Annotated in this window: 48 protein-coding genes (2 of these 48 running past the window's edge); 20 read left to right on the top strand and 28 right to left on the bottom strand. The window is 73.4% G+C overall.

The window, feature by feature from the left end; translation table 11 throughout:
- The 6 genes in view from ACZ4O3_RS25975 to ACZ4O3_RS25950 are tightly spaced (at most 3 nt apart) and all read left to right on the top strand, a layout consistent with a single transcriptional unit that may run on beyond the window.
- Positions 1–4,353 carry the 3' portion of an SDR family NAD(P)-dependent oxidoreductase gene (locus ACZ4O3_RS25975; protein WP_467724484.1) on the top strand. The gene continues 2,424 nt to the left of window position 1, outside the view, so only the last 4,353 of its 6,777 coding nucleotides appear in the window; its start codon lies beyond the left edge, outside the window; it ends in the stop codon at positions 4,351–4,353.
- Between the two features lies 1 nt (position 4,354).
- Positions 4,355–8,881 carry a beta-ketoacyl synthase N-terminal-like domain-containing protein gene (locus ACZ4O3_RS25970; RefSeq protein WP_467724482.1) on the top strand — a complete coding sequence of 1,509 codons (4,527 nt, stop codon included), beginning with the start codon at positions 4,355–4,357 and terminating at the stop codon, positions 8,879–8,881.
- Positions 8,878–9,195 (top strand): acyl carrier protein, encoded by a 318-nt coding sequence (locus ACZ4O3_RS25965; protein WP_362725107.1) that lies wholly within the window; start codon positions 8,878–8,880, stop codon positions 9,193–9,195. Before ACZ4O3_RS25970 ends, ACZ4O3_RS25965 begins: the two co-directional genes overlap by 4 nt.
- 3 nt (positions 9,196–9,198) lie before the next feature.
- Positions 9,199–10,014 carry an alpha/beta fold hydrolase gene (locus ACZ4O3_RS25960; protein WP_362725104.1) on the top strand — a complete coding sequence of 272 codons (816 nt, stop codon included), beginning with the start codon at positions 9,199–9,201 and terminating at the stop codon, positions 10,012–10,014.
- On the top strand, positions 10,011–11,201 hold the full coding sequence (locus ACZ4O3_RS25955; RefSeq protein ID WP_362725101.1) for a glycosyltransferase: 1,191 nt from the start codon (positions 10,011–10,013) through the stop codon (positions 11,199–11,201). Before ACZ4O3_RS25960 ends, ACZ4O3_RS25955 begins: the two co-directional genes overlap by 4 nt.
- Positions 11,185–12,240 carry a class I SAM-dependent methyltransferase gene (locus ACZ4O3_RS25950; RefSeq protein ID WP_467724479.1) on the top strand — a complete coding sequence of 352 codons (1,056 nt, stop codon included), beginning with the start codon at positions 11,185–11,187 and terminating at the stop codon, positions 12,238–12,240. Before ACZ4O3_RS25955 ends, ACZ4O3_RS25950 begins: the two co-directional genes overlap by 17 nt.
- Positions 12,241–12,244: 4 nt before the next feature.
- Here ACZ4O3_RS25950 and ACZ4O3_RS25945 read toward each other — a convergent pair whose 3' ends face one another.
- Positions 12,245–13,234, bottom strand: a complete 990-nt coding sequence (locus ACZ4O3_RS25945) for a lysylphosphatidylglycerol synthase transmembrane domain-containing protein (RefSeq protein WP_467724477.1) — start codon at positions 13,232–13,234, stop codon at positions 12,245–12,247.
- 218 nt (positions 13,235–13,452) lie between these two features.
- Between ACZ4O3_RS25945 and ACZ4O3_RS25940 the strand changes: the two genes are divergently transcribed.
- Entirely contained in the window at positions 13,453–14,097 is a 645-nt protein-coding gene (locus ACZ4O3_RS25940) for a DedA family protein (RefSeq protein ID WP_362727900.1), read from the top strand.
- Positions 14,098–14,185: 88 nt separating this feature from the next.
- Here the strand turns inward: ACZ4O3_RS25940 and ACZ4O3_RS25935 are convergent, their stop codons facing one another.
- Positions 14,186–14,713: a gamma carbonic anhydrase family protein gene (locus tag ACZ4O3_RS25935; protein ID WP_362727898.1), complete on the bottom strand. Its 528-nt coding sequence runs from the start codon at positions 14,711–14,713 to the stop codon at positions 14,186–14,188.
- Between the two features lie 110 nt (positions 14,714–14,823).
- Between ACZ4O3_RS25935 and ACZ4O3_RS25930 the strand changes: the two genes are divergently transcribed.
- Complete coding sequence (locus tag ACZ4O3_RS25930; protein WP_362727896.1) at positions 14,824–15,588, top strand: acyltransferase; 765 nt, start codon at positions 14,824–14,826, stop codon at positions 15,586–15,588.
- 1 nt (position 15,589) lies between these two features.
- On the opposite strand, the gene ACZ4O3_RS25925 is transcribed toward ACZ4O3_RS25930, so the two are convergent.
- Complete coding sequence (locus ACZ4O3_RS25925; protein ID WP_467724476.1) at positions 15,590–16,447, bottom strand: EamA family transporter; 858 nt, start codon at positions 16,445–16,447, stop codon at positions 15,590–15,592.
- A 115-nt stretch (positions 16,448–16,562) separates the two neighbouring features.
- Between ACZ4O3_RS25925 and ACZ4O3_RS25920 the strand changes: the two genes are divergently transcribed.
- Together ACZ4O3_RS25920 and ACZ4O3_RS25915 are read left to right on the top strand one after the other, a co-directional pair.
- The gene (locus ACZ4O3_RS25920; protein ID WP_467724474.1) at positions 16,563–17,135 is read left to right on the top strand and encodes a helix-turn-helix domain-containing protein; all 573 of its coding nucleotides are present in this window, start codon (positions 16,563–16,565) and stop codon (positions 17,133–17,135) included.
- A 31-nt stretch (positions 17,136–17,166) separates the two neighbouring features.
- A complete protein-coding gene (locus tag ACZ4O3_RS25915; protein ID WP_362727892.1) occupies positions 17,167–17,721 on the top strand; it encodes a YbaK/EbsC family protein in 555 nt (184 codons plus the stop codon).
- Here the strand turns inward: ACZ4O3_RS25915 and ACZ4O3_RS25910 are convergent.
- Positions 17,718–18,821 carry a cation diffusion facilitator family transporter gene (locus ACZ4O3_RS25910; RefSeq protein ID WP_467724472.1) on the bottom strand — a complete coding sequence of 368 codons (1,104 nt, stop codon included), beginning with the start codon at positions 18,819–18,821 and terminating at the stop codon, positions 17,718–17,720. The genes ACZ4O3_RS25915 and ACZ4O3_RS25910 overlap by 4 nt on opposite strands.
- 63 nt (positions 18,822–18,884) lie before the next feature.
- Between ACZ4O3_RS25910 and ACZ4O3_RS25905 the strand changes: the two genes are divergently transcribed.
- Positions 18,885–19,262 (top strand): ArsR/SmtB family transcription factor, encoded by a 378-nt coding sequence (locus ACZ4O3_RS25905; protein WP_362727652.1) that lies wholly within the window; start codon positions 18,885–18,887, stop codon positions 19,260–19,262.
- Positions 19,263–19,291: 29 nt separating this feature from the next.
- Here ACZ4O3_RS25905 and ACZ4O3_RS25900 read toward each other — a convergent pair whose 3' ends face one another.
- The 3 genes from ACZ4O3_RS25900 to ACZ4O3_RS25890 form a co-directional block, all read right to left on the bottom strand.
- Entirely contained in the window at positions 19,292–20,515 is a 1,224-nt protein-coding gene (locus ACZ4O3_RS25900) for a 4-hydroxybenzoate 3-monooxygenase (protein WP_362727654.1), read from the bottom strand.
- Positions 20,516–20,589: 74 nt separating this feature from the next.
- Positions 20,590–22,227, bottom strand: coding sequence for an APC family permease (locus tag ACZ4O3_RS25895; protein WP_467724470.1), 1,638 nt, complete (start codon positions 22,225–22,227; stop codon positions 20,590–20,592).
- Positions 22,228–22,477: 250 nt separating this feature from the next.
- Positions 22,478–22,891, bottom strand: a complete 414-nt coding sequence (locus ACZ4O3_RS25890) for a CoA-binding protein (protein ID WP_362727658.1) — start codon at positions 22,889–22,891, stop codon at positions 22,478–22,480.
- 208 nt (positions 22,892–23,099) lie between these two features.
- Between ACZ4O3_RS25890 and ACZ4O3_RS25885 the strand changes: the two genes are divergently transcribed.
- The 5 genes from ACZ4O3_RS25885 (at position 23,100) to ACZ4O3_RS25865 (ending at position 29,341) form a co-directional block, all read left to right on the top strand.
- Complete coding sequence (locus ACZ4O3_RS25885) at positions 23,100–23,831, top strand: hypothetical protein (RefSeq protein WP_467724468.1); 732 nt, start codon at positions 23,100–23,102, stop codon at positions 23,829–23,831.
- A complete protein-coding gene (locus ACZ4O3_RS25880) occupies positions 23,828–24,370 on the top strand; it encodes a SixA phosphatase family protein (RefSeq protein WP_384997706.1) in 543 nt (180 codons plus the stop codon). The genes ACZ4O3_RS25885 and ACZ4O3_RS25880 overlap by 4 nt, the downstream gene beginning before the upstream one ends.
- 48 nt (positions 24,371–24,418) lie before the next feature.
- Complete coding sequence (locus tag ACZ4O3_RS25875) at positions 24,419–25,045, top strand: YigZ family protein (RefSeq protein ID WP_467724467.1); 627 nt, start codon at positions 24,419–24,421, stop codon at positions 25,043–25,045.
- A gap of 107 nt (positions 25,046–25,152) precedes the next feature.
- Positions 25,153–26,316, top strand: a complete 1,164-nt coding sequence (locus ACZ4O3_RS25870; protein ID WP_467724465.1) for an exonuclease SbcCD subunit D — start codon at positions 25,153–25,155, stop codon at positions 26,314–26,316.
- Between the two features lie 34 nt (positions 26,317–26,350).
- Entirely contained in the window at positions 26,351–29,341 is a 2,991-nt protein-coding gene (locus ACZ4O3_RS25865; RefSeq protein WP_467724464.1) for an AAA family ATPase, read from the top strand.
- Positions 29,342–29,419: 78 nt separating this feature from the next.
- On the opposite strand, the gene ACZ4O3_RS25860 is transcribed toward ACZ4O3_RS25865, so the two are convergent.
- Entirely contained in the window at positions 29,420–29,866 is a 447-nt protein-coding gene (locus ACZ4O3_RS25860; protein ID WP_467724462.1) for an Lrp/AsnC family transcriptional regulator, read from the bottom strand.
- A 134-nt stretch (positions 29,867–30,000) separates the two neighbouring features.
- On the opposite strand from ACZ4O3_RS25860, the gene ACZ4O3_RS25855 reads away from it, so the two are divergent.
- Both ACZ4O3_RS25855 and ACZ4O3_RS25850 read left to right on the top strand, forming a co-directional pair.
- A complete protein-coding gene (locus ACZ4O3_RS25855; RefSeq protein ID WP_467724461.1) occupies positions 30,001–30,474 on the top strand; it encodes a rhodanese-like domain-containing protein in 474 nt (157 codons plus the stop codon).
- Positions 30,475–30,521: 47 nt separating this feature from the next.
- Complete coding sequence (locus ACZ4O3_RS25850) at positions 30,522–31,037, top strand: immunity 21 family protein (RefSeq protein WP_362728972.1); 516 nt, start codon at positions 30,522–30,524, stop codon at positions 31,035–31,037.
- 7 nt (positions 31,038–31,044) lie between these two features.
- On the opposite strand, the gene ACZ4O3_RS25845 is transcribed toward ACZ4O3_RS25850, so the two are convergent.
- The 6 genes from ACZ4O3_RS25845 to ACZ4O3_RS25820 all read right to left on the bottom strand — a co-directional run bounded on the left by ACZ4O3_RS25845 (position 31,045) and on the right by ACZ4O3_RS25820 (position 37,127).
- Positions 31,045–32,277, bottom strand: coding sequence for a cytochrome P450 (locus tag ACZ4O3_RS25845; protein ID WP_384997693.1), 1,233 nt, complete (start codon positions 32,275–32,277; stop codon positions 31,045–31,047).
- A 34-nt stretch (positions 32,278–32,311) separates the two neighbouring features.
- Positions 32,312–33,706 (bottom strand): NAD(P)/FAD-dependent oxidoreductase, encoded by a 1,395-nt coding sequence (locus ACZ4O3_RS25840; protein ID WP_362728968.1) that lies wholly within the window; start codon positions 33,704–33,706, stop codon positions 32,312–32,314.
- Positions 33,693–33,920, bottom strand: a complete 228-nt coding sequence (locus tag ACZ4O3_RS25835; protein ID WP_384997766.1) for a ferredoxin — start codon at positions 33,918–33,920, stop codon at positions 33,693–33,695. The genes ACZ4O3_RS25840 and ACZ4O3_RS25835 overlap by 14 nt, the downstream gene beginning before the upstream one ends.
- A gap of 145 nt (positions 33,921–34,065) precedes the next feature.
- Entirely contained in the window at positions 34,066–34,740 is a 675-nt protein-coding gene (locus ACZ4O3_RS25830) for a hypothetical protein (RefSeq protein ID WP_362729769.1), read from the bottom strand.
- 173 nt (positions 34,741–34,913) lie between these two features.
- A complete protein-coding gene (locus tag ACZ4O3_RS25825; RefSeq protein ID WP_467724459.1) occupies positions 34,914–36,602 on the bottom strand; it encodes a DUF885 domain-containing protein in 1,689 nt (562 codons plus the stop codon).
- A 33-nt stretch (positions 36,603–36,635) separates the two neighbouring features.
- Complete coding sequence (locus ACZ4O3_RS25820) at positions 36,636–37,127, bottom strand: Lrp/AsnC family transcriptional regulator (protein ID WP_362733210.1); 492 nt, start codon at positions 37,125–37,127, stop codon at positions 36,636–36,638.
- Between the two features lie 59 nt (positions 37,128–37,186).
- Here ACZ4O3_RS25820 and ACZ4O3_RS25815 point away from each other — a divergent pair, with 59 nt between their 5' ends.
- On the top strand, positions 37,187–38,395 hold the full coding sequence (locus ACZ4O3_RS25815) for a trans-sulfuration enzyme family protein (RefSeq protein ID WP_467724458.1): 1,209 nt from the start codon (positions 37,187–37,189) through the stop codon (positions 38,393–38,395).
- Between the two features lie 98 nt (positions 38,396–38,493).
- Here the strand turns inward: ACZ4O3_RS25815 and ACZ4O3_RS25810 are convergent, their stop codons facing one another.
- From ACZ4O3_RS25810 to ACZ4O3_RS25795, 4 genes are all read right to left on the bottom strand, one after another.
- Positions 38,494–39,933 carry a GNAT family N-acetyltransferase gene (locus tag ACZ4O3_RS25810; RefSeq protein ID WP_467724456.1) on the bottom strand — a complete coding sequence of 480 codons (1,440 nt, stop codon included), beginning with the start codon at positions 39,931–39,933 and terminating at the stop codon, positions 38,494–38,496.
- A gap of 142 nt (positions 39,934–40,075) precedes the next feature.
- Positions 40,076–41,419, bottom strand: a complete 1,344-nt coding sequence (locus ACZ4O3_RS25805; protein WP_467724454.1) for an SWIM zinc finger family protein — start codon at positions 41,417–41,419, stop codon at positions 40,076–40,078.
- Positions 41,420–41,581: 162 nt separating this feature from the next.
- Complete coding sequence (locus ACZ4O3_RS25800) at positions 41,582–43,162, bottom strand: alkaline phosphatase D family protein (RefSeq protein ID WP_362730938.1); 1,581 nt, start codon at positions 43,160–43,162, stop codon at positions 41,582–41,584.
- Positions 43,163–43,522: 360 nt separating this feature from the next.
- A complete protein-coding gene (locus ACZ4O3_RS25795) occupies positions 43,523–44,353 on the bottom strand; it encodes an alpha/beta fold hydrolase (RefSeq protein WP_384997675.1) in 831 nt (276 codons plus the stop codon).
- A gap of 410 nt (positions 44,354–44,763) precedes the next feature.
- Between ACZ4O3_RS25795 and ACZ4O3_RS25790 the strand changes: the two genes are divergently transcribed.
- Entirely contained in the window at positions 44,764–45,525 is a 762-nt protein-coding gene (locus tag ACZ4O3_RS25790) for a GntR family transcriptional regulator (RefSeq protein WP_384997673.1), read from the top strand.
- Positions 45,526–45,598: 73 nt separating this feature from the next.
- Here the strand turns inward: ACZ4O3_RS25790 and ACZ4O3_RS25785 are convergent, their stop codons facing one another.
- From ACZ4O3_RS25785 to dacB, 10 genes are all read right to left on the bottom strand, one after another.
- On the bottom strand, positions 45,599–46,756 hold the full coding sequence (locus tag ACZ4O3_RS25785) for an ROK family transcriptional regulator (RefSeq protein ID WP_384997671.1): 1,158 nt from the start codon (positions 46,754–46,756) through the stop codon (positions 45,599–45,601).
- Between the two features lie 769 nt (positions 46,757–47,525).
- The gene (gene mug / locus ACZ4O3_RS25780; RefSeq protein WP_467724546.1) at positions 47,526–48,071 is read right to left on the bottom strand and encodes a G/U mismatch-specific DNA glycosylase; all 546 of its coding nucleotides are present in this window, start codon (positions 48,069–48,071) and stop codon (positions 47,526–47,528) included.
- Positions 48,068–49,513, bottom strand: coding sequence for an adenylosuccinate lyase (gene purB / locus ACZ4O3_RS25775; protein ID WP_467724452.1), 1,446 nt, complete (start codon positions 49,511–49,513; stop codon positions 48,068–48,070). The genes mug and purB overlap by 4 nt, the downstream gene beginning before the upstream one ends.
- A 73-nt stretch (positions 49,514–49,586) precedes the next feature.
- On the bottom strand, positions 49,587–49,931 hold the full coding sequence (locus ACZ4O3_RS25770; RefSeq protein ID WP_362715275.1) for a DUF4326 domain-containing protein: 345 nt from the start codon (positions 49,929–49,931) through the stop codon (positions 49,587–49,589).
- A gap of 54 nt (positions 49,932–49,985) precedes the next feature.
- Positions 49,986–52,274 carry a DUF8189 domain-containing protein gene (locus ACZ4O3_RS25765; RefSeq protein WP_467724451.1) on the bottom strand — a complete coding sequence of 763 codons (2,289 nt, stop codon included), beginning with the start codon at positions 52,272–52,274 and terminating at the stop codon, positions 49,986–49,988.
- A gap of 490 nt (positions 52,275–52,764) precedes the next feature.
- Positions 52,765–53,622, bottom strand: coding sequence for an SGNH/GDSL hydrolase family protein (locus tag ACZ4O3_RS25760; protein WP_362731490.1), 858 nt, complete (start codon positions 53,620–53,622; stop codon positions 52,765–52,767).
- Between the two features lie 59 nt (positions 53,623–53,681).
- Positions 53,682–54,695 carry a hemolysin family protein gene (locus ACZ4O3_RS25755; RefSeq protein ID WP_362731492.1) on the bottom strand — a complete coding sequence of 338 codons (1,014 nt, stop codon included), beginning with the start codon at positions 54,693–54,695 and terminating at the stop codon, positions 53,682–53,684.
- Complete coding sequence (locus tag ACZ4O3_RS25750) at positions 54,692–56,032, bottom strand: hemolysin family protein (RefSeq protein WP_467724450.1); 1,341 nt, start codon at positions 56,030–56,032, stop codon at positions 54,692–54,694. Before ACZ4O3_RS25750 ends, ACZ4O3_RS25755 begins: the two co-directional genes overlap by 4 nt.
- Positions 56,033–56,203: 171 nt before the next feature.
- A complete protein-coding gene (locus tag ACZ4O3_RS25745; RefSeq protein ID WP_362726081.1) occupies positions 56,204–56,623 on the bottom strand; it encodes a GNAT family N-acetyltransferase in 420 nt (139 codons plus the stop codon).
- Positions 56,624–56,742: 119 nt separating this feature from the next.
- Positions 56,743–57,671 carry the 3' portion of a D-alanyl-D-alanine carboxypeptidase/D-alanyl-D-alanine endopeptidase gene (gene dacB, locus ACZ4O3_RS25740; protein ID WP_467724448.1) on the bottom strand. 379 nt of this gene lie beyond the right edge of the window, so the window shows 929 of its 1,308 coding nt (coding positions 380–1,308); the start codon falls outside the window, past its right edge — the gene reads right to left on this strand; it ends in the stop codon at positions 56,743–56,745.

Raw genomic sequence — 57,671 nt, 5'->3', positions numbered from 1 at the left:
CTCACCGAGGACTCCTTCCCGGGCATGCTCGCCAACGTCATCTCCGGGCGGATCGCCAACCGCCTGGACCTGGGCGGTGCCAACTACACGGTGGACGCCGCCTGCGCCTCCTCGCTCGCCGCCGTCGACGTCGCCTGCAAGGAACTCACCGCCGGCACCAGCGACGTCGTGCTGTGCGGCGGCGCCGACCTGCACAACGGCATCAACGACTACGTCCTCTTCTCCTCCGTGCACGCCCTCTCGCCGACCGGCCGCTCCCGCGCCTTCGACGGCTCCGCCGACGGCATCGCCCTCGGCGAGGGCGTGGCCTGCGTCGTCCTCAAACGGCTGGCCGACGCCGAGCGCGACGGGGACCGCGTCTACGGCGTGATCAAAGGGCTCGGTTCGTCGAGCGACGGGCGCTCCCTGGGCCTGACCGCACCGCGACCCGAGGGGCAACGGGCCGCGCTGCTCCGCGCGTACCGCAACGCGGACGTGTCCCCGGCGCAGGTCGGCCTGGTGGAGGCGCACGGCACCGGGACCGTCGTCGGCGACCGCACGGAACTGACCATCCTCAGTGAGGTGTTCACCGAGGCGGGCGCGGTCAACGGCGGTTGTGTGCTCGGCTCGGTCAAGTCCCAGATCGGACACACCAAGTGCGCCGCCGGACTCGCCGGACTGATCAAGACCACCCTCGCCCTGCACACCGGCGTCAAGCCGCCCACCCTGCACCTCGACCGGCCCAACCCGGCCTGGAAACAGGAGGACAGCCCGTTCGCCTTCCACACCGAGGCCCGGCCCTGGGCCGCTCCGGCGGCGGAACGGATCGCCGGGGTCAGCGCGTTCGGCTTCGGCGGCACCAACTTCCACGTGGTGCTCGGCGCCTACGACAGCGCGGTGCCGCCGGAGCAGGGACTGGACCTGTGGCCCGCCGAGCTGTTCCTGTTCCGCGGCCGGGACGAGAGGGCCGCGCACCGGGGCGTCGAGGAGATCCTGCGGGCCGCCGAGACGGGGTCCTGGCGGCTGCGCGACCTGGCGCTCGCCGCCGCCCGCCGCGCGGACGCCTCGCACGAGCCGGTGCGGGCCGCGGTGGTGGCGCGTGACCCGGACGAGCTGGCCGGGCAGCTGCGGCGGATCCTCGCGGGCGAGCACACCCCGGCCGCCGGCCTTCACCTGGCCGGCCCGCGGGCGGACGCCGACGGCAAGATCGCGTTCCTCTTCCCCGGCCAGGGCAGCCAGCGCCCCGGCATGCTCGCCGACGTCCTCGTGGCCCTCCCCGAACTGCAGCACTACCTCCAGCTCGGCCGGGCCCACGCCGGCCCCCTCTACCCGCCGGCCGCCTTCGACGACGCCACCCGTGAGCGCCACCGGGCCGCCCTCACCGACACCCGGGCCGCCCAGCCCGCCCTCGGCATCACCGGCCTCGCCGCCCACGCCCTGCTGACGGCGGCCGGGATCCGGCCCGACATGGCCGCCGGACACAGCTACGGCGAACTCGTCGCCCTCGGGGCGGCCGGCGCCCTCACCCCCGAAACCCTCCTGGAACTGAGCACCGAACGCGCCACCGCGATCCTGGCCGCCGCGGGCGACGAACCGGGCACCATGGCCGCCGTGTCCGGCGCCGCCGAGGACGTCGAGCGCGCGCTGCGCACCGCCGGGATCCCCGGCTCGGTCGTGGTCGCCAACCGCAACTCGCCCAAGCAGACCGTGATTTCGGGCCCCACCGAAGAAGTGACCCAGGCCGTGCGGCGGCTGCGCGAGAGCGGGCTCGGCGCCAAGCGGATTCCGGTGGCCTGCGCCTTCCACAGCCCGGTCGTCGCCGGTGCCGGACACCGGTTCGCCGAGGTCCTCGCGGAGGCGGCCGTACGGCCGCCCGAGTTCCCGGTGTGGTCCAACCGCACGGCCGCCCCCTACCCGGCGGACCCCGGCGCGGTACGCGCCGAACTCGCCGCCCAGATCGGCTCACCCGTCGCCTTCGCCGCCCAGATCGAGGCGATGTACGAGGCCGGAGCGCGGATCTTCGTCGAGGCCGGACCCGGATCCGTCCTGACCCGGCTCGTCGGACAGATCCTCGGCGACCGCCCGCACACCACCGTGGCCTGCGAACCCCGCGCCGACAGCGGACTGCGCGGCTGGCTCGACGCGCTCGCCCGGCTGGCCGTGGCCGGGGCGCCGGTCCGCACCGCCTGGCTGCTGCGCGGCCGTGACGCGGTGGACGCCCTGCGCACCCCGGCACCCCCGCGGCCGGGCTGGACGGTCGACGGACAGCTCGTGCGCACCGCCGCCGGAGACCTCCTGCCCGGTGCCCTCGTACCGGCCCGACGAGTCGTGGAGACGACTGTGACGACGAACCAGCCGCACGGCGCCCCGGCCGACCGGGACGCGCTGATCTCCGAATTCCTGCGCACCAGCCGGGAGATGATCGCCGCCCAGCGCGACGTGCTGCTCACCTACTTCGGGGCCGCGCCGGGGGCGGTGCCCGCCGCGCCGGTGTCGCCGCAGCAGCTCGCGCCCGTCCTCGCCGCCGCCCCGGCGCCCGTACCGGCCCCGGCGCCCGCCGATACCGTCGCGCCCCAGCCGGAGCCGGCGGCCGCGGAGACCGACGTCGAGCGGGTCGTCCTGGAGATCATCAGCGAGCGCACCGGCTACCCCGCCGACATGATCGAGCCCGACCTCGACCTGGAGGCGGACCTGAGCATCGACTCCATCAAACGGGCCGAGATCGCCGGGGAGCTGGCCAAGCGCCTCGGCTTCGCCGGCGGGGCGGAGACCCTCGACGACGCCGAGCTGGAGGAACTGGCCAAGGCGCGGACGGCCGCCGCCGTCTCCGGCTGGCTGAAGGCACGGGTCGGCACCGCCGGACGGCAGGAGGAGACGGCCACGGCCGGCACCGTCGAGGAGATCCCCCCGGGCGGGGCGCCGAAGCGGTTCGAGATGCGCCCCGTCGCGCTGGCGGAACCGGACACCGTGCCCGATCCGGCCGCCCTGCTCTCCGGCAGCCGGTTCGTGATCCTCGGGGACGGCGCCCCACTGGCGGATCGGCTCCGCGCGCATGGCGCCGAGGCCGTGACCGTGGGCCCCGACCACCGGCTCGGCGAATCCGACGGAACCGTGGACGGCGTCCTGTACCTGGGCGCGCTGCCCGGCAGTGACACTCCCGTGCTGCCGGACGCCTTCCCCGTGCTGCGGGCGGCCCTGGCGCGCGGTCCGCGCTGGCTGCTGGCCGCCCGGCCCGCCGAGGGCGAGGACGCCACCCGCTCGGCCGGACTCCACGGGCTGTTCCGGACCGTCGCCCGGGAATACCCGGACACCCTCGCCCGGGTCGTGACCATGGAGGACACCGCACCGGCCGCCGTCGCCGACGCGCTGCTCGCCGAACTGCTCGCACCCGCCCCGGCCCCCGTCGTCCTGCGCACCGCCGCCGGCCGGCACGGACTGGAGCTGACCGAGGTGCCGCTGGGCCCGCTCGGCAGCACCGGCGCCGGACCCGGCGGAGAGGGGGCCGCCGAGGCCGCCGCGCTCGGGCTCGACCGGGACTCCGTGGTGCTGCTGGTCGGCGGGGCCCGCGGTATCACCGCCACGTTCGCGGCCGCCCTCGCCGCCGCCTGCCGCTGCCGTGTCGAACTGCTCGGCCGGACACCCGCGCCCACCGGACCCGAGGCCCCGGACACCGCCGCCGCCAGGACCCCCGCCGGACTCCGCACGGCCCTCGCCGCCCGGGGCGGACGCAAGCCCGCCGAGGTCAACCGGGAGGCCGAACTGATCCTCGCCCAGCGGGAGATCGCCGCCACGCTGGACGAACTCGCCGCGCTCGGCGCTCAGGTGCGCTACCGCGCCGTGGACTTCCGCGACCGGAACGCCGCACTCCAGGCCGTCAAGGAGATCCACGCCGACCACGGCCGCCTGGACGGGGTCGTCTTCGCGGCCGGGGTGATCGAGGACCGGCTGATCGCCGAGAAGACCCCGGAGTCCTTCCAGCGGGTCTACGGCACGAAGACGAGCGGCGCGGCCACCCTGCTTTCCGCCCTTGAGGAACTGCCCAACGGGCCGGGCTTCGCGGTGCTGTTCGGCAGCGTCTCCGCCGTCCTCGGCAACCGGGGCCAGGCCGACTACGCCGCCGCCAACGACGCCCTGGAGAGCCTCGGCGCCGACTGGGCGGACCGCACCGGCAACCGGGCGTTGACCGTGCACTGGGGGCCGTGGGCTCCGACCGGTGGCCACACCGGCATGGTCAGCCCGGAGCTGGGGCGTGAGTACGCCCGGCGCGGGGTCGGGCTGATCGACCCCGACGAGGGCGCCGCCGCGCTGCTGCGGGAGCTGGCCTGGGGCGCGGAGTCCGTCCGTGCCGTCGTCTACACCGCGTCGGGCTGGTGACATGACCGACGACCGCCCGACACCGGTCGCGATCGTGGGCATGGCGGTGCTGCTGCCCGGCGCCGCGGGCCTCGACGCGTACTGGAGAAACCTCCGCGACGGCGTGGACGCGATCGGCGAGGTGCCAGAAGGACGCTGGGACGCGGACTACTACCGGCCCGGCTCGGCGTCCGGGCCCGCCGTCCCCGACCAGGTGTACTGCCGGCGCGGCGGCTTCGTGGACGGCCTGGCCGAGGTGGAGGTCACCCGGCACGGCATCATGCCGAACTCCGTCGACGGCACCGAGCCCGACCAGCTGATCGCCCTCGACGTGGCCGCCGCCGCGATCGCCGACGCCGGCGGCGCGGACCGACTGCCCGACCGGCACCGGATCGGTGTGGTGCTGGGCCGGGGCGGCTATCTCACACCCGGTCTGGTCCGGCTCGACCAGCGGGTCCGGACCGCCGGGCAACTCGTACGTACCCTGGGCGAGTTGGTGCCCGACCTCACCCCCGGCCAACTGGCCCGGGTGCGGGAGGCGTTCACCGACCGGCTCGGGCCCGCCAGCCCGGAGTCCGCGATCGGCCTGGTCCCCAACCTCGCGGCCTCCCGGATCGCCAACCGCCTCGACCTGCGCGGCCCCGCCTACACCGTGGACGCGGCCTGCGCGTCCTCGCTGGTCGCCGTCGACCAGGCGGTCACCGAACTCACTGCCGGGCGCTGCGACCTGATGCTCGCCGGCGGTGTGCACCACTGCCACGACATCACGCTGTGGAGCGTCTTCTCCCAGCTGCGCGCGCTCTCCCCGAGCCAGCGCATCCGCCCCTTCCACCGCGAGGCCGACGGCATCCTCATCGGTGAGGGCACGGGGGTCGTCGTCCTCAAACGCCTGGCCGACGCCGAACGCGACGGCGACCGTGTCTACGCCGTCATCCGGGGCACGGGCGTGGCCAGCGACGGCCGTACCGCCTCACTCGTCAACCCCGATCCCGGCGGCCAGGCGCACGCCGTCCGGCAGGCCTGGCGGACCGCCGGTCTGGATCCCACGGCTTTGCACTCCGTCGGGCTCCTGGAGGCGCACGGGACCGCGACCCCCGCCGGCGACGGAGCCGAACTCACCACCCTCGCGGAGGTGTTCGGACCGGGCGGCGACCGAACCGAGCGGGCCGTGCTGGGCTCCGTGAAGTCGATGATCGGCCACACCATGCCGGCCGCCGGAGTCGCAGGCCTGGTCAAGGCGGCCCTCGCCCTGCACCACGCCACCCTGCTGCCCACCCTGCACTGCGACGACCCGCACCCGGCCCTCGCACGGACCCGCTTCCGCACCCTGGACCGGGCCGAGCCCTGGGAGACCGCCTCCGGCCGGCCGGTGCGCCGGGCCGGGGTGAACGCCTTCGGGTTCGGCGGGATCAACGCCCATGTGGTGCTGGAGGAGGCACCCGGCAGGCGCGCCGCCGCCGTCGCGCCCGTCATGGCGGTCACCGAGCCCGAGCGGATCCTGCTCCTCGCCGCTCCCACCCCCGACCGGCTCGCCGCCGCCCTCGCCGCCGACGACTCCGCCGTCCTCCTCGCGGGCCTGGCCCCCGACCGCGCCCACCCGCAGGCCGGTCCGGCCCGGCTGGGCATCGTCGGCCCCACCGCCAAACGGCTCGCCCTCGCCCGCCGCGCAGTCGGCAGGGACCGCGCCTGGCAGGGCCGCAACGACGTGTGGTTCCGCCCCGCACCGCTCCTGGACACCGGCAGACTGGCCTTCGTCTTCCCCGGTCTGGAAGGCGAGTTCACTCCCCGCGTCGACGACATCGCCACCCATTTCGGCCTCCCCGCCGTCACCGGCCCCGCCGATCGGGACGTACGGGTCGGTGACGTGGGCCGTCACGGGTTCGGTGTCGTCGGCGTGGGGCGTCTCCTGGACACCGCGCTGCGCCGGATGGGCGTGGTCCCGGACGCCGTGGCCGGGCACAGCGTCGGCGAGTGGACGGCGATGGTGGCCGCCGGTCTCTACTCCGGCGACCAGGTGGACGCCTTCATGGCAGGGTTCGACCCCGACTCGGTCACCGTGCCGGGCCTCGCCTTCGCCGCTGTCGGGGCCCCCGCCGCGCGGGTCCTGGCGGCCCTGGACGACGACTGGGCGGACGCCGGGATCGTCCTCTCCCACGACAACGCGCCCGGCCAGTCGATGGTCTGCGGTCCGGACCGGGCGGTGGCCGACTTCGTCCGCGCCTTCCGCTCCGACGGCGTGCTGTGCCAGGTGCTGCCGTTCCGGTCCGGGTTCCACACGCCGATGCTGGAGCCGTACCTGACGCCCATCAAGGCGGCCGCCGAGCGCTTCCGGCTGCACCGGCCGGTCGTCCCGGTCTGGTCCGGCACCACCGCGGCCCCCTTCCCGCAGGCCGAGGCGGAGGTGCGCGAGCTGTTCGTACGGCACCTGCTGGAGCCGGTCAGGTTCCGGCAGCTGGTGGAGGCCCTGTACGACGCCGGGCACCGCGCCTTCGTCCAGACCGGCCCCGGGCAGCTCGCCTCCCTCATCGCGGACACCCTCGGCGACCGCGACCACCTGGCGGTCGCCGCCAACTCCCCGCACCGCTCCGGGCTCGCCCAACTCCGGCGGGTGGCGACGGCGTTGTGGACGGCGGGCGCGAACGTGGCACCGGCCCTGGCACCGGCGGGCCCCGACGCGGGCGGCGCGAGCACCGCGGTACGACACCGTCCGCCCGTCCGGCTCGACCTGGACGGCGCCCTGGTCTCCCTGGACGGCCCGGTCCTGCACCGGCTCCGCGCCGAGCTGGGCCGGCCGGCCGCGCCCGTCGGCCCGTCCCCGCTCGACGACCTCGCCGCCCGCTTCCCGGCCGCCGCCGAACTCGACGCGCTGCTGCGCGACACCGCGGACACCGCGGTCGCCGTCCTCACCGCGCACCGGACACAGGTCCCCCCGGTCGCGGGGATTCCACCGGTTCCACCCCTGCCGTCGGCCCCGCCCGCCGCCCCGCCCGCCGAGGCCCGCACCACCACCGTCCGGGTCTCCCCGGACACCATGCCCCACCTGCTCGACCACTGTTTCCACCCGCAACGCCCGGACTGGCCCGACGTCGAGGACCGCTGGCCGGTCGTCCCGGCCACCACCATCGTCCGGCACCTGATGGACGCGGCGGAGGAGGCCAGCGGACTGCGCGCGGTGGCCGTGCACGGCGCCCGCTTCGACCGCTGGCTCACCGCCACGCCCCCCGTCGACGTCCTCGTCACCGTCACCCCCGAGGGCCCCGGCCGGGTCGCGGCCGCCTTCGGTCCCACCGCCCGCGCGGTCGTGGAGCTCGCCGCCGGCCACGCGTCCCCGTCCGCCGTCCCCACCGCGGCCCCGGCCCCCGAACGCACCCCCGACCACACCGCCGCCCAGCTCTACGCCGAGCGCTGGATGTTCCACGGCCCGGCGTTCCAGGGCGTCACCGAACTGACCGCGATCGGCGACCGGCACATCCGCGGAGTGATCACCACGCCCGCCGCCCCGGGAGCCCTCCTCGACAACGTCGGCCAGCTCCTCGGCTACTGGATCATGGCCACCCGCACCGAGCGGACCGTCGTCTTCCCGGTGGGCATGCGGGAGATCCGCTTCCACGGCCCGCATCCCGCACCCGGCACCGAGGTCGGCTGCCTGGTCCGGGTCACCTCGCTCACCGACACCGTCCTCGAGGCGGACGTGGAGCTGACCGTCGAGGACCGGGTGTGGGCCCGGATCCGGGGCTGGCAGGACCGGCGCTTCGACAACGACCCGCACACCCGCCCCGTCGAGCGCTTCCCCGACCGCAACACCCTCTCCGAGGCCCGGCCGGGCGGCTGGGCGCTCGTCCACGAACGCTGGCCGGACCTCGCCTCCCGTGAACTGATCATGCGCAACTCCCTGGGCGGAGCCGAGCGTTCGCGGTACGCCGAGCACGCGCCACGCGGCCGCAGACAGTGGCTGCTCGGCCGGATCGCCGTCAAGGACGCGGTCCGGCAGTGGCTCTGGCGGCACGGCGAGGGCCCGGTCTTCCCCGCCGAACTCCACGTCCGAAACGACGAGTCGGGCCGCCCCTACGTGACCGGCGTGCACGGCCGCACACTGCCCCCGCTGGACGTCTCGCTCGCGCACCGGGCCGAGGCGGCCGTGGCGATCGTACGGCCGCACCGGCCCGGGCCCGGGCCGGGCATCGACCTCGAAGAGGTCACCGGACGTGACCCGGCCGCCCTGGCGGCCGCCCTGGGCGCGGACGAACTGCGCCTGCTGCACAAGCTGTCCGGAACCGGCTCCACGGCGCTGTGGTTCACCCGGTTCTGGGCCGCCAAGGAGGCCGTCGCCAAGGCGGAGGGCACTGGATTCGACGGCCGCCCGAGGGACTTCGCGGTCCTGGAGGCGGCCCCGGACGGCAGCCGGCTGCTGGTCTCGGGCCGGCTGGAACGCGCCTATCCGGTGCACTGCGCGCCGGTCCGCAATCCCCCCGCACTGCCGGACCGCGACTACGTCGTGGCCTGGACGACCGGACCGGCAGCCGCAGAACCAGAGGAGGACCCGCGATGAATCCGATCCAGCCCGAAGTCCGCGCCGACGAGGAGGCGGTGCTCGCCGACCTCACCCGGATGCTCCGCACCCTCCTGGAGGAGTACGGCGACGACGACGCCGAGATCCGTATGAGCACCACCTTCAACCGCGATCTGGAGCTGGAGAGCATCGACCTGGTCACCCTCGCCGGGCTCCTGGAGGAGCGGTACGGAAAACGGGTCAACTTCGCCGAGTTCCTCGCCGGGATGGAGTTCGACGAGATCATCGGGCTGACCGTCGGACGGCTGGTCGAGTTCGTCGTGTGGAGCCTGAAGGCGACGGAGGCGGGCTGAACCATGGCGATCGTCGACACCGGAGACATCCGGCTGCACGTGCAGCGCATGGGCCCGAGGGAGGGCCGTGACCCGGTCGCCACCGTGGTCCTGGTGCACGGGCTGCTCACCGACAGCCTGGCCAGCTACTACTTCACCGTGGCGCCCGCCTTCGCCGCGTCCGGCCTGGACGTGGTCATGTACGACCTGCGCGGGCACGGCCGCAGCGGCCGGCCGGCCGGCGGCTACACTCTCGACCACAACATCGACGACCTGGAGGCCCTGCTCGGCCGGCTGTCGATCACCGGCCCGGTCCACCTCGTCGGCAACTCCTACGGCGGCACCATCGCCTTCGGCTACGCGGCCCGCCATCCCGAACGCGCCGCCAGCCTCACCCTCATCGAGTCCGAGCCCGCCACCCCCGCCTGGGCCGACAAGCTCGGCGGCATCCTGCACCGGGTCGTCACCGAACTCGCGTACAACGAGCCGGACGCCATCGCCTGGATCACCGCGAACCGCAGCCACAACACCGCCCGCCTGGCCAGGGGCGCGGCCCGTCTGGCCCGCGAGACCAGCCTCGGCAGGGACATCCCCGCCAGCCGGGTCCTCACCGAGGAGCAGATCAGCGCCGTCCGCTGCCCGGTCCTCGGGGTGTACGGCGGTGACTCGGACCTGGTGGACGTGGTCCCGCTGAAGGAGAACCTGCTGGCGGACTACCGGTCGGTGGTGCTGCCAGGACACGAGCACTCCGTGCTGGTCGAGGCGGCCGGCGCGGTCGGCGGACACATCATGGAGCTGATCCACTCGGTCAGCCGGACGCGTGCGGCCGGCGTCCGGTGAGCGGGTTCCTCTTCGTCGTACCGCCCCTGGTCGGGCACATCAACCCGGCCGTCGGCGTCGCCGCCGAACTCGGCTCGCGCGGGCACCGGGTGGCCTGGGTCTGCCCGGAGAGCGGGCTGTTGCGCCGGCTGGCGGGACCGCAGGCGCGGGTGTACCCCTGCGCGGGCACGGCCGCGGGCGAGCGCCCCGCCGGCCTGCGCGGCGCGGAGGCGCTGAAGTTCCTGTGGGAATGGTTCCTGGTGCCGCTCGCCGAGGCGATGGCACCCGGTGTCCGGGCGGCCGTCGACGACTTCCGTCCCGATGTCGTGGTCGCCGACCAACAGGCTTTCGCCGGCGCCCTGGTGGCCGAGCGGCTCGGCCTGCCCTGGGCGACCTCCGCGACCACCTCCGCCGAGTTCGGCGGCGCCTACGACGGCATCCCCAAGGTCGCCGAATGGCTCCGGGTCAGGCTCGCGGAGCTCCGGGACCGCATCGGCGACCCGGCGGGCACGGCCGACCCGCGCTTCTCGCCGCAGCTGACGCTCGCCTTCACCACCCCCGAACTGGCAGGGAAGAGCGGGCACAGGACGGTTCGCCATGTGGGACCGTCGATCTCGGAACGGCCGGTGACCGACGGCTTCCCCTGGGAGTGGCTGGACCCGGGCCGGGAGCGGGTTCTCGTCTCGCTCGGCACCGCCAACGCGGGCATCGGCGGCCGCTTCCTCGCCGAGTGCGTGGCCGCCGTACGCGAACGGGCCCACCGGGTCCAGGCGCTGGTGGCCGACCCCGGAGGCACCCTGCCGCCCGCGACCGACGACAAGGACATCCTGATCCTGCCCTCGCTGCCCCAGCTCCCGCTGCTGGAGCGGGTCGACGCGGTCGTCTGCCACGCCGGGCACAACACCGTGTGCGAGGCCCTGTGGCACGGCGTCCCCCTGGTCGTCGCCCCCATCCGGGACGACCAGCCGGTGATCGCCGGGCAGGTCGTGGACGCGGGCGCGGGCGTCCGCGTCCGGTTCGGCCGGGTCACCGCCCAGCGGCTGGGCGAGGCCCTCGACACCGTCCTGTACGAGCCCGGCCCGCGCAGCGCGGCGGCCCGGATCCGCGCCGCGTTCCGTGCCGCGGGCGGTGCACCGGTCGCCGCGACCCACCTGGAAGCCCTGGCAGTCGACTCGCACCTCAGGAGACCCGATGAGCAAGCAGAGTGAGATCGATGCGGTGCGCTTCGCCTACCAGCGGGACCTGGCCGACGGCGTCGACCGCTTCTTCCAACCCCGCCGCACCACCTGCCCCTGGTGCGCCTCCGGCCGCCTGACCACCCGGCTGCGCACCACCGACCTGCTCCAGCACAAGCCCGGCAGCTTCCTCCTGGACCGCTGCCAGGAGTGCGGGCACACCTTCCAGAACCCGCGCCTGAACGACGCCGGCCTGGAGTTCTACTACCGCGACTTCTACGACGGCCTCGGCGAAGAGAAGATGAGCGGCACCTTCGGCGGCCGTACCAAGATGTACCGGGGCCGTGCCGAGTCCGTGCTCCCGCACGACGCCACCCCCAAGAACTGGCTCGACGTCGGCACCGGCCACGGCCACTTCTGCGAGGCCGCCCGCGAGGTGCTGCCCGGCACCGCCTTCGACGGCCTCGACTTCACCGACGGCGTCGAACTGGCGGCCCGCGAGGGCCGCGTGGAGCGCGCCTACCGGGGCGCCTTCCCGGAGCTGGCCCCCGACCTCGCCGCCCGCTACGACGTGGTCAGCATGTTCCACTACCTGGAGCACAGCACCGACCCCGACAGCGAACTCCGCGCCGCCCACCGGGCGGTACGCCCCGGCGGCCACCTCCTCATCGAGGTCCCCGACCCGCAGAGCCGCTACGCCAGGCTGCTCGGCCGCTGGTGGCTGCCCTGGCTCCAGCCGCAGCACCTGCACTTCATCCCCGTGGCCAACCTCCGCACCCGCCTCACCGAGCTGGGCTTCACCGTGGTCGCCGAACAGCACGCCGAGGCGCACGACCCCGTCGACCTGCTGGCCGCCGTCTGGCTCGCCCTGGACCACACCGCACCGCGCGAGGACGCCCCCTGGCTGCCCCGTCCGCCGGGCGCCCTGCGGAAGACGGCACGTGCCGCGCTGCTCCTCGCCGGGATACCGGCCCTGATCGCGGGCACGCTCGTGGACCGGTTCGCCGTACGGCCCCTCTCGCACCGGCTGCGTGTCTCCAACGCCTACCGCCTCGTGGCCCGCCGCGACTGAGTCCTCACAGCGCCTTGGCGCGGATCATCGCCGACAGCACCAGGGCACCCGGGAGCAGCGGCACCCAGTCGGTGATCACCCGGTAGCCGATCACGGTGGCGGTGGCCACCGCCACCGGGGAGCCGAACGCGGCCAGGGTGATCACCAGCGCCGCGTCCACCGCGACCCCGCCGGGTACCGGTACGGCACCCCCCGCCGTACCCCCCGCCAGGAACGCGAAGACCACGGTGCCCCAGGGCAGCCCGAGCCCGAGCGCCTGCCCGGTGCAGGCCAGCGCGCTCGCCTGTACCAGCGGCAGCGCGGTGGCCCCGCCCCACAGGGCCAGCGCCCGGGCGGGCCGGGCATGGACCGTCCGGGCGTCGGCGAGTGCGGAGCGCACCAGCCCGGTGATCGGCCGCCGCAGCGGTCGTACGACCGCCGTCGCCACGCCCACCAGGGTGAGGACGGCCGCGACCGGTATCAGCACCGCGCCGTCGGGCAGCAGCTCGCCCAGCCGCCGCCAGGCGGACGAGGACACCAGGAACCCGATCAGCACGACCGTCTTCGCGGCGGACTTGGCCACCGAGTACAGCGCGATCGAGGAGGTGGCCCGGTTCAGGGGGACGCCCCGGGTGCGCAGGAAACGGACGGTGACGGCGTGGGCGCCCAGCCCGGCGGGCAGCGCGTGGTTGGCGGCGCCGGCGGCGAACTGCGAGGCCAGCAGCAGCCCCGGCGGCAGCGGGTCGGGCACGGCACCCTGCCGCATACAGGCGGCCAGCACCCAGGTCAGGCAGGTGATACCGCCCGCGGCCAGCAGCCAGGAGGGTTCGGCGCCGGCGAGCCGGCCGGCGCCCTCGTACAGCAGGGACTGGTTGGTCAGCCCCCAGACGGCCGCGACGAGCAGCGGCGACAGACACAGGGCGAGCCGGAGCGGGCGGCCCGCCGTCGAGGGTGCCGGCAGGGCGCACCCGGGCGCGTCGGAGCGGGGCGACGAGAGGGACGGCAGTGAGGACACGGGGACGTTGTCCTTCCACGGCGGGCCGCGGTGGGGAGCCGCAGGCGAGCGGGACCGCAGGCATGCGGGACCGCTGGGGAGCCTTCCCGCCCCGTATGACAGGTGGATGTCCGAAAACCGAAGGCCGGGGGGCGGGCCGGTGCCGGGGGCACGGCTCCGTCCGGCCGACCGGGTAGCCTTCCAGGGGTACGCAGCACGCGACAGGGAAGGATCCGGCGGTGCACGTCCAGGAATGGCTCGACTCGGTGCCGGCGATCGCCGTCTACGCCGTGGTGGCGCTGGTCATCGGGCTGGAGAGCCTGGGCATCCCACTGCCGGGCGAGATCGTGCTGGTCTCCGCCGCGCTGCTCTCCTCCCAGCACTCGGGCGTCAACCCGTTCGTGCTCGGCGCCTGCGCCACCGCGGGCGCCGTGATCGGCGACTCCATCGGCTACGCGATCGGCCGCAAGGGCGGCCGCCCGCTGCTGGCCTGGCTGGGCCGGAAGTTCCCGAGACACTTCAGCGAGGGCCATGTGGCCACCGCCGAGCGCTCCTTCGAGAAGTGGGGCATGTGGGCGGTCTTCTTCGGCCGCTTCATCGCCCTCCTGCGCATCTTCGCGGGCCCGCTGGCGGGCGTCCTGCACATGCCGTACTGGAAGTTCCTGACGGCGAACCTGCTCGGCGGCATCTGCTGGGCGGGCGGCACGACGGCGGTCGTCTACTACGTGGGGATCGTCGCCGAGGACTGGCTGAAGAGGTTCTCGTACGTGGGTCTGGCGGCGGCGGTCCTCTTCGGCCTCGCCTCCATGCTGATCGTGCGGCGCAGGGCGAAGAAGGTCCAGGTCACCGAGAAGGAAGCCGAACCGGTGGGCGCCGGCGAGTAGGCGATCCCGGGGGCGCGGGGCCGTGCCGACGTGCGGCTCGGCCGCGCGGGCGCGATCAGGCCCCACCTCGCCGCACCCGCCTTGGGACCTATGCGTGCGCCTCGCGATGCGCCTTCGCCAGCTCCGCGTACAGCGTCCCGTTGAGGGTCACGCCCTGAAGCTCCTCCTCCGACAGGCTCCGTTTCACCTTCGCCGGCACCCCCGCCACCAGCGACCCCGGCGGCACCACCATTCCCTGCGGCACCAGGGCCTGCGCGGCGACCAGCGACCCGGCCCCGATCACGGCCCCGTTCAGCACCGTCGCCCCCATCCCGACGAGGCAGTCGTCCTCGACCGTCGCCCCGTGGACCACCGCGTTGTGCCCGATGGACACCCGCTCGCCCACACGCACCGCGAACCCCGGATCGGCGTGCAGCGTCGCGTTGTCCTGCACATTCGCCTGGGCCCCCACGGTGATCCTCTCGACGTCCCCCCGCAGCACCGCGCCGTACCAGACGCTCGCCCCCGCCTGCAGTGTCACGTCACCGATCACCGAGGCGGTCGGCGCCACGAACACGTCGTCCTCGATCTTCGGCTCGCGCCCGCCGATCCCCACGATCAGCGCCTTCCGTGTCATCACGGTCTCCCCTCGTCATCGACGTCCACGGCAACCTAACCCACCGTCTGGGGCGAAGATCACAGCAGCCCGCCCTCTTGCCGGCGGCCCCCTCCGCGTAGCGTGAGCCCGTGCCGAAGCCCAAGAACACGTTCTCGTCCTGGTGCCGTCGCCTCGCGCAGAGCGCGGTGCACGCGGGCTGGGCCTGGGTGCAGCGCACGGGGTCCGTCACCGCCGACCACCCCGGCCGCTTCCGGTTCGGCGCGATCGGCGAGGCCACCCGCCTCGCCTTCCCGCTGGGCACGGTCTTCGGCGAACCCTGGATCCACCTCGGCTCCCACTGCATCGTCGGCGAACAGGTCACCCTCACCGCGGGCCTGATGCCCGACCTCGACCTCGGCCCCGACCCGATCCTGCGCATCGGCGACGGAGTGGTCCTCGGCCGCGGCAGCCATGTCATCGCCGACACGACCGTCACCATCGGCAGCGACTGCTACTTCGGCCCGTACGTCTACGTCACCTCCACCAACCACTCCTACGACGACCCGCACGAGCCCATCGGCAGGCAGTGGCCCCGCATGGAGTCCGTGGAGATCGGCCCGGGCTGCTGGATCGGCACCGGCGCGGTGGTCCTGCCGGGCGCGCGGATCGGCCGGAACGTGGTGGTGGCCGCCGGCGCGGTGGTCCGGGGCACGGTGCCCGACCACGCCGTGGTGGCCGGCGCGCCCGCCCGGGTGGTACGCCGCTGGACCCCCGAGACCGGCTGGCAGCCGCCGCTGCGCACGCCCGCTCCGGTCCCGATACCGGCGGGGACGACCACGGAACAGCTGCGCGCGCTGGCCGAGCTGGACGAGGAGGGCGTGGCGAGACTCGCCGCGCTGGAGAGCGAGAACTGAGTCAGCCGGTGGCCAGCAGCAGCGTCCCCACCAGCGCCAGCCCGGCCCCCGCCGCCTGGACGGCCCGCAGCCGCTCACTGAGGAAACCGCGGGCCGCCAGCGCGGTGACCACCGGGTAGAGCGAGGCGAGCACCGCGGCGACGGTGACCGGCCCGTGCTGGGCGGCGACCGAGTAGGTGCCGTTGGCGGCGACGTCGGCGAGACCGACGAATCCCAGCGTCGGCACCGTGGACCAGTCGAAGCCGCCGTCCGGCAGCGCGGGCGTGCCCATGCGCACCGAGAGCCACAGCGCCGCACCGCCCGTCGCCACGCTGGTCAGCCGCTGGACGAAGAGGGCCAGGAAGAGGCCGGTGACCGTGGTGGAGGCTTCCGTGATCAGCGCGAACACCGTGCCGAAGCCACCCGCCGACACCAGGGTGAGCAGGATCGTCCGGCGCTGGACCGGCGCCCCGCGCAACTGCGGACCGCCCGCCAGGACGACACCGCCGACGGCGACCGCGATCCCCGCGAACTGGAGCAGCCCCGGGCGCTCGCCGAGTATCAGCCCGACCCCGACCGGGACGGCGACGCTCAGCGTGGCCAGCGGGGAGACCACGCCCATCGGGCCCAGGGCGAGGGCCTTGTAGAAGGAGAAGAGCGCGACCGGCCCGACCAGGCCCGCCGCGAACGCGAACCAGAGCCGCGGCCCGCCCTCGCTCCAGCCGCCGGTGGCGGCCACGACCACGCCGAGGACCACCGCGGCGATGCCCTGCGAGACGACGACGACGGTGAGCGCCGGGGCGCGTCGCGTGAGCAGCCCGCCGCCGAAGTCGGCCAGTCCCCACAGGAGACTGGTGGTCAGGGCGAAGAATGCTGTCACGGCCCGCCTCGCAGTACAGTTCGGTGAACGATCAGGTACAGCCCACCGTAGTTCATTTGGTTAAACTCTGTCATTCAGAATATTGGACCGCAATGCTCTCGACGATGGACGGAACGTGTCGGACCTCGACCTGCTGACCCAGTCCCTGGCCCGCAACGTCAAGCACTGGCGCGCGGTGCGGGGCTTCACCCTCGACGTGCTCGCGGCCCGGGCCGGGGTCAGCCGGGGCATGCTCATCCAGATCGAGCAGGCCCGCACCAACCCGAGCATCGGCACGGTGGTCAAGATCGGCGACGCGCTCGGCATCAGCATCACCACACTGCTCGACTACGAGCAGGGCCCCAAGGTCCAGATCGTCCCCGTCGACAAGGCCGTACGCCTGTGGCACACCGAGGCCGGCAGCTACAACCGGCTCCTCGCTGGCACCGAGGCCCCCGGCCCGCTGGAGATGTGGGACTGGCGGCTGATGCCGGGCGAGAGCAGCCCCTCGGAACCGCACCCGGCCGGCACCGTGGAGATCGTCCATGTCACCGCCGGTGAACTGACCCTCACGGTGGACGGGGCCGAGTACCGCGTGCCGACCGGTGCCAGCGCCTCCTTCGAGGCCGACACGGCCCATGTGTACGGCAACACCGGGGACCTGCCGATGGAGATGGTCATGACGGTCTCCGTCCCGCCCGTGCCCTGAGCCCGGCCGGCCGGGCTGTTAGCGTGCGGACATGCGCGCACCCATCGGAGACTTCGACACCGCTACCCCCGCCCCCGACTGCCTCGGCGAACTGGTCGCGCCGGTCGCCGACGCCGTACGGCGGTGGAGCGGCTCCGTCCCCGCCGAGCAGGTCGTCTACGTCGAGACCGACCCGCGGTGGGCGGACACCGCCGTCTTCGTCGAGCACTACGGGCACGACCTGCTGGAGCGGTCGGCCAACTGCGTGGTGGTGGCGGGCAGGCGCGGCGGCGAGACGACACTCGCGGCCTGCCTGGTCCTGTCCACCACCAGGGCCGACGTCAACGGTGTCGTACGACGTCAACTCGGCGCCCGCAAGGTCTCCTTCGCCCCGATGGACCTGGCGACCGGGGAGACCGGCATGGAGTACGGCGGCATCACCCCGATCGGACTCCCCAAGGACTGGCCCCTGCTGGTGGACCCGGCTGTCGTCGCCCTGCCCTACGTCCTGGTCGGCAGCGGCCGCCGACGCGGCAAACTCCTCGTGCCCGGCAGGGCGTTCGCCGAACTGCCGGGGGCGGTCGTGCTGGAGGGGCTGGGCGGCTAGGGAGTGGCGTGGTGGGCCAGGACCAGGTGCGGGTCCCGCTCGCCGGGTGCGGGGGCCGGGTCCGCGTGCACCAGGGCGGCCGTCAGCCGGGGTACGGCGTGCAGCAGCGCGTGTTCCGCCGCCACCGCGACCGCGTGCGCCTGCCGCACGGTCGCCTCGCCGTCGACCACCACCGCCACCTCGGCCCGCAGTCGGTGCCCGATCCACCGCAGCCGCAGCTCACCGACGGCCCGCACGCCCGGCACCTCGCGCAGCGCCCGCTCGGCCCGGTCCACCAGTTCCGGGTCGACGGCGTCCATCACCCGCCGGAACACCTCGCGTGCCGCGTCCCGCAGCACCAGCACGATCGCCGCGGTGATCGCCAACCCCACCAGCGGGTCGGCGAGTTGCCAGCCCAGTGCGGCGCCGCCCGCCCCCAGCAGCACGGCCAGCGAGGTGAACCCGTCGGTCCGGGCGTGCAGACCGTCGGCCACCAGGGCCGCCGAACCGATCGCCCGGCCCACCCTGATCCGGTACCGGGCCACCCACTCGTTCCCGGCGAAGCCGACCAGCGCGGCCGCCGCCACCGCCGGAAGGTGCGCGACCGGCCGCGGATCCAGCAGCCGCTCGGCCGCGGCCCAGGCGGCGAACGCGGCCGACCCGGTGATCGTCAGCACGATGGCGATCCCCGCCAGGTCCTCGGCCCGCCCGTAGCCGTAGGTGTAACGGCGGTTCGCCGCGCGGCGCCCGAGCAGGAAGGCGATGCCGAGCGGTACGGCGGTCAGCGCGTCGGCGGCGTTGTGCACGGTGTCGCCGAGCAGCGCGACGGAGCCGGACAGCACCACGACGACCGCCTGCGCGAGCGCCGTCACCCCCAGCACGGCCAGCGAGACCCACAGCGCCCGCATCCCCCGCGCCGAGGCCTCCAGGGCGGAGTCGAGCTTGTCGGCCGTCTCGTGGGAGTGGGGGGTGAGGAGATGGCCGAGCCGGTGCCGGAGGCCGCCCGGCGAGGAAGGCGGTTGCTCGTGCCCGTGATGGTGCCCGTCGTGGGCGTGCGCCTGCTCGGGGTGGTGCCGGCCGTCGTTTGCGGGTGCGTGCTCGTGGTGCTGCCGGTGGCTCATGCGGTTCCCCTCTCCGGTGCGCGGGACGTGGACACGCGACGCCCCCGAGGCCATTATGTGCGTATGAGCGCACGCATGCACCTGTCACCTGCGCACCATGCGCATCCGCGCAGCCCGGGCGAGGAGCAGTTCGCGCTCGCCGCCGAACTCCTTGCCCTGCTCGGCGACCGCACCCGGCTGACGCTGCTGCACGCCCTGACGGCGGGGGAGGCCGACGTGGGCACCCTCACCGAGGTGTGCGGCGCCGCGCGGCCGGCCGTCAGTCAGCATCTGGCCCGGCTCCGGCTGGCCGGTCTGGTGGGCACGCGCAAGGAGGGGCGCCGGGTGGTGTACTCGCTGCGCCACGGTCACCTGCGCCGGCTGGTCGACGAGGCGCTGAAGGTGGCGGACCACCGCCTGACCGAGACGTCCGCCGAAGCCCCTGCCGGAGAAGGGAGCTGAGCTTCTCCGGCAGGGGCTTCGGCCGGTGTTCAGAACGCGGCGGCCGAGCCGAGGTACTGCTCGGCGAAGGCCGTCGCCGCCGGGGGAGACGTGAACAGCCTGCGCAGCCGCGCCAGGCTGGTGCCCGCGAGGAACGGGTCGCCGGATGCCGTCCCGTGGTAGATGCCGGACAGGAACCCGGAGAACTCCTGGTAGTCCCAGACCCGGCGCAGACTGGCGTGCGAGTAGCCGTCCAGCCCGGCGTCGTCGTCCTTGGTGACGTGCGCGGCGAGAGCGTCGCCCAGCAGGAACGCGTCGTGCAGCGCGAGGTTCATGCCCTTCGCGGCGATCGGCGCGGTCAGGTGCCCCGCGTCGCCGGCCAGGAAGAGGCGGCCGAACACCATGGGTTCGACCACGTAGTTGTGCATGTCCAGCACGCGCTTCTCGACCAGCCGACCCTCGGTGAGCGGCGGTGCCCCCTCCGCGCCGAGCCGTTCGCGCAGTTCGGCCCAGACCCGGTCGTGCGACCAGTTCTCCGGGTCGTCGCCCGGCGGGCACTGCAGGTAGTAACGGGTGAGCTCGGCGCTGCGCGCCATGTGCCCGGCGAAACCGTTCGGATGGACGCCGAACAGCACGCACTCCGAGGACGGCGGCGCCTCGGCGAGCAGCGCCAGCCACCCGATGCCGTAGTCCTGTCGGGAGATCCGCATCCGCCCGTCGGGTACCGCGGCCCGTGTCACCCCGCGGGCTCCGTCGCAGCCCGCGACGAACTCGCACCGCAGCACGTGCCGTTGACCGCTCTCGGGATCGACGTACGACACCGCGGGCCGGTCCGTCTCCAGGTCGTGCAGGGTGACGTCCCGCACCCCGAACCTGATGTCCCCGCCGCGGACGTCCGCGTACTCCCGCACCAGGTCCGTCACCAGCAGCGGTTGCGGATAGACGTAGTGGTGACGATTCGTCAGTTGTGCGTAGTCGAACCGGAAACGCTCGCCGCCGAACCGGAACTCGCACTCGCTGTGCACCTGCGCCCGGGCCAGCAGGGTGTCGGCCAGGCCGCGCTGCTGGAGGGCGCGCACGGCCCATTCCTCGATCACCCCGGCCCTCGGCCGGGTCTCGATGAACGGTCTGCTCTCGGTCTCCAGGACCACACAGTCGACGCCGGCGGCCCGCAGGATGTTCCCGACGGTCAGCCCGGCAGGTCCGGCGCCGACGACCACGACCGTACGGCGTTCCTCGGCAGGGGAGTTGAGGTGGGGGGAGGGGTGAGTCACCCCCGCATTATGACCGTGTCCCGTCAGCCACGGCAGGGCCGCCGTGGCTGACGGGACACGCGGGTCGGGGCGGGTCAGTGCGCCGGGGCGTCGGTGACCACGACCTCGTCGATGCTCCGCTCGATGTCCTGGGCCGTGGAAGCCGTAGCCTTGGCCCAGTAGTAGATGGCGACCGAGAAGGCGGCGATCACCGCGATGTCCCACCACAGGGCGATGTGGCCCTGGCCGCCGAAACCGCCCTGCCAGGAGATCAGGCCCATGCCGATCAGGTAGACGGGCAGCCACTGCGCGGCCTTGAAGTCCAGCCGGGGGGCGTCCGGCAGGTCCTTGCGGTGGGCGTAGACGCCGTAGCCGCCGAGCAGGACGTAGCCGAGCACGATCGCGATGCCGAGCCGCCACAGGGTGCCCCAGCCCGACCAGTAGATGATCAGGTTGGCGACGACGAAGGACAGCGGGGAGACCAGTTTCCCGAAGGGCAGCCGGTACGGCCGCTCGAAGTGCGGCAGCCGGTCGGCGAAGACGCCGTACGCCAGCGGGGCGCCGGCGTACATCAGCACGCTCGCCGAGGTGATGAAGCTGACCAGCTCCTGCCAGCTGGGGAACGGCAGGAAGCAGATCACGCCGGTCACGAAGGACATGATCAGGCCGAACCACGGCACGCCGCGGGCGTCGGTCCTGCTGAAGATCTTCGGCGCGTAGCCGTTCTTCGCCAGACCGAAGGAGACCCGGGAGGTGGCCGTCGTGTAGATCAGACCGGTGCCGCCGGGGGAGATGATCGCGTCGAGGTAGAGGACCCATGCCAGCCAGCCGAGACCGACCAGGGTCGCGAGGCCGGCCCAGGGACCGCTGTCGCCCGCGTAGTGGAGGTGCGCCCAGCCGTGCGCGAAGGTGCTGTGCGGCAGCGCGGCGATGAACACCACCTGGAGCAGCACGTAGATGACGGCGCCGATGGCGACCGAGCCGAGCGTGGCGCGCGGCAGGTCCCGCTTCGGGTTGCGGCTCTCACCGGCCAGCTGGATGGCCTGCTCGAAGCCGAGCAGCGCGAAGATGATGCCGCTCGTGCTGATCGCGGCGAGCACGCCCTTGGCACCCATGGGGGCGAAGCCCTCGGAGTGGAAGTTGGCCGGGTGGAAGTTGCCGACGGCGATGATGAAGATCGCGGCCAGCGGTACGGCGATCTTCCACCAGGTCGCGGCGCTGTTGGTGTGCGCGAGCACCCGGACGCCGAAGAAGTTGACGCCGACGAACAGGGCCATGAGGATCACGGCCACCAGCAGGCCGCTCGCCGTCAGGGTGCCGTCGGCGTGCTCCAGGTGCTGGGCCCACTTCCAGTGACCGGCGTAACCGATCATGGCCTCGACCTCGATCGGGGCCACGGTCGCCGCCTGCAGCCAGGAGAACCAGCCGAAGGACATGCCGGCCAGTCCGCCGAAGGCGTAGTGCGGGTACCGGGCCGTACCGCCCGCCACCGGGAACATGCCGCCCAGTTCGGCGTGGACCAGCGCCAGCAGCACGATCGCTATCGCGCCGACCACCCACGAGATGGTCGCCGCGGGACCGGCCTGCACGACGGCCTTCTGGGCGCCGTACAGCCAGCCGGAGCCGATGATCGACCCCACGGAGGCCCACATCAGGCCGATCAGCCCGACGTCCCGCCTCAGGCCGCCCGAGGGTGTCATGTCCTCCGTGGCGGCTTTCTCGACACTCACCATGTCAAGTGGCCTCTCATTTTCTGAACGCAGATTTAACGAGTAAGGGGCCACAAGCTATGGGTGCGCACCGCTTCGGCTGAAGAGTGTTTTCCAAAACTTGACCCTCGATCTTTCCTGTCTTGGCGAAAGCCTTTGCACAGGTCAGCGAGGGTCATGGAATGTCCGTATTCAGCTTTGGAAAGTGAGAAGAAGGTAAGACAGCAAGCTCAGATCTTCCTCAAATCCGGCTCGGTTCCGGCTCGGCTCGGGTTCAGTTCCGGCTCAGCCTGGGAATTTCGATGGCCGGGCAGTGGTCCATCACCATGTCCACACCCGCGGCCCGCACCCGGTCGTAGGCCGCCTCGTCGACCACCCCGAGCTGGAACCACACGGCCTTCGCCCCCCTCGCCACCGCCTCGTCCGCGACCGCGCCGGCCAGCTCGCTGTTGACGAAGACGTCCACCACGTCCACGGCGAAGGGGATGTCCGCGAGCGAGGCGTAACCCTGCTCCCCGTGCACCGTCTCCGCCTTGGGGTGGACCGGTACGACCCGCTTGCCGAACCGCTGCAGCACCTGTGCCACTCCGTACGCCGCGCGTTCCCGGTTGGACGACAGGCCGACCACCGCCCAGGTGTCGCCCGTCTCGGTCAGGATCCTGCGGATCGTCGCATCGTCGCCGTACATCGTCGGCCTCCTCGGCTCGGGGGAACATCTGTCGTGGCCAACAGTGCCCGCCCGGACCCTGATTCCCCGGCCCGGGCCGGCCCGGGCCGGGGAATCAGGCGGGGGCATAAGGCGGCTCATGTCCCGCATGTCCCGCATGTCCCGCCACGGTGACCGGAATCGGCGCAAGGTGCCTGCGTACGGGCCTCCGCCCGCCTACGCTCGGGCCGTGCTCCGCATCCTCGACGCCAAGACCGGTGACACGGTCCCCGCCGCCCCCTCCCGCCGCGCCCTGACCCGGGTCGAGGTCCATGCCTCCGGGTTCGACCTGACGGCGCTGCGGGTGCTGCTCACCACCGACCTGCTCATGCGCGCCCTGGAGATCGGCGGCACCCCGGTGCTCCCCCTGCTCACCGCCGACCGTCACCAGGCCGAGCTGCACGCCGCCGCCACCACCCTCGGCATCCGCCCCTTCGAGGACGGCCGCGACCTCGCGTCGGGACTGGGCGAGGCCCAGGTCGTCCACGTGGCGGCGGCGGGCGTGACGGTGCCCGGCGCCGGAGTGACCCTCGCCGTCGCCCCCGCGAGCGGCCCCGACGCCGGTGTCCTCGGCGGCCTCGCCGACCCCGCCGCACTCCGGCTCGCCCTCCTCGACGCCCCGCGCGGCACGGCCGTCCACCTCGGCGCCGGCGCCCTCGACGCGGCCGGCCGCAGGCTCGGCCGGCTCCGGCAGGCGGTGGCCCGCTGGGCGCGCAGTCCCTCGCGGCCGGTGCCGGAGAGGGCGCGCGGACGGCTGCGGGACGCCTGGGAGGACGACCTCGACGTACCCGCGGTGCTCGGCGTCCTGCGCTGGATGGAGGACCGGCCCGAGATCCCCGACGGCGCCCGCTTCGAGACCTGCGCCTACGCCGACCGGCTGCTCGCCCTCGATCTCACCCGTGACCTCGGGAGCGCCGCGTGACCGCCCGGGCCGGCGCGGGACCGCTGCGCCGCCTGGTCGTGCTGAGGCACGCCAAGTCCTCCTGGCCCGAGGGCGTCCCCGACCGGCTGCGCCCGCTCGCGGCCCGCGGACGCCGTGACGCGCCCGCCGCCGGCCGTGCCCTCGCCGAGTCCGACTGCCTGCCCGACCTCGCGGTCTGCTCCACCGCGGTGCGCGCCCGGCAGACCTGGGAGCTGGCCGCCGGCCAGTGGGGCACACCACCACCGGTGCGCCACGACCACAGGGTGTACGCGGCCGGCGTGCCCGACCTCCTGGCGGTCGTGCACGAGGTCCCGCCCGAGGTGGAGACGCTGCTGCTGGTGGGGCACAACCCGGGACTGGAGGAGCTGGTCCTGGCGCTGGCCGGGGACGGCCTGGACGACAGCCTCGAGCGGGTCCGTGAGAAGTTCCCGACATCGGCGATCGCGGTCCTGGCCTGGCACGGGACGTCGTGGACGGCGCTGGCCCCGGGGACGGCGCTGCTGACGGAGGTGATGGTGCCGCGGGGCGGGCGCGGGTAGGCCGCACCTCGGGCGGGGAGTGCCCGCGGGTCCGCATAGGCTGGGCGGATGCAGGACGAGTACCGCACAGTCGCCCGCGCGGGCACCCACGAGACCGAGGTCAACCGCTCCCGTTTCCTGTGCGCTCTCGCCCCGGCGGCCACCGAGCAGGAGGCCCAGGACTTCGTCGCGCGCGTCCGCAAGGAGCACGCCGACGCCAGCCACAACTGCTGGGCGTACGTCATCGGCGCCGACGCCTCCACCCAGAAGGCCAGTGACGACGGCGAACCGGGCGGCACCGCCGGCGTCCCGATGCTCCAGATGCTGCTGCGCCGCGACATGCGGTACGTCGTCGCCGTCGTCACCCGCTACTACGGCGGGGTCAAGCTCGGCGCCGGCGGACTGATCCGCGCGTACGGCGGCGCGGTCGGCGAGGCCCTCGACAGCCTGGGTGCGATCACCCGCCGCCGCTTCCGGCTGGCCACCGTGACCGTCGACCACCAGCGGGCCGGCAAGGTCCACAACGACCTGCGGGCCACCGGCCGCGAGGTCCGTGACGTCCGCTACGGCGAGACGGTCGCCATCGAGATCGGGCTGCCGGACGCCGACGTGGACACGTTCCGCGCCTGGCTCGCCGACGCGACCGCGGGCACGGCGGGCCTCGAACTGGGCGGGGAGGCCTACGGGGACGCGTGACGATCCGAACCAAGCGGACATAACATCCCTAATTCATCTGACTCATGACGGGCTGATACGGGAGTAACCGCCCGTGATGTCAGACCAGCCGGTTAACCTCGGGGATCATGAGACTCCTGCACACTTCCGACTGGCACCTCGGCCGGGCGTTCCACCGGGTGAACATGCTCGGCGCCCAGGCCGAGTTCATCGGCCACCTGGTGACGACCGTGCGTGAGCACGCCGTCGACGCCGTGGTCGTGTCGGGAGACGTGTACGACCGCGCGGTCCCGCCGCTGGCCGCGGTCGAGCTGTTCGACGACGCACTGCACCGGCTCGCCGGCCTGGGCGTGCCCACGGTGATGATCTCCGGGAACCACGACTCGGCCCGCCGCCTGGGCGTCGGCGCCGGTCTCATCGACCGCGCCGGCATACATCTGCGGACGGAGCCGTCGGCGTGCGGAACGCCCGTCGTCCTCACCGACGCCTTCGGCGACGTCGCCTTCTACGGCCTGCCCTACCTCGAACCGGCGCTGGTGAAGGACGAGTTCGCCGTGGAGAAGGCCGGACACGAGCCGGTGCTGGCCGCCGCCATGGACCGGGTCCGCGCCGACCTCGCCGCCCGCGCGCCCGGCACGCGCTCCGTCGTCCTCGCGCACGCCTTCGTCACCGGCGGCGAGGCCAGCGACAGCGAGCGGGACATCACCGTCGGCGGGGTGGCCGCCGTCCCGGCCGGGGTCTTCGACGGGGTCGACTACGTCGCGCTGGGCCACCTGCACGGCTGCCAGACCCTCACCGAGCGCGTCCGCTACTCCGGGTCCCCGCTGGCGTACTCCTTCTCCGAGGCCGGCCACCGCAAGAGCATGTGGCTGGTCGACCTCGCCGCCGACGGCACCGTCACCGCCGATCGCCTCGACTGCCCGGTCCCGCGCCCGCTGGCCCGGATCCGCGGCACGCTCGACGGCCTGCTCGCCGACCCCGCCCTGACCCGCCACGAATCCGCCTGGATCGAGGCCACACTCACCGACCCGGTCCGCCCCGCCGACCCGATGGCCCGGCTCACCGACCGCTTCCCGCACACCCTCAGTCTGGTCTTCGCCCCCGACCGCGCCCCGGACGACCCCGACGTGACCTACGCCCGCCGCCTGGCCGGCCGCACCGACCGCCAGATCGCCGAGGACTTCGTCGCCCACGTCCGCGGTGCGGGCCCCGACCAGCGGGAACTGACCGTGCTGGGCGAGGCGTTCGACGCCGTGCACGCCGATCTCGCGGTGCGCGAGGCGGCACGGTGACGAGGTTCGCGCGACGGATCAGGGCGGCCGCCCAGTGAGGCTCCACCGGCTCGACATCACCGCCTTCGGCCCCTTCGGCGCCACCCAGCGCGTCGACTTCGACGCCCTCTCGGCCGCCGGGCTCTTCCTGCTGCACGGCCCGACCGGCGCCGGAAAGACCTCCGTCCTGGACGCCGTCTGCTACGCGCTGTACGGCACCGTTCCGGGCGCCCGCCAGAGCGGTCAGGGCACCTCCCTGCGCAGCGACCACGCCGACCCGGCCACCCGCACCGGGATCCGCCTCGAACTCACCGTCGGCGGACGCCGGCTGGAGATCACCCGGCAGCCGCCGTGGGAGCGCCCCAAGAAACGCGGCTCCGGCACCACCCTCGACAAGGCCCAGACCTGGCTGCGCGAGTACGACCCGACGGGCGGTGCCTGGAAGGACCTCAGCCGCTCCCACCAGGAGATCGGCGAGGAGATCAGCCAGCTGCTCGGTATGAGCCGCGAACAGTTCTGCCAGGTCGTCCTGCTGCCACAGGGCGACTTCGCCCGCTTCCTGCGCGCCGACGCGGGCGCCCGTGGGCAGTTGCTCGGCCGCCTCTTCGACACCCAGCGCTTCGCCGACGTCGAGAAGCGCCTCGCCGAGCGCCGCAAGGCGACCGAGGCCCGGGTGCGGGAAGGTGACTCGGCCCTGCTGACCGCCGCGCACCGCATGCAGCAGGAGGCCGGCGACGCGATGGAGGTGCCGGAGCTGGCCCCGGGCGAGCCCGGACTCGCCGAGGCCGTCCTCGCCGCCGCCGCCGTAGCCCGCAGCACCGCCCGCGAGCGGTTCACCGTCGCCCACTGCCGCCTCACCGCGGCCGAGTCCGCCCGGTTCGCCGCCGACCGTGCCCTGGCCGACACCCGCGAACTGGCCCGGTTGCAGGCCCGGTTCGCCGAGGCCGGGGAGCGGGCCGCACGGCTGCAGGAGCGGGCCGGGGACCGCCGTGCGGCGCAGGCGCGGATGGAGCGGGGACGGCAGGCGGCGACGGTGGCGCCGGCGCTGGAGCTGTGGGAGGCCGCCGCGGCCGCGCACCGCGAGGCGGCAGCCGCCGAGGCACGCGCGCGTGCGCTGCTGCCGGAGACCTTCGCGGAAGCCGGTGCGGCGGGGCTCGCCGCCGCCGCCCGCCGGGCGGCCGAGGAACTGGGCGAGCTGGAGTCCGCGCGCCGGGCCGAGCGACGGCTCACCGAGGTCCTCGCCGAGCGCGGGCGCCTGGACCGGCAGGAACGGGACGACGAGGACGTCCTGCGCGAGGCCGCGGGCTGGCTCGCCGACTGGGACGCCGTGCGCGCCGGGCTGGGGACCCGGATCGACTCCGCCCAGGAGGCCGCGACCCGCGCCGAACAGCTCGCCGTGCAGCTCGACCCCGCCCGCCGGCAGCTGGAGGCGGCGCGGCTGCGGGACGAGCTGGGCCGGGACACCGACGAGGCCCACCGCGGAGCCCTGGCCTCCGCGCGCCGGGCCGTCGACGCGCGGGCCCACTGGCTCGACCTCAAGGAACAGCGGCTGACCGGCATCGCCGCCGAGCTGGCCGCCGAGCTCACCGACGGCGCCCCCTGCGCGGTCTGCGGGGCGACCGAACACCCGGCGCCCGCGCGGAAGTTCGCTGGGCACGTGGACCGGGAGGCGGAGGAGCGTGCGCTCGCCGCCCATCAGCGCGCCGACGAACAGCGCGCCGAGGACGAGCGGCGCCTCGGCACCGTCCGTGAGGCACTCGCCGCCGCCACCGCCGCGGCCTCCGACCTGCCCACCGGTCGGCTGGAGGCCCAGCTGGAGGAGTTGGAGCAGGAGTACGCGCGGGCCCGGCGTGCGGCCTCCGACCTGCACGCCGCGCACGAGGAGCTGCGGCTCGCCGAGCAGGAGCGCGAGCGCCGGCTGGCCGGCCGGCAGCAGGCCGAGGTCCGGGCCGCCGCCCGGCTGACCCGGCGGGACGGCCTCGACTCCGAACAGAATTCCCTGGAGGAGGAGTTGACGGCGGCCAGGGGAGGCGCCGCCAGCGTCGCCGCCCGGGCCGGGCAGCTGGAGCGCCGGGCGGCGTTGCTCACCGACGCCGCCGACGCCGCCCGCACCGCCGCCGACAGCGCGGGACGTCTGAAGGACGCCGACGCCCGGCTCGCCGACGCCGCCTTCCGGGCCGGCTTCGGCACCCCGCAGGACGCGGCCGCCGCCCTCCTCGGCGATGCTGCCCACCGAGAACTCCAACGGCGCCTGGACGACTGGCAGTCCGAGGAGGCGGCGGTGCGCGCGGTGCTGGCCGAGGCCGACACCGCGGCGGCCGCCCAGCAGCCGCCCGCCGACCTCGCCGCCGCGGAGCGCGCCGCCGCCGCGGCGGCCCGGCGGCTGCGCGACGCCACCTCCGCCCGGGACCTGGCCGACCGGTGCTGCGCGGAACTCGACCGGCTGTCCGCCCGCGCGACCGGGGGCGTACGCCTTCTCGGGCCCCTGCGCGAGGAGTACGAGCGGGTCGCCCGGCTCGCCGCCCTCACCGCCGGCACCTCCGCCGACAACGAGCGCCGGATGCGACTGGAGTCGTACGTCCTGGCCGCCCGCCTGGAACAGGTCGCCGCCGCCGCGACCGTACGCCTGCAGCGGATGTCCTCCGGCCGCTACACCCTGGTCCACTCCGACGACCGGACCGGACGCGGCCGCAGCGGTCTCGGGCTGCACGTGGTCGACGCCTGGACCGGACGCGAGCGGGACACCGCCACCCTGTCCGGCGGCGAGACCTTCTTCGCCTCGCTCGCGCTCGCCCTCGGCCTCGCCGACGTGGTCACCGACGAGGCCGGCGGAGTCCGGCTCGACACCCTCTTCATCGACGAGGGCTTCGGCAGCCTCGACGACCAGACCCTGGACGAGGTCCTCGACGTCCTGGACTCACTGCGCGAACGCGACCGCAGCGTGGGCATCGTCAGCCATGTCCCGGACCTGCGCCGCCGCATCCATGCCCAACTGGAGGTGACGAAGGGCAGATCGGGCTCGGCGCTGCACCAGCGCGGGGTCTAGAAGGCTGATGAAGATCTTGGGTTTCTGCCCCTGCCGCGGGAGCGGCAGGCCCAGAACCCCAAGATCTTCATCAGCCTTCTAGGTGCTGATGCCGCGGCGGGGGAGGGGCGAGGAGTAGACGACGCTGGTCGTCACCGAGCCCAGGGTGCCGATCCTGCCGGTGATCTCCTCCAGGTGCCGCATCGAGCGGGCGGTGACCTTGATGACGAAACAGTCGTCCCCGGTGACGTGGTGCGCCTCCAGGATCTCGGGGGTGGCGGCGACCAGGTCGTGGAAGGGCCGGTAATTGCCGTTCGGGTAACGCAGCCGGACGAAGGCGAGGACCGGCAGGCCGAGCCGCTCCGGGTCGACCACGGCCGTGTACCCCTGGATCACCCCCGCCTCCTCGAGGCGGCGCACCCGCTCGGTCACCGCGCTCGGGGACATCGCGACGGCACGCGCCAACTCGGCGAAGCTGGCCCGGCCCTCGCGCTGGAGGACTTCGAGGATGCGCCAGTCGGTGGCGTCCGGGGAAAACACGGTCATGGCGGAGGGATAGCAGGGAATCCCCGGCCGGACAAGGGCAGGGCCGGGGATCGTGCCTTCAGGGCGACCGGCTACCGGCCGTAGATTTCCGGTCAAGGAGATCCGCCGCACCGTCGTCCAGTGAAAGGCCCCAGATGACCGTCACCACCGTGAACCCCGTCCTGCGTGTCGCCCCCGCCGCACCCGCCGAGGCCGCCGCCCACTTCCGGGCGGGCCTCGCCTTCCACGCCGACGTCTCCGACGTGGCCGCCGCCCTGGCCGCGGACGGCGACCCCGGCTTCGTCGTCCTGGACTGCCGCTCCACGGAGTCCTGGGACCAGGGCCACGTCCCCGGCGCCGTCCACCTGCCCACCGCGCTGATCCCCGGACAGGCGGCCCGGCTCCTCGACAGGGAGGTGCCCGTGGTGACGTACTGCTGGGGCCCCGGCTGCAACGGCGCCACCCGCGCCGCCCTCGCGCTGGCCGAACTCGGCTACCGTGTCAAGGAGTTGCTCGGCGGGTTCGAGTACTGGGCCCGTGAGGGCTTCGAGTTCGAGACCTGGCGGGGCCGTACGCGCAGGGCCCCGGACCCGCTGACCGCACCCGTCGACGGCGACTGCGGTTGCTGATTCCCGGCGGCGAACTTGTGCCGTCGCTGTACGTGTAGGTTCACCCCATGACTCGTTATGCGGAACCAGGCGCGGTGGAGTGGGTGGAGTCGGGCGGCGGCCCGCTCGTGGCGGTTCCGGAGACGGTCCTGCCGTTCTGGGCCGGAGCCGACAGCGAGGAACTGGCCACCGACTACGACCGGGCCTGCGAGGTCGACGGGTACGTCGGACTGCTCCCGGTCGGGGACAGCGCGGCCCTGGTCTTCGGGGACGAACCCGCCTCGACGTCCTTCCTGCCGGACCACGGCACCTTCGTACGGTGGTCCGCCGCCAGCTCCGAGGACGAGCTCCTGGCCCAGGTACCCGCCGCGCTCGACAGCGCGGTCTGGGAGAACGGGATCCACTGGCAGGTGCCGGGCCCCGTCGTCCTGTTCGACTCCGCGTGGCCGGGCGGCGAGGCCGAGGGCGGCGACCACCTGCGGGTCCCGCTGGAGGCCGGCACCTACGAGGTGCAGGCCGCCTACACCAGGCCCGGCCCGGAAACCTGGCTGGGCCTGGTGCGGTTGCGCAGGATCGAGAACTGACCGGTCGTCACTTCAGGCCGTCGATGGCGATGTTGAGATGGCGCGGGCCGCGCAGCACCGCGTTCGGGCGGTAGGGGGGCGGGTCCTCGACGAGCCGCGGGTTGTCGAGGCGACGCGCCAGCTGGGACAGCGCGAGCTGGGCCTCGATGCGGGCCAGCGGAGCGCCGAAGCAACTGTGGATGCCGCTGCCGAAGCCGAGATGCTGGATGTCCTGGCGGTCCGGGTCGAAGCGGTCGGGGTCGTGGAACCGCTCCGGGTCCCGGTTGCCGGCGGCCAGGACCAGCCAGATGCGCGAACCCTTCGGAATGGTCACCCCGCGCACCTCGATGTCGGCGATGCAGGTGCGCTGCGGCACGAGCTGCACCGGGGGTTCGTAGCGCAGCAGTTCCTCCACGATCCGCACCGACAGCCCCGGGTCGTTGCGCAGCCGCTCCAGGACCTCCGGGTGCCGCAGCAGCGTGAGCATGCCGTTGGTGATCAGGTTGACGGTCGTCTCATGTCCGGCGATGAGCAGCAGCACCGCGGTGCTCAGCACCTCCATGGTCGTCATGGCGCCGTCCGGACCGCTGCTGTGCACCAGATCGGACAGCATGTCGTCACGGGGTTCCTTCACGCGCTGCTCCACCAGCCCGTTCAGGTACATGCCGAGCTGCAGCCGGGCCTCCTGCGCGGCGCGCTGGGATTCGGCTGCCGTACGGCTGTCGGGGTCAAGGCCCGCGACGATCGGGTCGACCCAGGCACGGAAACGGGGCTCGTCCTCGCGCGGCACGCCCAGCACCCGGCAGATCGCGGTGACCGGGAAGGGGTACGCGATCTGGTCGACCAGGTCGAACTCCCGCGCGTCCCCGAGGCCGTCGATGAGACCGGTGATGATCTCCTCCAGCTGGCCCCGCATGTTGTCGATCCGGCGCGGCCGGTGCGGCGGCCCGAAGGAGCTGTTGGCGATCCTGCGCAGCCGGTCGTGCTCCGGCGGGTCGAGCCGGATGAAGCTCGGCGGCAGCCCGGTCGCCTCCGGACCGGACAGGTCGTCGTGGCCGCCGACGGTCACGTTGGACTCGTCGGAGCTGATCCGCGGATCGTGCAGCAGGGCCTCGATGTCGTGGTAGGAGCTGATGATGTAGGGGCCGTCGTCCTCCTCGTGCAGCACCGGAGTCTTGCGGAGTTCCTCGTACACCGGGTACGGGTTGGCGCGGTTCGCGAAGTCGGTGATCTGGCGCAACATCGAGGTCTGCGTCGTCATGACAGGTCCTTGGAACGTCGGGGCCGGGGCACGGTCAGTGGCGGGCGGGGTGGAAGACCAGCTGCTGGTCGGTCGGCGAGTAGCCGCTGAGGGTCACCATGGGGCCGTGCGTCGGCAGCGCGGGGTCCGGGAAGTCGGCGTCGACCGGCACCCGGCCCTCGGGACGCCGGTCCACCGTCGGGAACTCCACCGGGAACGGCGCGCCCCTCTCGATCTGCCGCTGGTAGAACTCCAGCCACCGGGTGTTGTCGAAGCTCACCGCGGCGATCGTCCGGCCCTTGCAGCCGTAGACCCCGACGAACCGGCGTTCCGCCAGCGAGCCCTGCGTGATCATGATCTGGTCGCCCATCGGCGGCACCCCGACCGACTTGATGTTCACCCCGAACTGGGACGACCAGAACGCCGGCACCCACAGGTGAGGCCTGCGCTCGGCGCTCGGACTGATCATGTTGTGCGCGGCGATCTCCGCCTGCGCGACCGCGTTGCCCCAGTGCTCCAGGGAGAGGAACTGGTAGCCGAACAGCGCGTGCGGGGACCGGGCGACATCCCCGGCCACGAAGATGTCGTCGGTGACGATGCCCCGGAAGTCGAAGGCACGGCAGCCCGCGTCGCAGGCGATGCCCCGGGGGCCCGCGCCGAGACCGGAACCGGTCAGCCAGCCGGTGTTGCGGGTCGCGCCGAGCGACACGATCACGACGTCCGCCTCGACGATGGTCTCGTCGGAGAGGTGGACGGCACGCACCCGGCCGGCCGGGTCGCCCTCCAGCGCGGTGACCGTCACCCCGGTGCGCAGGTCCACCCCGTTCTCGCGGTGCATGTCGGCCGCGACCGCGCCGATCACCCCGCCGAGCGCCCCCACCAGCGGCGCGCCCGCGCGTTCCGCGACGGTGACCTCGATGCCGTGCTCCCGGCAGGCCGAGGCGATCTCCGAACCGGTGAACCCGGCGCCGATCACGAACACCCGGCGCGGGCCGGCCTTCAGCCGCCGCAGCAGCGCGGTGGCGTCGTCCCGGGTGCGCAGGGTGAACACGCCGTCCAGCCGGGCCTCGTCCTCCTTGGGCCAGGGCCGGGCGCTGACTCCGGTCGCGATCAGCAGACGGTCGTACTCGACCTCGTCGCCGTCGGCCAGCCGGACCCGCTTGGCCTCCAGGTCGAGACCGGTCGCCGCGACCCCCAGCCGCCACTTCGCGTCGATCTCCCGGCGGTGGGGAAGTTCGGTGTGGTTCGGGGACGCCTTGCCGAGCAGCACCGCCTTGGACAGCGGCGGCCGGTCGTACGGCTCGTACGGCTCGTCGCCGATCATGGTGAGTTCGCCGGCGAAGCCCTCGGCGCGCAGCGTCTCGGCGCCGCGCAGCCCGGCCAGCGAGGCACCCACGACGACGATCCGGCCCTCCCGCCGGAGCCAGTCGAGATAGTCAGCGGGCGCCATCGGACGTCCCTCCCGCGAAGCCGTTCAGGCCGTCGGCGCTGATCGCCTGCACCGGGCAGGCGGCGACCGCACGGGCCAGCCGCTCCCGCTGCTCCTCCTCGGCGTGCGGGTTGTAGACGAGGGACTCCTCGCCGTGCATGGCGAAGACGTCCGGAGCCAGGAACGCGCACTGCGCGTATCCCTGACATCTGTTGAGATCGACGACAAGGCGCATCATGGCTCCGCCCTTCCGGTGGCCAGGTGTCGTACGTACCGCCACTCCGTGGCTTCAAGTCTCGGACGGCGGAGAACTCCCCGCACGTCAGCATCGGATCCCGCACCCGGCGCCGCGCGCCGGAGGGTTCCGAACGGGTGAGCGTTCAGGGGGCCGGGGCAGCCGCGGAGCGGCGGAAGCTCTCCATGACGATGTACACACTGAGCAGCAGGGACCAGGCCGGGAACACCAGCTCCGCCCAGGGCACGGCGGCGGAGACGAACAACAGGACGAGCGCGGTGAGGAAGCCCAGGAGCGTCAGCCAGCGGGGCAGGATGCCCAGGCGGTGCCCGATCACCGACGTGGAACAGACGAAGACGGCCGCCATCCGCATCGCGTACTCGATCATCAGCGTGTAGGCGAGGTGCTGGCCGAAGTCCCAGGTGGGCCGGGAGGGTGAGGTCCCCGCCGGATGGGAGGTGGCCAGCACGGCCGAGGCCACCGCCGCGGCGGCGAACATGGTGGCCGTGAAGACCAAGGCGCTGCCGAGGTACACGGTGGCCACGAACCGGTCCTCGGCGTCGCCGACGTGCGAGCGGACGGCTCCGACGAACCACAGGAAGAAGATGCCGGCGAACGGCACCAGCAGGAGGGCCCAGCGGACGGCGCTGCGCCGGGAGGGATCCGGCTGCTGGAAGGAGACCGCGTCGGCGCCCTGGGGGATGCCGAGCCGGATGAGCACGATGGCGGCCGCGAGCAGCAGCGCGAACACGATCCCGGCCACGCCGGCGGCGCGTGGGGTCTGCAACGGCTCCCGCCGTGGGGTCGTGGAGATCTGCATGGGCGGCTCGCTTCCTGTTGCCGGTGGCCCCTGGCACCAGAAAGCCTCCTGCCACCGGCCGCCGCCACCGGAGCACCCCCGAACGGCAGACCGCGACGACCCGGTGGCGGCCGCCACCGGGCGCCCACCGGTGGTGGGCGCCCGGACCGAGGCGGCCGCTCCTCAGACCGCCGTCACAGCTGCGACAGTTCGTCCACCAGGTCGTCCAGGCCCAGCGAACCCTGGGACAGGGCCGCCATGTGCCAGGTCTTGAGGTCGAAGGCGTCGCCGCGCCGCTCGCGGGCCTGCTCGCGGCCCGTCAGCCAGGCCCGCTCGCCCAGCTTGTAGCCGATGGCCTGCCCCGGCATGGACAGATAGCGGGTCAGCTCGCTCTCCACGAAGTCCGCCGGCCGGCTGCTGTGCGCGCCGAAGAACTCCTGTGCCAGTTCCGGCGTCCACCGCTCCCCGGGGTGGAAGGGGGAGTCTTCCGGGATCGTCAGCTCCAGGTGCATCCCGATGTCGATGATGACCCGCGCGGCGCGCATCATCTGCGCGTCCAGGTAGCCGAGCCGGCGCTCCGGGTCGGTGAGGAAGCCCAGTTCGTCCATCAGCCGCTCCGCGTACAGCGCCCAGCCCTCGGCGTTGGCACTGACCATGCCCACGCTGGCCTGGTAGCGGGAGAGGTTCCCGGCGATGTGCTTCCACTGGGCCAGCTGGAGGTGGTGGCCGGGAACGCCCTCGTGGTACCAGGTCGAGACCAGGTCGTAGACCGGGAACCGGGTCTGGCCCATGGTCGGCAGCCAGGTGCAGCCCGGGCGCGAGAAGTCGTCCGACGGCGGCGTGTAGTACGGCGCCGCGGCGCTCCCCGGAGGCGCGATCCGGGACTCCACGCGGCGGACCCGCTCGGCCAGGTCGAAGTGGGTGCCGTCCAGCTTCTCGATGGCCTCGTCCATCACGGACTGCAGCCAGCGCTGGACCTCGTCGACGCCCTCGATGTGGGTGCCGTGCTCGTCCAGGTGCGCCAGCGCCACCCACGGCGTGGCCGCGCCGGGCAGGATCTTCTCCGCCTCGGTCCTCATCTCGCCCAGCAGCCGGTGGTACTCGGACCAGCCGTACGCGTAGGCCTCGTCGAGGTCGAGGTCGGTGCCGTTGAAGTAGCGCACCCAGCGGGCGTACCGCTCGCGGCCCACCACGTCGGGGGCGCCCTCGATCGCCGGCGCGTAGACGTCCCGCATCCAGTCACGCAGCGCCGCGACGCCCCGGGTGGCGGAGCGGGCGGCCTCGTCCAGTTCGGCGCGCAGCGCCTGTGGCCCGGCCGCGGCGAACTGCTCGAACCAGCCCTGCCCGTCGCCCGGGCCGGCCCATTCGCCGAGCTGCCCGACGAAGGTGGCGGTGGCACGCGGGCCCGCGTGCAGCTTCCGCTCCAGACCGAGTTCCAGGGACTGCCGGTAGCCCTCCAGCGCCGCCGGTACGGCACGCAGCCGCTCGGCGATCGCCGTCCAGTCCTCGTCGGTGGCCGTGGGCGTCACGGTGAACACCTGGCGCACCGCGTGCGCGGCCGAGCTGAGGTTGCTGACCGAACGCAGGCTCTCGTCCGCCTCGTGCACGGCGAGGGAGGCGGTCAGCCGCTCGCGCAGCAGGCGGGCACAGCGACGCTCGATGTCACTGTCCGCGCCGGGCTGCCGTTCGGCCTCGGCGAGCCTTGCGAGCGTGTCCCGCTGGAGCCGGGCGAGCGCCTCGTCGCCGGCCGGCGAGGTGTCGGGCAGCCGGCTCGAACTCTCTTTGACGCCGAGGAACGTACCGGTGATCGGATCGAGGGCGATGAGCTCGTCGACGAAGGTGTCGGCGACCTGACGGGGCAGCGGGCTCTTGGTCTGTGACATGCGGTCCATCCTCGTACGACGGGCCGCCGGACGTCACGGGGTTTGGGCCGACGGCGTGGGCGGGAGCAGCGGTCCGCACTCCCACTGCTGGAAGATCAACCGGGTCTCCACCCGGGCCACTTCGCGCTGGGACGTGAACTCGTCCAGGACCAGCCGCTGGAGGTCCGTCATGTCGGCCACCGCCACATGGACGAGGTAGTCGTCGGGACCGGTCAGATGGAACACCGTCCGGGACTCCGGCAGTGCCCTGATCCGCTCCACGAACGGCCCCACCAACTCCCTTCGGTGCGGCCGCACCTGCACCGACAGCAGCGCTTCGAGACCGCGCCCGAGCTTGGCCGGGTCCAGCTCGAGGCGGTGCCCGAGGATCACTCCGGAGCGCCGCAGCCGGGTCACCCGGTCCAGACAGGTCGACGGTGCCACGCCCACCCGCGCGGCGAGATCGCGGTAGGTGGTCCGGGCGTCGTTCTGCAGCAGCCGAAGCAGATGCAGATCGACCGGATCCAGTACGACAGATTCGGCCATACGGCGAACGTAACACGGTGTCCGCTTCCGGTGCCCCGCTCGATGTTCACCCTTCGGGCATGGACTCGACGAGCACCTACGACGACTCAGTGGGCACCTACGACGATCCGGTGCACCCCCGCGGCGGTGCGACGCGGCGGTCCGGCGCCGCGCGTGCCCTGGCCACCGAGGCCGTGCACGCCGGCCGCGACGACCTCGCCCGGCAGGGTCTGCACGCCCCGCCGATCGACCTGTCCACCACCTACCCGTCCTACGACAGCCGCGGCGAGGCCGCCCGTATCGACGCCTTCGCCACCGACGGCGCCGACCCCGTCGGGCCGCCGGTCTACGGACGGCTCGGCAATCCGACGGTCGCCCGCTTCGAGACCGCCCTGGCCCGACTGGAGGGCACCGAGTCGGCCGTCGCCTTCGCCAGCGGCATGGCCGCCCTGAGCGCCGTCCTGCTCGCCCGCGCGGCGGCCGGCCTGCGCCATGTCGTCGCCGTCCGGCCCCTGTACGGGTGCAGCGACCACCTCCTCACCGCCGGTCTGCTCGGCACCGAGGTCACCTGGACCGACCCGGCCGGCATCACCGACGCGCTGCGCCCCGGCACGGGGCTGGTGCTGGTCGAGTCCCCGGCCAACCCGACCCTCGCCGAACTCGACCTGCGGGCCGTCGCCCACGCCTGCGGCACGGTTCCGCTGCTCGCCGACAACACCTTCGCCACCCCGGTGCTCCAGCGCCCGGCCGAACACGGTGCCCGGCTGGTGCTGCACAGTGCCACCAAGTACCTCGGCGGCCACGGCGACGTCCTGGCCGGTGTGGTCGCCTGCGACGAGGTCTTCGCCGGGCAGCTCAGGAAGATACGTTTCGCCACCGGGGGTGTGCTGCACCCGCTGGCCGGCTATCTGCTGCTGCGCGGCCTGTCCACGCTCCCGGTCCGGGTCCGGGCCGCCTCCGCCACCGCCGCCGAACTCGCCCGCCGACTCACCGCCGACCCGCGCGTGGCCCGCACCCACTACCCGCGCCTGGGCGGCGCGATGGTCGCCTTCGAGGTGGAGGGCGATCCGCACGCGGTCGTCTCCCGGGTAGGGCTGATCACCCCGGCCGTCAGCCTCGGCAGCGTCGACACCCTCATCCAGCACCCGGCCTCCATCAGCCACCGGGTGGTGGACGAGTCGGACCGGCGCGGCGCCGGGGTGAGCGACCGCCTGCTGCGCCTGTCGGTGGGCCTGGAGGACGTCGACGACCTCTGGGCCGACCTGGACCGGGCCCTGGGGCCGTGTTGACCAGGCACTCGGGAGCGCGGGGCCGAAGAAACGCGCGGCTCCGCCGCGCGGCCGCGATCAGCCCCGCGCTCCCGCAGGCCGCGGGACGGGCCTGAGCCCTACGGCGCTTCGGCCCTCCCGCTCTCACCCGCGCCGGAGAGCCGTCCCGTGGCGGTCACGGCACGCCCCGGCTCGGCCGCCAGCCGGGCCGTGATGACCAGCGTCCCTTCCTCGATCTGATAGTCCAGCGGCAACTCCAGCCCCCGCATCGCCGCCACCATCGCGGTGTTGGACGCCTGCGTCACCGCGTACACGCTCTCGCAGCCCGCGTCGACGGCCATGCCCACCAGACGCCCCAGCAGCTCGCGGCCGATCCCGCGCCGCTGCCAGTCGTCCTCGACGAGCAGGGCGACCTCCGTCTCGTCCCCGTCCCACAGCAGGTGCCCGAGGCCGACGATCCGGCCCGAGGCGGTCTGCACGGCCAGCGTCCGGCCGAAGCGGGGGCTGAGCAGGTGGTTCAGGTAGCGGTCCGCGTCCCCGACCGGGCCGTGGTAGCGCAGCCCGAGGGTCCGTGCGGAGCAGCGCTCGTGCATGGCCTTCGCGGCCACCACGTCACCGGTGCCGGCCCGGCGTACGGTGATCTCCCTGCCCTCGGGCAGGGTGAGCACGTCCTGACTGTGCGGGATGCGCGGCCCGAGCCGGGCGTCCAGTTCGACGAGCGCGCGCGCCCGCGCGAACTCGGTCGGGGTGAACGGCAGATACGGCCGCTCCACGGTGATCACTCCACCCTCCGGTGCGCGCAGCCGCATCACGGTGTCCTCCAGCACCCCTTCGACGGGAACCGTCTCGGGGCGCCGGGCCCCGCCGACCGGATGGGCGGGGAGCGAGCGGATCGTGCACCTCCCCAACAACTGCCGGAGGGCCAGCGGAAGTTCCGCCGCGTCCAGCGCGGTTCGGGTCGCCAGGCCCAGCACCCGGGTCGGGGCGTCCACCAGATCGTGCGCGTCGGCCCGCTCGATCCAGGTGTCCCTGCCCCCGGCCAGCGCGACCGCCCGGGTGATCCCGCCGGCGGTCAGCGGGCGCGGGGCCCGCAGCAGGAACTCGTCGACCGTGCCGTCGCCCAGCGGATGCGTCTGCAGGTTCAGGATGTCGACCGCGTGCCCGGCGAGCGCGGCGCACAGCACGGCCAGCGAACCGGGCTCGTCCCGCACGGTCGTGCGCAGCCTCCACAGCGTGCTGCCCGCGCCCTCGCCCCCCGGGGCCGCCGCGCCGGGCCCGGCCTGCCGCGTCCCGGTGACGGCCGGCCGGGTGTCGGTATCGCTTCGGGTCACCGGAGGTGCGTGACCTGGGCGCCTGGCCCACCACACGTGGAAGCCGGCCGTCGCGGCCAGCACCAGTGCCGAGATCACCAGCATCGCCGGGCCGTCGGGCCCGTGCCCGATCAGGTTCGCCACCGCGTCCGCGACCGCGACGGCCGTGAACAGGGCGGCGAGTTCGACGACGTCCCGCCGCCAGTGGTGCACGGGCCGTCCGTGCCGTGTGCGCCTCACGTCAGACATGTCTCGATTCATGCATCCACTGTGAAGGAAGGGTGTTGCGTGATCACGAACGCTCTGTGACTGACGGGTAAAGCGTGCTTATGGTGTTCTGTTTAGTTTTCTACTGTTCTGGAGTCTCCGAAATAACCGGTTCCGATCACTGTCAGGCGGCTGTCTCCGCCCCCAGCGCGTCGAGCAGCCGGCGGGCCTGGACCACCAGACGGGACGAGCCGCGCCGCGCCGCCGCCTGCGGCAGATGCGGCAGGGCACCCCGGGCCCCGGACCGCTCGGCGCACTCGGCGGCGACCGAGAGCAGCTCGCCGAGCCCACGCACCGCACCCGGCGTGCCCGCGCCCGCCGTCGCGAGGTCGGCGAGCAGCACCGGAAGCGTGTGCCGGAGCATCTCCCATATCGTCGTGTTGGCCCCGGTGGCCGCCGCCGTCCGCGCCGACTCGGCCAGCCGCAGCGGCTTCCGCTCCGGGGTGAGCCCGGCCGAGGCGGCCAGGCCGGCGACGTCGACCCGGGGCTCCCAGGCCAGCAGCACCGCGATCAGCTCCGCGTCCTCGGCGGCCACGTCGGTGGCGAGCGCGTCCAGCACGCCGCCCTCGCCGGAGAACCCGCGGTCCGCGTCGGGCGACAGGGTCAGCGTCAGCCGCATGCCCGGCAGTGCGACCTCCCAGGCGGCGGCCGTCCCGGACGCCGCGAGGGTGCCCTGCGGGCCGTAGACCCGCAACGCCGTCGCATGGCGCAGCACCCGCTGGAGCGCGGCCAGCCGCTCCGGCCCCGGCAGGCAGACCGCGCCCGGCACCGGTCGGGTCGTCGGCCGCAGCCCGCGGCCCGCCGGTACCACCCAGCGGGGCCCGGCCGAGCCGCGGCGGGCCGTGCCCGCGCGGGGCAGTGAGCGCAGGAACCGCACCGCCTCGTCCGCCGGCAGCTCGGCCCGCAGGTCGAACCCGGCCGCTATGACCTGCGCCTCGGCGAAGCCGCGCAGCCAGCGGTCCGGCAGCGGCACCTTCTTCTCCACCACGGGGCCGTCGAGCGTGGTCACCGCCAACTCCTCGGGCCCCACCCGCAGATGCAGCGGGTCGTCGGTGCCGAGCCGGGAAAGGGCCTCCCGCAGCGGGTTGTTGACGTCAATGTTCGTCGTGCCGTGGCCCACCTCGCCGCCGTCCAGGCCCGCACCGAGAACGTCCAGCCGGGCGTACACCCCGCCGCAGCCGGAGAAGGACTCGAAGCGCAGCCGGTCACCGCTGCCCGTCACCACCGGGTCCAGCGAGGCGCGCAGCTGCGGCTGGTAGTACCGCGCGGCCGCCACGTCGGCCACCGCGAGCAGGCCGGCGGCGGCCACTTGGGGCGAGGTCAGGAAGCCCGCGAAGAACCGCGGATGGTCCTCGACCCCAGTGGGTGTCGCACCCCGGGACGTCTCCAGTCCCAGATGGCGTCCGGCGGCGGCGGAGTGCAGCACGGAGGGTCGGCGATAGGCCACGGCCTGTGAAGATCGCGTCATGGAAAGACCGTAGAGGCGACCACTGACAATCCACTCCGACCTGCGAAAACGCCACGCGGGTGGGGGAGTTCGGGGGCGCCGTGGGGCCCGTCCCGGGAGTGCGGCAGGGCCGTACGCCGGGGGATGACGCCGGTGCACGGCCCTGCGAGAAGGGTACGGGAGTTACTGGCCGACGCGGCCCGGCCGCAGGGTCCGGGTGAACAGTACGGTGCCGTCGTACTCGCGCAGACGGACCGTCAGCTCGCCGCTGTGGCCGTCGATGTCGACCTCGCCGAAGAACTGGTAGCCCTCGGCGGGAGACACGTTCGAGGCGGTCGGTGCCTTGACGAACACCCGGTCGGGACCGAACGTGCCGTCCAGCGCGCTGGCCGGGAAGGCGCCGGCGTTGAGCGGTCCGGAGACGAACTCCCAGAACGGAGCGAAGTCCTTGAACGCGGCTCGTGACGGGTCGTAGTGCTGGGCCGAGGTGTGGTGGACGTCCGCCGTCAGCCACACCGTGCCGGTGATCCCGCGGTGCTTGATGTACCGCAGCAGTTCGGCGATCTGCAGCTCACGGCCGAGCGGCGCGCCCGGATCGCCCTGGGCGACGGCCTCGAAATCGGCCATGCCCTCGACCGGGTCGGGCACCACCAGGCCGAGCGGCATGTCCGCGGCGATGACCTTCCACACCGCCCGCGACCGGGACAGCTCGCGCTTGAGCCACGCCAGCTGCCCGGCGCCGAGGATGCCCTGCGGGTCGGTCCTCTGGTCGTCGGCCGAGTTGGCGTTGCGGTAGGTCCGCATGTCCAGCACGAAGACGTCGAGGAGCGGGCCGTGACGGTGGACGCGGTAGATCCGGCCGTCCGGGCGGCCGCTGACCGTGGAGATGGGGAAGTACTCGGAGAACGCCCGCCGGGAGCGCACCGCCATGTCGTCCAGCCGGGTACCGGCCGGGTAGGCGGTGCCGGTGCCGATGACCTCGCCCGGGTACCAGTTGTTGCGGACCTCGTGGTCGTCCCACTGGATGACGTTCGGCACCTGGGCGTTGAACCGGCGCAGCGCCTCGTCCAGCAGGTTGTAGCGGAAGTTGCCGCGGAAGTCGTCCAGGGTGACCGCGACGTGCGACTTCGCCTCGCTGGTGACGTTGCGGTACAGGCCGCCGTCGGGCAGTGCCTGGGTCGCCGTGATCACGCCGTCGGCGTAGATGTTGTCGCCGCTGCACAGGAAGAAGTCCGGGTCCAGCTTCGCCATAGCGTCGAAGATGCGGTAGCCGCCGATGGACTCGTTGATGCCCCAGCCCTGCCCGGCCAGGTCACCCGACCACAGGAACCGCACGCCCTGGCGCCGGCGCGTGGCGGCGGTGCGGAAGGTACCGGTGACCGGCTCCCCGGTGCGGCGCGGGTCGTCGGGGTCGGCGAGCAGCACCCGGTAGTGGACCTGCTCGCCGGACGGCAGGCCGTGCAGCCGCGTGGTACCGGTGAAGTCGCTGTCGGCGCCGAGCAGGGGGCCGTGCCATCTGCGCGGGTTGCGGAACGACTCGGTGGCCGCCGTCTCCACGATCATCCGGGCCGGACGGTCCGAACGGACCCACACCAGGCCGGAGTCGGCGCTCACGTCGCCCGCCTGCACGCCCCAGTCCGCACGGGGCCGTCCGGAGAGCGCGAACGCCGGTGGCGTACCGAGTGCCGTGGGCAGGGCCAGGGCCGCCGAGGCGGCGAGGGAGCCGCGCAGCACACTGCGGCGGCCGGGGAGCGAAAGGGACATGATGGGCCTCCAGAACGTGGTCCGGCCAGTTGTGCACAGCCACACCTACTGGTGCGCCGCAGCGCTCACGGAAACCAGAAGTGAACAACTGCCCGGCCCCACGAGGTCACCCGTCGCGTCCGTCGAGCGTTCTCGCCCGTGCGTCGGACCGGCACCGTGCGCGCGACTCAGCACGGGCCGCCTCCCCGTCGCCGCCGTCGCCACCGCCCCACTCGTCGGAACCGGCACCGGCGGTCCCGCACGGGCCGTCGGCGGCGCCGCGATGGGCGCGGGAGCGGCCCCGGCTCCCGGAGCCCCGCCGCGCCCCGGCACGGCGGGAGGCGACCGCCGACGGCCGCCGCCTCCCGCTCGCGGCGCGGCTCAGCGGCTGCCGTCCAGGATGACCCGTGCGACCAGGGCCGGGTCGTCGCTCATCGGGCAGTGGCCGCAGCCGGGGAGCCGGACCAGGCGGGCCTTGGGGATGATCTGCTTGGCCCGCACCCCCTGCCGGCGCACCAGCAGCATGTCCCGGGTGCCCCAGCCGACGGTGACCGGGAGGCCCGGGACGTCGTCCGTGAACTGGACGGCGGTGCCCGCCCGCAGGGTCTCGGCGAACCCGGTGGCCCGCGCGAGCGCGAGTGTCTCGGCGACCACGGCCTCGGGTGAACGGCGCCCGGGGCGCGCGTAGATGGTGCTGGTCAGGGCCGTCCGCCCGGCGGCCGTCCGGGACAGCCGCTCCACCAGCGGGAGCGGCAGCCGCTCCGCGATGCGCCGCATGGCGATCAGCACACCGAAGGCGTAGCGCCGCTCGGCCTGGGTCCAGAACCCGGCGGGGGACAGGGCGGTGACGGACCGTACGAGCTTCTCGCGGCCCAGCTCCAGGGCCAGCAACCCGCCGAGCGAGTTGCCGGCCACGTGCGGCCGGTCCAGCTCCAGCGCCTCGAAGAGGGCGGCGAGCACGGTGTTGGTCGTGGGCAGGTCGTAGGCGAGCCCGGCCGGCAGGCCGGGGGAGGCGCCGAAGCCGGGCAGGTCCACGGCGATCACGTCCCGCTCGGTCGCGAGGATGTCCACCACCGGGTCCCAGGCCTGCCGGTGATGCCCTATGCCGTGGATCAGGACCAGCGGCTCGCCCCGGCCCACGCGCGCGTAGGAGACGGACACGGCCTGTCGGCCCTGCGCGGCCGGGACTTCGACGGAGACGGTGGCGGACATGGAGGGCTCCTCGTCTGTGACATCGGCTGACGCCGTAGACAGCTTGTCAGCAATTGCTACTGGCGGGTAGTCCCCGGGGGTCGCGTGTCACGCCCGACCATTCTGGGCGGGACTCCCGCGGGACCGGGGGATTCGGCCTGGACGCGCGGGAACGTGTCGGGCCCCTCTGACCCCGCTCACCCCACGGCCCCCGTGGTGCTGCGGGAGCTTTGCCGTCATGTCACGAAAACGCCCCCGTGCGAACGCCTTGTGAACGCTGCGTGGCACCGCTTTCTATGTGCTGCCCGTGGGTTCGAGGATTGGTCTTGACCAAGGGTGTGCGCCGCCTTATGGTCGCAGATAAGTACAACAACCTTTAATAAACAAGGGCGCTTAAACGCCGCCGGATCACGGCGATTGCGGAGGACAGGGTGGGGACCACGCAGCTGGAATCGGTACCGGAACCGAAGTACTGGCATCTCAGGACCGTGCTCAGTGAGGCACTCGACTCGGAGTTCTCGGTCGGCGAGATCCTGCCCAACGAGCGCGATCTCGCCGCCCGCTTCGGCGTGGCCCGGGCCACCCTCCGCCAGGCACTGGAGCAGCTCGAACTGGAGGGCCGCCTGCAGCGCCGCCGCGGCGTCGGTACGACGGTGGCGCCCCCGCGGGTGGGTGTGGCCGTGGGCACCGACCAGGACGCCTGGCCGGGCGCCCCCGACGATGCCTGGCAGCCGGTCGACTGCGCCCTCGCGGTGCCGCCGGCCGCCGTCGCGACGGCCCTGGAGACCGGCGTGGAGGAACCGGTGCACGTCGTGCGCCGCTCCCGCGTCGTCCACGGCCGGCCCGCCGCCGCCGAACTGCTCTACGTCCCGGCGTCCTCGGTCCCGGACCTGACGGCGATCGACGCGCCGTCCGGCGCGGCACGCGCGCGTGCGGTGCTGCGCGAGCTGCAGCGCCTGGAGCTGGAGGGCCAGGACCGCGCCGTGGAACTGGGCTCGGCCCGCGCCGACGACGCCAAGGAGCTGGACCGCCTCCCGGGCGCCCCGGTCCTCGTCGTCACCACCCGTTTCCTCACCGCCGGCCGCACCGCCGCGCTCTCCGTCGCCACGTACCGCGCGGACACCTGCCGGCTGACCTTCGGCGACTCCGGCAGCGTGGAGATCCACCACGGACCCGAGCGGCAGGCCTCGTAGCCACCCGGCCCCACAGGACGCGCCCCGGAACCCTCCGGGGCGCGTCGCGCCGTCATCACGGACGCACGGCTGATCAGCGGCGTGCGGTGACCGTCCCGTCCACCGCGAACAGCTGCTCCTCCACATGGTCGAGGGCGAGCCGGAGCGCGCCCGTCGCCACCGCCGCCTCGCCGAGGAGGGACAGGGCGACCCGCGGCGGGCGCAGACAGTAGCGCGCGAGTTCGCGGCGCAGCGGCTCCAGGACGCCGTCGAGCCCCGCCGCCCAGCCGCCTATCACCACCAGCTCCGGATCGAGGGCCAGCACCAGCGCGGCCACGTCGTGGACCAGCCGCTGGATGAACCGGTCGACCGCGGCCCGCGCCCGGGTGTCGCCCTTGCGGGCCAGTGCGAACACCTCCGCGACCGCCTGCTCGTCCAGCGGGTGCAGCGGCTCGTCGGTGGTGGACAGCAGCGTCTCCGGGGTCACCTCCCGGCCCAGCAGATGCAGCGCCCCGATCTCCCCGGCCGCCCCGCCGTAGCCCCGGTGCAGCCGTCCGCCGATCAGCGAACCGGCGCCCGGACTGAGCCCGGCCATCACCATCACCATGTCGTCGGACTCGGTGGCGGCGCCCTTCCAGTGCTCGGCCACGGCCGCCGCGTTGGCGTCGTTCTCCACGAGCACCGGGCACTTGAAGGACCGGCTCAGCCGCTCGCCGAGCCGCAGCCCCGTCCACTCGGGCAGCGCGGTGCCCAGCCGCACCCGGCCGTCCGCCTCGACGATGCCCGGCGTGCCGACCCCGACGGCCCGCAGCGAACTGCGCGCCACCCCGGCCCGGCGCAGCAGCTCGGCGACCGCGGTGCGCAGCCGCTCCAGCCGTTCGTCCGCGTCTGCCGTCTCGTCCACGTCCTTGGCCTGGGCGCCCAGCACCCGGCCGTCCAGATCGGACAGCAGCGCGGCGACGCGGTGCGGACCGATCTCCAGCCCCAGCAGATGCCCGGCCTCGGCCCGGAACCGGAACCGCCGCGCGGGCCGCCCCTGCCGCCGGGTGGCGCCCTCCTCGGCGGCCTTCTCGACGACCAGACCAGCCTCGATCAGCCCTTCGACGACCCCCTCGACGGTCGGCCGGGACAGTCCGGTCACCCGGGTGATCTCGGTCAGGGTCGCGCAGTCCGTGGCACGCAACGCGTGCAGCACCACAGCGGAGTTGATCCTCCGCAGCAGCGACGGATCACCGCCGGTCAGCCCCGCCAACGTCCGTCCTCCCAGCTAGCCCTGCGTGTTGGCCGGATCGTACTTCGGTAACGACGACCCCGGCGAGTGTCCGGAGCCCCCGACCTGCCGGGAATCCGCGACCGGCGAGGTACCTGCGTGCGCGTCGTCGAACGCCGTCACCAGGATCCCCGGTGGTTCCGCGCCCGCGCGCAGGACCGCGCGGGTGGCCTCGATCCCACGGGGAGAACACCGACCGGCATCCGGTCAGCCTAGATCAACGCACCGGCAACTCGGCGTGCACCTGCCAGCCACCTCGGTCAGGTCCGGTTCCGCGCGCTCGCGCATCCCGCTGTGCTGCCCCGGGCGCCGCCGCGGTGAGCGGATCGCGCACCTTCAGACCGAGCACGCGTCGGCCACGGTCACCCCGGGTGCCGGAGCACGTGGGTGAGTGCCTCCTGGCGGATGCGGCAGCCCTGCCGGGAGACCGGAGCGGCCACCGTCTCCGGTCGGCCGGGTCGGCGGGTCGGCCGAGTCGTCTGGACAGCGCCCGGGACGGCCGCCGCGCTGGTCACCGGAGCCCGCGGCGTGCGCCGGCGCGACGCCCGACGGCGCCACTGGGGCCGGTCGTTCGGATCGTGCCGCAGGAGCGGGGCCGGCCCGCGCTCCTCCAGAGGGGTGTCCCACCGCGTCGTCCACCGCGGCGCCGCCCGCGGGTCAACGCCTCCGCCGCCGTGCAGCCGCACGCACCGGACCCCGCTCACCGGCGCCGACCAGCCCCGCCCTGCGACCTGACCAGAACGACAGGGCGCTAACCCTGCGCCGCCTCCCGCAGGCGCCCGAACTCCTGCGCCATCGTCGCCGCCGTCCAGTGCGCGTTCAGTCCGCTGGGGTTCGGCAGCACCCACACCCGGGTGTCCCCGATCGGCCGGTCCTGCGGCCCCACCCGGGCCGTGCGGTCGCCGAACGCGGCCCGGTAGGCCGTGACGCCCACCACCGCCAGCCATCTCGGCCGCGTCCGGGCCACCTTCGCCGTCAGCAGCCGGCCGCCCTCGGTGTACTCCGCGGCCGTCAGCTCGTCGGCACGCGCGGTCGCCCGCGCCACCACGTTCGTGATGCCGAGCCCGTACGACAGCAACTCGCCCTGCTCCGCGGGCTTGAGCAGCCTCGGGGTGAAGCCGGACAGGTGCAGCACCGGCCAGAAGCGGTTGCCCGGACGGGCGAAGTGATGGCCCGTGGCCGCCGTCATCAGGCCGGGGTTGATGCCGCAGAAGAGCACCCGCAGGCCGTCCGCGATCACGTCCGGGACGAGACGGTCGCGGGCGGCCTCCAGTTCCGCCGCCGTGAAGCGGCTCAGAGGATCGCCCCGGGAGCGTAGGCGGCGGCCTCGGGGTGCTGCTTGAGGATCTCCTCGATCCGCCCGGCGACGAGCGCGACCTGGTCGGCGGCGGCTCCCGTGAAGGACAGCTTGTCGGCCATCAGGGCCGCCAGCTGCTCACGGTCGAGCGGCAGCCGCTCGTCGGCGGCCAGCTTGTCGAGCAGGTCGTTGCGCTCGGCACCCTGCTCACGCATCGCCAGCGCGGTGGCGACGGCGTTCTCCTTGATCGCCTCGTGCGCGACCTCACGGCCGACGCCCGCCCGCACCGCACCCATGAGCACCTTGGTGGTGGCGAGGAAGGGGAGGTACCGGTCCAGTTCACGGGCGACCACGGCCGGAAAGGCGCCGAACTCGTCGAGGACCGTCAGGAACGTCTCCAGCAGGCCGTCGAGCGCGAAGAACGCGTCGGGCAGCGCCACGCGGCGCACCACCGAGCAGGAGACGTCGCCCTCGTTCCACTGGTCGCCCGCCAGCTCGCCGGTCATGGAGGCGTAGCCGCGCAGGATCACCATCAGGCCGTTGACGCGCTCGCAGGACCGCGTGTTCATCTTGTGCGGCATCGCCGAGGAGCCGACCTGGCCCGGCTTGAAGCCCTCGGTGACCAGCTCGTGCCCGGCCATCAGCCGGATCGTCTTGGCGAGCGACGACGGCGCGGCCGCGAGCTGCACCAGCGCGGTCACGACGTCGTAGTCCAGCGAGCGCGGGTAGACCTGGCCGACCGACGTGAACGCCTGCGAGAAGCCCAGGTGAACGGCGATCCGGTTCTCCAGCTCGGCAAGCTTCGCCGTGTCGCCGCCCAGCAGGTCCAGCATGTCCTGGGCGGTGCCGACCGGTCCCTTGATGCCGCGCAGCGGGTAGCGGGCAAGGAGTTCCTCGACCCGGCCGTACGCCACCAGCAGCTCGTCGGCGGCGGTCGCGAAACGCTTGCCGAGGGTGGTGGCCTGCGCGGCCACGTTGTGCGAGCGGCCGGCCATGACCAGCTCCGCGTACTCGCCGGACAGCTTGCCCAGCCGCGCCAGGACGGCCACCGCGCGGTCGCGCACCAGCTCCAGCGAGAGCCGGACCTGGAGCTGCTCGACGTTCTCCGTAAGGTCGCGGGAGGTCATGCCCTTGTGGACGTGCTCGTGCCCGGCGAGGTCGTTGAACTCCTCGATCCGCGCCTTCACGTCGTGCCGGGTGACCTTCTCGCGGTCGGCGATGGAGGCCAGGTCGACGGTGTCCAGGACCCGCTCGTAGTCGGCGATCGCCGCGTCCGGCACCTCGATCCCGAGGTCCTTCTGCGCCCGCAGCACGGCGAGCCAGAGCTGCCGCTCCAGCTTCACCTTCTGCTCGGGCGACCAGAGCGTGGCGAGCTCGGCGGAGGCGTAACGTCCGGCGAGGACGTTCGGGATGCGGGGCTTGGCGGGAGCGGCAGAAGTCACGTGTACGGATTCTACTGGCGATACGTGCAGGCCAGCGCCGCAGGTCCGCTCGTGCGAAGCTACGAGAGCCAGGTCACGGCTGGGGCAGGTCGGCCAGTTCGGCCAGGACGTGCGCGTGGCACAGCTCGGGCGCGCACCAGCACGCCAGGGTCCTGCCCCGCAGTTCGGTCACCAGTTCCAGCAGCTCGGGGCGTTCCAGCAGGTACGCCCGGTACATCGACATCACCTCGGCCCGGGTGCCGTCCCGCTTCTTTCCCGGGGTGTCGTGGACGAACGGGTTGCGGAGCGGGTGGCCGGGGAGGTCCCAGCCGCCCATGGTCCAGCGGCGGCCGACGTAGACGACGTCCCCGGGAGCGTGCTCCAGGCGGGGACCGAACTCGTGGATCCGGCCCCTGACATTGATCACCCTCGTGGACACGGGATCCAGGCTATGCCCTCGCCGCGCCTCGGTCGGCCGCGCCGTCGGTACGGATCAGGTGGCGCGCGCCGTGGCGCCGTTGATCAGGCCCCACCCGTAGTCACCGCCGATGAAGCCGCCCCCGATCTCGTTGATCTCGGTCCTGCCGTCGTCGGCGACGCCGATGAGGAGCACGTCGGTGCCGCACCGCTGCGCGGCGACCTCGCGGATGCCGCCGCCGTTGCCGAGGGCGTGCCACCCGCCGGTGTTGTAGCCGCCCCACGACACCTCGGTGTTCTGGTACGCCGCGTCACCGAAGACACCGAAGAACGCGAACTCCTGATAAGAGGTGGAGGCTACGGAGATGTCCGTGAGCACCCCCTGATTCGTGAACATCTGGGCCCAGGGCGACCAGCCGGACCCGGGGCCGGTGGCGTTGACGGCGGTCTGCCGGCGGTGGAACGGGGTGCCGTTGAAGTTGAAGCCGTCGACCTCGATCGTCCCGTCCGCGTGCGTTCCCGCGACGATCTTGTTCAGGAGGCCGTCCATCTGCTGCCAGCCGTTCCAGTTGTCGACCGAGGGCTGCAGCTGGGAGCGGGTGAAGATCGAGCCGGCGGAGTTGGTGCCGAATATCTGAAGGGTTCCGTTCTGGTTGCGTGCCACGGAGATCGAATTGAGGATGCCGTCGATGCTCCGCCACGCCGACCACCCGCTCGATCCGGGACTCGTCTGGGTGCGCGAGTGGATCAGCCCGTTCCGGTCAAGGGCGAACAGCTCGATCCGCCCGTCGGCGTTGGTCGCCGCCGTCACGGACGTCAGCGGTGCGGGGGTGTCGTAGTCGGCGGTCCAGTCCGGAGCCGGCTGCCCCGGGACGATGTGGGTGGTGTGCAGCCCGCCTTGCGCGTCGACGGCGAACGCCTGGACCCCCTTCGCGGCGTCCGTCTCGTCCTGGGAGGCCATGGCGACCGCGGAGCCGGGGACGGGGGCGACCGTGGGAAGCCCGTTGCCGGGACGCACCGAGTCGTCGGTCCGGCGGTGGGTGTAGTAGACCTTGCCGGTGTTCACCGAGGTCGCGTCGCACAGTCCGTCGCCGTTGACATCGCGGAACCGGAGGTCGGCGATGCGCTCGTTCGACTGGTTGAGGTAGACCCAGTGCTGGTCCCCGGCGCTGGTGGCGTACCACCAGGTCAGACCGGTGGTCATGAAGGGGTCGGCGACGCCGTCGCCGTCGAAGTCGCACGTGCGCTGATTGTCCCGGTTCGCTCCCAGGATGTTCCCGCCGTTGTCGTGCAGGCCGGTCTCGGTCTGGTCCAGCGCGCCGTTGGTGAACGTGGTCGACCACCGGACCGTGTGGGCGAAGACGTTGTTCTCGACGTCGAAGCCGTCCGTGGGCGTGCCGCGCAGCTTGATCTCGGTCGAGTTGGTGGAGGGGAAGGAGTTGTAGGCGATGTCGGCGTACTCGCCGGCCGGACCGCACTGGTAGTTGGAGCAGTCACCGCGGCCGTGCATGTCGATGAGGTGCTCGTAGTGGTCCCAGCCAAGGAGCGAGAAGCCGAGCCCGGGTGACTCCATGAGATTGCGGTACACCAGGTACCCGGTGCCCGGCCGGCCGTCACCGGTGACCGAGTGGCGGTTGGCCTGGAACTCGTTCTTCTCGATCAGCGCGTAGGCGCCGTTGTTCAGGGCCACCCCGTAACCTGCGCCGTGATGGCTGCCGAACGCGTCCTCGATGCCGTCCATGGTGGGGTGCTGGTTGTCGTGGATGTAGTTGTCGTGCACCCACACCGTGTCGGCGTTGGCCCGGTTGATCCGGTTGCCCGGATCCTGCACGTCGATCGCCGCGCCGCGCCAGCGGGCGAACTCGTCGTGGTCGATCTCCACGTTCTGGCTGGACCAGATGTCGATCCCGTTCGCGTCGGTGGTGCCCACCGACGCGGCGGGGTCCATCGGCTCCCCGCCGTCGAACCTGATCCCGCTGATCCGCACGTTGTCCGCCGTTCCGCCGCCGCTGTCGCCGATCGTCAGCAGCGTCCGCGGGAACGTCGTCGTGAAGATCCGCGGCCCCTTCGCGACGACCGTGCGATCGCCGATGACCCGGACCCCGGGTGCCACCGGTACGGCCGACAGGCCGCTCAGGTCCAGATTCACGGTCCCCGCGATCGTCACCGTCGCGTTGGGGGTGCCGACGGCCTGGACGAACTGGTTCTGCTGGTCGTCGGAAGTGATGCTGAAGTCCGGCGAGTCGGCCGCGCGGCCGGCGGCTCCCGCGGGCACGGTGGCCGACGCGGTGCCCGCGGACACGGCCAGTGAGGTCACCAGTGCCCCGACCGCCGCGAACAGTCGGCACGTTCTCGAAATGTTCATCCCTGTCCCGGTTCTCGTCCCGTGTGCTGACTCGGTGGAGCCGACCGGTCCGGGACCGCGCGCCCTCTCAGGGGCGCGGCCTGCGCAGCCCGGCGTGACCACCCGAGGGTGGGGCGTTCCGTGTCGTTCCACGCCGTTCCACGCGGCCGGCAGGCCCTCGCGGTCCGCGGCGGACGCCGTACGTGCCGAATGCCGAACACCGCGGCCACGCCGGTGCCAGACCTGAATCGAGCCTCCCGTGCCTGGAAGAGGCTCCTGGAACATGCGGGCAGGCCGGTCGCAACGACGGCCGGTCGCGCCGGGGCGACGAGGACGCGGCGCCCCCGCCGGAGGTCACGGTACCGACGGAGCACCGTGCCGGGAGAGCGTGCCGGGAGAGAGGGTCAGGGGGAGCCCGCGGAGCCGCGACCGCGGGGGTGCCCCGCCCCGAACGCCCGGGCCGCCCCGCGCGGGGCAGCCGGGCAGGGCAGGGCCTGTACGGGGCTCCGGCTCAGGAGTCCACTCGTCGCCAGTCCGTCACCGGGCCGGGGTTCGTGTGGTCCGCGGGGGTGACCCAGAAGGCTCTGCCCAGCTCAGCGCTGAACTGGGCCCCTGTCCGGCCGTCGCCGGAGGAGCGGCCGGTCAGGCGGCGGCCTATCCACGGCAGCAGGTGCTGTCTGGTGAAGCGGGCGTCCGCCACCCGCCGCGCGGCCCAGCCGGGCGGCGCCGTGACCGGCATGGGCGTGTGCCATTCGGTGTCCTCGGCCTCGTACCCGAGGGTCTGCCAGACCGCCTCCGCGACCCGGCGGTGTCCCTCGGCGGTCAGGTGCAGCCGGTCCACGTCCCACATGCGCGGGTCGGAGAGCGAGGGGGCGCCGTACAGGTCGACCACGACTGCGCCGTGCCGCCCGGCCAGCTCGTCGACGCAGGCGAACAGCTCCTCCATGCGCGGCCGGAACCGGTCGAGGACCGGGCCCTGGCGGCCGGGGCTGCGCATCAGCACCAGCTGCTCGCAGGCCGGCGCCAGCCGCTCCACCGCCTCGGTGAGCAGGTCCCGGACCAAGGCCATGTCGCACTTGGGGCGCAGGGTGTCGTTCAAGCCGCCGACGAGGGTGATCACGTCGGGCCGCATCGCGGCCGCCACGTCCACCTGCTCCTCGACGATCTGGCGGATCAGTTTGCCTCGCACCGCGAGGTTGGCGTAGCGGAAGCCGGGGGTGCGGCCGGCCATCCGGGTGGCGAGGACATCGGCCCAGCCCCGGTACGAGCCGTCGGGCTGCAGGTCCGACATGCCCTCGGTGAAGGAGTCGCCGACCGCGACCAGGCTGGAGTGGGTGGGCGGCGCGGGGCGCAAAGGGTTCTTCTGCATGGCGACAGAGATGGTATCCCGAGGCGCATACCCGTCAGTCGGTTCCTCCCCGGAGGCGGCTACGCGTGCTGCCCGAACAGCTCCCGCAGCACGTCCTCCATCGTCACGAGCCCGGCCAGCCGGCCGTCGTCGCCGAGCACGCCCGCCAGGTGGGTGCGGCTGCCCCGCATCGCGGTGAGCACGTCGTCCAGCGGGGTGTCCTCCCGAACCCGGGCGATGGGCCGCATCTCCCGCAGCCGGAACGCCTCGTCCCGGGGCGAGGCGTCCAGGGCGTCCTTGACGTGCAGATAGCCGACGATCCGCCGCCCCTCGTCGACCACCGGGAACCGGGAGAAACCCGACCCCGCCGACAGCCGCTCCAGCTCGTCCGGGGTGACGCCCACGCGCGCGTAGACGACACGTTCCAGCGGTACGACCACGTCGCGCACCGGCCGCCGACCCAGCTCCAGGGCGTCGTGCAGCCGCTCCTGCGCCCGGTCGTCGATCAGGCCCGCCTCGCTGGCGTCCTTGACGATCTCGGCCAGCTCGGTGTCCGTGAAGGTCGCGGCGACCTCGTCCCTGGTCTCCACCCGCAACAGCTTGAGCAGGCCGTTCGCGAAGGCGTTCACCGTGAAGATCACCGGGCGCAGGGCGCGGGAGAGCGTCACCAGCGGCGGCCCGAGCAGCAGCGCGCTGCGCACGGGCTCGGCGAGCGCCACGTTCTTCGGCACCATCTCGCCGAGCAGCATGTGCAGATAGGTGGCCAGGGTCAGCGCGATCACGAAGGACACGACATGGCCCGCGCTCGTGGGCACGCCGACCGCGTGGAACACCGGCTCCAGCAGATGGGCGATGGCCGGCTCGGCGACCACGCCCAGCACCAGCGTGCACAGGGTGATGCCGAGCTGGGCGGCGGCCAGGAGCGCCGACACGTGCTCCAGGCCCCACAGCACGCTCCTGGCCCGCCGGTCGCCCGCCTCGGCGTGCGGCTCGATCTGGGAGCGGCGTACGGAGATCAGCGCGAACTCGGCGCCCACGAAGAAGGCGTTGACGACCAGCGTGGCGAGGCCGATGAGCAGCTGTACGGCGGTCACCGGTGCCCCTCCTGACTCTGGTCCTGCGCGTCGGCGTGCGGCGCGTGCAGCAGCACCCGGGCCGCCCGCCGCCCCGAGGCGTCCACCACGTCCAGGCGCCACCCGGCGACCTCGACGCCGTCCCCGGTCTCGGGTATCCGCCCCAGCTCGGCCGCGACCAGCCCGGCCAGCGTCTCGTACGGCCCGTCGGGCGGCCTCAGGCCGACGCGTGCGAGCTGGTCCATACGGGCCGCGCCGTCCGCGGAGTAGAGCGCGCGGCCCCGCTCGTCGGCGCCCGCGGGAGCGAGGTCGGGCGTCTCGTGCGGGTCGTGTTCGTCGCGCACCTCGCCGACGACCTCCTCGACGATGTCCTCCAGGGTGGCGACGCCGGCCGTACCGCCGTACTCGTCGATGACGACGGCCATGGTGCGCCGGCCGCCGAGGCGGTCCAGGAGGCGGTCGACGGTGAGGGACTCGGGGACCAGCAGGGGCTCGCGCATCACCTGGGCCACCCGGACCCGGCCCCGCTCCGCCACCGGCAGGGCCAGGATGTCCTTGATGTGGGCGGTGCCGACGACCGTGTCCAGGCTCTCCCGGTAGACCGGGAAGCGGGACAGCCCGGTCGCCCGGGTCGCGTTCGCGACGTCCTCGCAGGTGGCGTGGACCTCCAGGGCGACGACCTGCACGCGTGGGGTCATCACGTTCTCCGCGGTGAGATCGGCGAGGTTCAGGGTGCGCACGAACAGCTCGGCGGTGTCCGCCTCCAGCGAGCCCTTCTTGGCGGAGTGCCGGGCCAGCGCGGCCAGCTCCTGGGGGCCGCGCGCGGAGGCCAGCTCCTCGGCGGGCTCCAGGCCGAACCGTCGTACCAACCGGTTCGCGGTGTTGTTCAGGTGCGTGATGAAGGGCCGGAAGGCCGCGCTGAACCAGCGCTGGGCGTTGCCCACCCGTTTGGCGACGGCGAGCGGAGAGGAGATCGCCCAGTTCTTGGGCACCAGCTCGCCGACGACCATCAGGAAGACCGTGGACAGCGCGGTGCCGATCACCAGGGCGAGCGAACTCGCCGCGGAGCGTGCGATGCCGACCGCCTCCAGCGGACCGGCCAGCAGCTTGGCGATCGACGGTTCGGCGAGCATGCCGACCACCAGATTGGTGACCGTGATGCCGAGCTGCGCTCCCGAGAGCTGGAAGGTCAGCTGCCGTACGGCCCTGAGGGCGCCCGCCGCCCCGCGCTCGCCGCGCACGACGGCGCGCTCCAGTTCGCCGCGACCCACGGTGGTCAGCGAGAACTCGGCGGCGACGAAGGCGCCGCAGGCGAGCGAGAGCAGGATCGCCACCAGCAGGAGGAGCACTTCGGTCATCGGGTCACCTCCGTCCCATGGTCGGACAGGGCGGTCGGGACCGCGCGGTGTTGGCGGGACGGGGGACCGGGAGGCTCGCCCATGGGCGGACGCTCACACACCTTTCATCGGGGAACGGCACGACTCCTCAAGGGTAAAGGATCGGCAAAGCAGGGTGTGTGTAAGTATCACCTACAGCGGTTTGACCCAGCGTCGCCAGTGGTCCTCGCGGTGGTAGCCGGTGGCGGCCCAGGTGTGGTGGGCCGGCGCGTTGGCCTCCAGGACCATGGCGTCCACGCGTCGTCCGCCCAGGGCGGCGAAGCGCTCCTCTGCGGCTCGCAGCAGGGCGGTCGCGACACCCCGCCGACGGTGGTCCGGGTGTACGGCGAGGCGGTAGGCGGAACAGCGCCAGCCGTCGAAACCGGCGATGACGGTTCCGGCGAGGACACCGTCACGGGTGGCGAGGAGCAGGGCCTCGGGGTCCCGCGCGATGAGCCGGGTCACGCCGTCGTGGTCGTCGCTGATGCTCGTTCCCTCCGCGGCCGCACGCCAGAACCCCAGCACGGTGTCGACGTCCGAGAAGGCGGCGCAGCGGATACGAAGATCACTCATGGCACGAGCCAAGCAGGGTGCTCACCCGTCTGGCGAACGAGTTTTCCGCCGTGCGGATCAGGCGGATCAGGCGGACCCGCGGGCCGGGCCGTCCCGCCCGGCCGATCTCGTTCCGCGCCCTACGCCCAGCAGCCGTTGACGGTGGCGGCCAGGCCGTCGAGGGCGTCCTTGGTGGCGGCCGGGTCGGCGGTGGAGCCGTTCTCGATGAAGGAGAAGATCTTCCAGCGGCCGTCCTCGGCCTTCGTCAGTCCGCTCAGCGCGATCGCCCCGGTCAGCGTGCCCGTCTTGGCGCCGACCTTTCCGACGGCGCACTGGGAGTCCGCGGTGTCGAACCGGCCCCACTCCGGGCCCAGCGTCGAGCCCGCCTCACCCGCGACGGGCAGTCCGTCCACGACGTACTTCAGGGTCCGGCTGTCGGCGGCGGAGCCGGCCAGGTCGAGGATGTCGGCGATGGTCTGTGCCGGGATCCGGTTGGCACGGGAGAGCCCACTGCCGTCGTGGATCTCGAAGTCGGCCAGCGACACGCCGTACTGGCCGAGAACCTGCCGTACGACAGCCGTGCCGTCCTCGAAGGTGGCCGGCCGTCCGGCGGCGAGCGCGGTGGTCCGCAGCAGGGTCTCGGCGATGTCGTTGTCGCTCACCTTGAGCATGTGTTCCACGACGGCGGACAGCACGTCGGACCGGTGCTGTGCCACGGTGGCGGTCCCGGTGGCTGCGGTGCCGCGGGCGACGTTCCCGCTGACGGTGACGCCTCGCTCGGCGAGGAGCCTGGCGAAGGTCTGGCCGGCGTCCAGGGACGTGTCCGTGACGTGGCGGCCGTCGACCACCAGCGCCCGTACCGGGGCGACGGAGTCGGGGTAGTAGCCGTCGTTCCAGCCGGCGGCGAGCGTGGGCGCGGGGAAGAGGCTGTCGTCGACCCGCACCTTCACCGAGGTCACGCCCGCGTTCTTCAGGCCCGCGACGACGGTGTCGGCCAGCGCGTCGAGGTCGGCGGAGGTCAGAGTGCGGTCCCCGCCGCCGACCAGGGTGACGGTGCCGTTGCCGTAGA

This window comes from Streptomyces sp. NPDC026515 (assembly GCF_055567595.1).
The sequence above is the reverse complement of the archived record's forward strand: the minus strand, read 5'-3'. Positions and strand labels throughout refer to the sequence as shown.

Excerpts from the sequence above, each read along its gene's own strand:
- ACZ4O3_RS25800 (WP_362730938.1), bottom strand. The coding sequence starts at position 43,162 with ATGTCCCTTTCGCTCCCCGGCCGCCGCAGTGTGCTGCGCGGCTCCCTC.
- ACZ4O3_RS25870 (WP_467724465.1), top strand. The coding sequence starts at position 25,153 with ATGAGACTCCTGCACACTTCCGACTGGCACCTCGGCCGGGCGTTCCAC.
- ACZ4O3_RS25890 (WP_362727658.1), bottom strand. The coding sequence starts at position 22,891 with ATGTACGGCGACGATGCGACGATCCGCAGGATCCTGACCGAGACGGGC.
- ACZ4O3_RS25855 (WP_467724461.1), top strand. The coding sequence starts at position 30,001 with ATGACCGTCACCACCGTGAACCCCGTCCTGCGTGTCGCCCCCGCCGCA.
- ACZ4O3_RS25935 (WP_362727898.1), bottom strand. The coding sequence starts at position 14,713 with ATGACACGGAAGGCGCTGATCGTGGGGATCGGCGGGCGCGAGCCGAAG.
- ACZ4O3_RS25795 (WP_384997675.1), bottom strand. The coding sequence starts at position 44,353 with ATGTCCGCCACCGTCTCCGTCGAAGTCCCGGCCGCGCAGGGCCGACAG.
- ACZ4O3_RS25950 (WP_467724479.1), top strand. The coding sequence starts at position 11,185 with ATGAGCAAGCAGAGTGAGATCGATGCGGTGCGCTTCGCCTACCAGCGG.
- ACZ4O3_RS25830 (WP_362729769.1), bottom strand. The coding sequence starts at position 34,740 with ATGCAGATCTCCACGACCCCACGGCGGGAGCCGTTGCAGACCCCACGC.
- ACZ4O3_RS25810 (WP_467724456.1), bottom strand. The coding sequence starts at position 39,933 with ATGTCTGACGTGAGGCGCACACGGCACGGACGGCCCGTGCACCACTGG.
- ACZ4O3_RS25910 (WP_467724472.1), bottom strand. The coding sequence starts at position 18,821 with ATGAGCCACCGGCAGCACCACGAGCACGCACCCGCAAACGACGGCCGG.
- ACZ4O3_RS25805 (WP_467724454.1), bottom strand. The coding sequence starts at position 41,419 with ATGACGCGATCTTCACAGGCCGTGGCCTATCGCCGACCCTCCGTGCTG.
- ACZ4O3_RS25895 (WP_467724470.1), bottom strand. The coding sequence starts at position 22,227 with ATGGTGAGTGTCGAGAAAGCCGCCACGGAGGACATGACACCCTCGGGC.
- ACZ4O3_RS25875 (WP_467724467.1), top strand. The coding sequence starts at position 24,419 with ATGCAGGACGAGTACCGCACAGTCGCCCGCGCGGGCACCCACGAGACC.
- ACZ4O3_RS25815 (WP_467724458.1), top strand. The coding sequence starts at position 37,187 with ATGGACTCGACGAGCACCTACGACGACTCAGTGGGCACCTACGACGAT.
- ACZ4O3_RS25765 (WP_467724451.1), bottom strand. The coding sequence starts at position 52,274 with ATGAACATTTCGAGAACGTGCCGACTGTTCGCGGCGGTCGGGGCACTG.
- ACZ4O3_RS25970 (WP_467724482.1), top strand. The coding sequence starts at position 4,355 with ATGACCGACGACCGCCCGACACCGGTCGCGATCGTGGGCATGGCGGTG.
- ACZ4O3_RS25915 (WP_362727892.1), top strand. The coding sequence starts at position 17,167 with ATGCGCGCACCCATCGGAGACTTCGACACCGCTACCCCCGCCCCCGAC.
- ACZ4O3_RS25750 (WP_467724450.1), bottom strand. The coding sequence starts at position 56,032 with ATGACCGAAGTGCTCCTCCTGCTGGTGGCGATCCTGCTCTCGCTCGCC.
- ACZ4O3_RS25840 (WP_362728968.1), bottom strand. The coding sequence starts at position 33,706 with ATGGCGCCCGCTGACTATCTCGACTGGCTCCGGCGGGAGGGCCGGATC.
- ACZ4O3_RS25845 (WP_384997693.1), bottom strand. The coding sequence starts at position 32,277 with ATGACGACGCAGACCTCGATGTTGCGCCAGATCACCGACTTCGCGAAC.
- ACZ4O3_RS25905 (WP_362727652.1), top strand. The coding sequence starts at position 18,885 with ATGAGCGCACGCATGCACCTGTCACCTGCGCACCATGCGCATCCGCGC.
- ACZ4O3_RS25825 (WP_467724459.1), bottom strand. The coding sequence starts at position 36,602 with ATGTCACAGACCAAGAGCCCGCTGCCCCGTCAGGTCGCCGACACCTTC.
- ACZ4O3_RS25860 (WP_467724462.1), bottom strand. The coding sequence starts at position 29,866 with ATGACCGTGTTTTCCCCGGACGCCACCGACTGGCGCATCCTCGAAGTC.
- ACZ4O3_RS25820 (WP_362733210.1), bottom strand. The coding sequence starts at position 37,127 with ATGGCCGAATCTGTCGTACTGGATCCGGTCGATCTGCATCTGCTTCGG.
- ACZ4O3_RS25965 (WP_362725107.1), top strand. The coding sequence starts at position 8,878 with ATGAATCCGATCCAGCCCGAAGTCCGCGCCGACGAGGAGGCGGTGCTC.
- ACZ4O3_RS25835 (WP_384997766.1), bottom strand. The coding sequence starts at position 33,920 with ATGCGCCTTGTCGTCGATCTCAACAGATGTCAGGGATACGCGCAGTGC.
- ACZ4O3_RS25760 (WP_362731490.1), bottom strand. The coding sequence starts at position 53,622 with ATGCAGAAGAACCCTTTGCGCCCCGCGCCGCCCACCCACTCCAGCCTG.
- ACZ4O3_RS25850 (WP_362728972.1), top strand. The coding sequence starts at position 30,522 with ATGACTCGTTATGCGGAACCAGGCGCGGTGGAGTGGGTGGAGTCGGGC.
- ACZ4O3_RS25745 (WP_362726081.1), bottom strand. The coding sequence starts at position 56,623 with ATGAGTGATCTTCGTATCCGCTGCGCCGCCTTCTCGGACGTCGACACC.
- ACZ4O3_RS25960 (WP_362725104.1), top strand. The coding sequence starts at position 9,199 with ATGGCGATCGTCGACACCGGAGACATCCGGCTGCACGTGCAGCGCATG.